Source organism: Photorhabdus africana, from assembly GCF_035181445.1.
Lineage (GTDB): Bacteria > Pseudomonadota > Gammaproteobacteria > Enterobacterales > Enterobacteriaceae > Photorhabdus > Photorhabdus laumondii.
The window spans coordinates 1-53,641 of record NZ_JAXBVE010000033.1; the positions used below are offsets into that span (position 1 = coordinate 1).

Sequence of the window (53,641 nt, forward strand, 5' to 3'; positions counted from 1 at the left end):
TTCAAGAACATAAAATGGTGACAGGAATGCAATCTTACCACCATGAGCTTTTGAGTTTATTAGGTGCACAATATAAAGCGGTTTATTCCTGAATTAGGTGCGGAATGAAGGGTCAATTGTTCATAAGGGATTCCTGTCGGCGTAATTAACATTCCATTATTATAACGGACACTGACATTACCCGCTGTGCCTTGATTTAATCCTAATCGGGTCATTTCTAAGCATGTATGAATAATTTCACGAGATAATGTATTTCTTTTCATGATTATTTACCTTGTTTAAATTCGAAGTATGCTTTTATGCTAGTCAATGAAAAATAAACAAATGAAGTTTGATGTTTATTTTTGTTGTAGTACTTTGTTGTTTTTAAATAAATATTTAAGTTGATTTTTGTGATTAATCTCAAATGTTTTTACCATTTTTGGGGTTTTACAGATATCTGTATGTATTTTTTTATTCCGTATTTTTCATTTTTAACTCAATCGGTCATTTATTGGTTTTATTGACCGTTTTTTCATAAAAAAGATTATACGGTCATTTTTATGACCGAATTAAATAAAAAAAATACAAACGCTGGTCTTGCTGAATCTGCGGCTTGTGATGAAAAATTCAGTGCATTAAATATTGGTCTGACCATTACCGTCACGCCGTGTTGGTGTTATGGCAGTGAAACATTAGATATGGAGCCAACAAGACCAAAAGTTATTTGGGGATTTAATGGGACGGAACGTCCAGGTGCAGTCTACCTTGCAGCAGCTTTAGCCGCCCACTCGCAGAAAGGCATTCCCGCTTTTTCTATATACGGACATGAAGTTCAAGATGCTGATGACACCCGTATTCCTGATGATATCAAAGAAAAATTGCTACGATTTGCCCGTGCTGGATTAGCCGTTGCTAGTATGAAAGGAAAAACTTACCTCTCTATTGGTGGTACATCAATGGGCATTGCAGGTTCAATTGTTGATCATAATTTTTTTGAATCCTGACTTGGTATGAAAGTCCAATCTGTTGATATGACGGAATTACGCCGCCGTATTGATAGGCAAATATATGATGAAGAGGAACTTGAGCTCGCCTTATCTTGGGCGGATAACTATTTCCAATATGGTGAAGATCTGAATGTTAAACAATATCACCGTTCACCAGAAAGCCGTCGCCAAGTTCTTCGCGAAAGCTTACTTATGGCTATTTGTATTCGTGACATGATGCAGGGAAATCCAAAACTGAAAGAGAAAGGGTATGGCGAAGAAGCGCTCGGCTACAACGCTATTGTCGCGGGTTTCCAGGGGCAACGTCATTGGACAGACCAATATCCTAATGGCGATACTGCGGAAGCGATTTTAAATAGTTCATTCGACTGGAACGGCATTCGTCAGCCATTTACGGTTGCAACAGAGAATGACAGTCTAAATGGCGTTGCGATGTTATTTGGTCATATGCTAACAGGGACAGCACAGATTTTTGCTGACGTTCGAACTTTCTGGTCTCCAGAATCTGTCGAACGTGTTACGGGCCAAAAACTCACTGGGCAGGCTGAAAATGGGGTGATCCATCTGATTAATTCAGGCTCTGCAACGATGGATGGTACCTGTTGTCAAAAAGATGCTCAAGGTCATCCTACAATGAAGCCTCATTGGGAAATTACCGAAGAGGACGTGGATGCCTGTCTGGCGGCAACACAATGGTGCCCGGCGCTCCATGAATATTTCAGAGGTGGTGGCTTCTCCTCCAAGTTCTTAACGAAAGGCGGTGTTCCTTTCACCCTGAGCCGTGTCAATATTATTAAAGGCCTTGGCCCTGTCCTGCAAATAGCGGAAGGCTGGAGTGCGGAATTGCCTAAAGATATCCATGACGTTCTGGATAAACGGACAAATGAAACTTGGCCAACAACCTGGTTTGTTCCGCGTTTAACCGGTAAAGGTGTCTTTAAGGATGTGTACTCGGTTATGGCGAATTGGGGAGCTAATCATGGTGTGCTTTCTATAGGTCACGTTGGTGCCGATTTTATTACGTTAGCTTCTATGCTCAGGATCCCAGTTTGTATGCATAACGTGGATGAGAAAGCCATTTATCGTCCTTCTGCATGGAGTGCACACGGTATGGATCTAGAAGGTTCAGATTACCGAGCCTGCCAAAACTATGGTCCTCTTTATAAGAAATAGTGGCTGCTGGCGGTATGAATTGTACCGCCTCTAATAAGCGAAATTAAAATAGAAAATTGTAGTCATATCACTGACATAATATCGAATGATTAGGACCGGGTGGAAGGCTAATCTCTTAATCAGGTGATCTGATTAAGAGACGGTTATCGATTGGGTGTATAAAAATCAGCGAACTTGAATGTGGCTATTATTGGTTTGATAGTTAAAGAAGTACTTAAGAATCAGGTTCAACAAAATGCCGTAAGCGGGTAGGAAAAAGAGTAAGCAGATTAATAACTTAAAGCAGTAATCGACTAATCCAATCTCGATCCAGTTAGCTGCCATGAAAGCATCGGTACTACGATAGAAAGCGATAGAGAAAAAGGCTAGGCTATCAAGTAAGTTGCCGAAGAACATCGCCGCTGCGGGAGCGACCCACCAATTACGTCTCCGGCGCAGACGATTGAAGACGTATACATCCAGTATCTGCCCAAGGAAGTAGGCCATAAAACTGGCGCAGGCAATACGGGCAACAAAGAGATTGAATTCAAGCAGCGCGGTAAACTCTTGCCACTCTCCTTGGAAAAATAGGGCAGAAATTATATAAGAGGTCAGCAATGCGGGGATCATCACGATGGTAATGATTCGCCTTGCCAGTGGTGCGCCGTAGATACGAACCGTCAAATCTGTTGCAAGAAAAATAAATGGGAAAGTAAAGGCTCCCCAAGTGGTATGAAAACCGAAAATAGAGACGGGTAGTTGCACCAGATAATTACTGGAAATAATAATCAGAATGTGAAATAGCGAAAGCCAAATTAAAGCGGTAGCGCGCTGTTGTGTAATTGTAGTTGATAAAAACATGATTGTACCTTTTTGGTAAATGGGGTGAGGGAACCCAATGAAAGCTCTGCTGTTTTAACTGACGGTGCCTCACATGATACGTCGGTTGTGCACGAATTCAAAATGCCTGTATGTAAAGTTAATTTTTGCTAGCTTTTTTATAATATAATTCGGTCTAATAGACTGATTGAAATTGTAGAGATAATTTATGCCCGATGTGTTTACTCATCCAGACAAAACCCTTGATACACAAGGGCTTCGCTGTCCTGAACCGGTAATGATGGTGCGGAAAACCGTGCGTCATATGGAAGCAGGGCAGATGTTGTTAATTCTTGCTGACGATCCGGCAACTACGCGTGATATTCCTAGTTTCTGCCGTTTTATGGAGCATCAACTGGTTGCGCAAGAAACGGAACAAATGCCTTATCGCTATCTGGTTCGGAAAAAAGAGAGTCAATTCTGAATATAATAGCCAAATTGAGAAATGAACGTTTTTGCTTTTTACCATGTCTTTGAACGTCGACGGGTTTTCACCACTGAATTCATCCTGCTAATGGTATAGGATATGAGCCGGAAATAAGACTCATATCCAGACGATTTTCATTATTTCAGTTTAATTCTCAATAACCTTACCGCGTTTGCTGTTACAAGAGCGGTTGCGCCAGAATCCGCCAGTACTGCCATCCACAAGCCTGTGATACCCAATAGGCTGGTAACAAGGAAGATCCCTTTTAGCCCCAATGCAATAGCAATGTTTTGGCGGATGTTATTGCGCGTTGCGCGGGAAAGGGTGATGATTTCCGATAAACCGGTCAGACGGTTGTGAGTCAATGCCGCATCTGCGGTTTCCAGAGCGACATCGGTACCACTTCCCATTGCTACACCGATACTGGAAGCTTTCATTGCGGGTGCGTCATTGATGCCGTCACCGACCATCATTGTGCTGTGATCTTTATTCAATGCGATGACCGCTTTGACTTTATCTTCTGGCATTAACCCGGCGCGGAAATCTATTCCTAACTGACCGGCAATTGCAGTTGCTGCACGTGGGTTATCCCCCGTTAACATCACTGATTTAATACCTTGATCTTTCAGTAAACGGATAGCATCAATTGCATCTTGACGTAACGTATCTTGCATCGCGATAAGGCCAGTAAATTGTTCATCATGCATCACGGCAACAACAGTTTTACCGCAATCTTCTAACTGAACAATTTTTTGTTTCCAACGATCAGATAACGTATTTGCTGGCAGTTTCCCGGGCGCACTGACGAGAATACGTTTACCGTTTAACTGACCTTCAACACCAACTCCTGCCAGCGCTTTACGGTGTTCAGCTTCGGTAATATTAACGTTTTTACTTTCTGCATATTGCAAAATGGCTTTAGCCAGTGGGTGGTGGGAACCGCTTTCTACTGCGGAAGCCAACGTTAATAACTGAGATTCGCTGATATTTTCTGCTGGTTGTATATCTGTGACTTGTGGTTTACCGGCGGTCAGCGTACCGGTTTTATCAAAAGCGATAGTGGTGATCAGTCCCAGTTGTTCCAGCGCCGCACCACCTTTAATCAATGCACCTCGGCGGGTTGCTGTTGCAAGGGCAGAGGTAATTGCGGCGGGTGTGGAAATCACCAAAGCACAAGGGCAACCGATCAGTAGCAAAGTAAGACCACGGTAGATCCATGTTTCCCAAGGTTGGCTGAATACAGTCGGTGGAATGATGATAACCAACGCAGAGAACAGCATGATCAGTGGCGTATAAATTCGGCTAAAACGGTCAATGAAGCGTTCAATCGGTGCGCGGCGTTCTTCGGCTTCTTCAATCAGTTGCAGAATACGGTCAATGGCATTGTTGCCCTGTTCGGACAGCACTTTCATTTGGATTGCACGATCCACGGACAAACAACCTGCCGGAACTTTTTCTCCCTGTATTCGCTCTACCGGAATAGATTCGCCTGTCAGCGCACTTTCATCAAAGCTGGCGAATGAATTGAGTAATTCTGCGTCAGTGGGTAAACGTCCGCCGGGAGCAATCTCGATAATATCGCCAGGGCGAAGGTCTGAAACTGGAACAATTTTTTTCTCACCATTCTTTACCAGTAGTGCCTCTTCCGGCACCAATGCCATTAATGCACTCACCCCTCGACGAGCACGGCCGGCAGCATAAGATTCCAGCATTTCACCAAGCATAAACAGCAGTAGTACCATTGCTGCTTCAGCGGTGGCATCAATAAACAGTGCACCAATGGCGGCAACACTCATTAATGTTTCAATGGCGAATGGCGTGCCTGATCGTATGAGCTGCCAGGCTTTGGTAACAATAGGTACCAATCCAATCACGGTGGTGATGATAAAGGCAATACGGCCAAATGAGGGATTGATGTGAGAGATTCCCCAACTTATCAGCATCATCAGTGAAAGAGTGATGATTGGGGTAAATTCTTTCCAGCGGCTGCTTTTTTCTGCTTTCTGACTTGAATCGGAATTGCGTAGAGTAAATCCAGCCTGATTAACGGCTTGAATAACCGCTGAACGTATATCTGTATCCGCATCCACAACTAGTTTTTCTGTTGCGAATAGAACCTTGGCTTGTTTCACTTCTGCAATTTTGCTGACCGCGGTTTCAATTTTGCGGGCACAACTTGGACAATCCATACCATTAACCACCCAACTGAAACGTTGGTTTGCCAAAAGCTCAGGTGCTTGTGTCTCTTGTGTATCATGGGAAGGGTGATGCTTATGTGAGCAAGCCTTACCATGTTCATGATGATGTAAATGTTCACTAACTTGTTTAGCCTGATCTGAACAAGTCGTCGTCGCGCAGCAGCTTCCATGCTGGTGGTTATGTTGATGAGCACTATTTTTGTTTGAATTTGAGTACATGGACTCCCCCTGAATAGAGTTAACTCAAAGATAATGATTAAACTCTACACTTTGGAGCCTACTCCAGAGTCAATAAAAAGAAAAAATAAAGTTGTTAAATTGTACGACTGAGTGCTGATAGCCATTTTCAACTTAATCTTTTTATTAAAGATAAATAGAACGAATAATCAGAAAATGGCCGATAAAATAACAGGTTGCCACAATCGCCTTAGAAGATTTGAACTGGAAACGGTAATGGTTAATCAACCAGACACTGTGTGACAGTAACAACAAGATAGTACCTGCTAACAGGGAGAAACCATACGCTGTATTGAGGGCGAAGTATTGTTCACCTGCCATCCATACCATTATTAGGAGCATGATGACTGAGGCAACGACCAGCCAGCGCCTTTCCTCCAGTTTATTCCAAATAGCCAGCAGAATAATGGAGCCAAGAACCAGTAAAATTAACGGCAGCGGGAAGAAGAAACTGAAATTCATCTGCATGACAAAGCTTATCGTATAGAGCAGATAACAGAGGAATAATGTGCTTAGAGAGAGTAGTGAATACTTACTGGGGAGCATGCGCAGGGCATCTGATATTAAAGCTGTAAATAACCCAAGACAGATTAAATAGCCTGAAATATGCAGCTCAGGCGCTTGCCATGCCCACAATAACAACAATAGCAGAGTGATTGGCCTGAATAGCCATCTTTGCCAGTTTGGACCACGGTAAGCTGCATCAACATACAACCAACCAGAAAGGAATACTGCAATAAATGGCCAGCTCATCTTTGTTCCTTAAATAAGTGATGGATAAGGGGTCTACTCTTTTACTATCAAAATATAGACTTAAATAATAGAGATTGGTTTAAGTATCTGTGCGGAAATAGGCAATAAATTAACAAATAATTTATCTGTTCTGCCAAGAAAGTCGGCACGAAGCTGTGCTCAGATAAAAGTGACTGCTTTTGAATGATAACAGAAGAGGAATGAAATGAATCATTCCTCACATAATTGTATATACTTTCCGGGTGTTGAGGCGTGTGTCCACTATTTGAGGTGATGACTTTTCTCTTTCCGTTGTTTTTTCTGCATTGACAGTAGTTCAAAGACACCAAAAAAGAAGATCTTGGTTTGCATCAGGCTAGAGAGTTTTTGGTCTTTGGGCTGACTGGTTTTCAGAAGCAGCATTTGAAATGCATGCATGACCACCATGAAAATCATGGCGACATCCATAAAATATTTCAATGGTTTTGGAAATGGATGGATCAGGTTAAAGATCAGAAATCCCCAAACACAGATCATTAACAGTTTCCCCAATTGAATAAACATCAGTGTGTACTCCAAAGTAATCGTTATGCAGGTAAGTAACGGATATAGAGCCGGTATGCGACTTGTCCGGCGACTTTTTCACGATGAAGTTGCCAGTTAACAGGGACATCAATCGCCGTTGATTCAGATTCAGCCTCAATATAAATCCAGCTTTCATCTGCCAGCCAATTTTGCTCTTCCAACAATTTTATGGTTTCGCTAAGCATTCCTTTACGAAAAGGAGGATCAAGGAAAACGACATCGTAGGATGTTCCCGGTTGAGATAAATAGGTTAATGCACTGTCGTTAATGACTTCGGCATTTTGGGCGTTGAGCAGATCCAAATTAGCGGAAAGCTGTTTAGCTATATTACGTTCATATTCAATAAGGGTAACCTGTGCTGCATAACGGGAAAGTGCCTCTAATCCAAGCGCTCCGCTTCCTGCATAGCAATCCAGGCAGTGTGCTTCCTGAATAACTGGGGCTAGCCAGTTAAATAGCGTCTCTCTGACGCGATCTGTCGTTGGGCGTAATCCGGGGCTGTCCGGTACAGGTAATTTTCGGCCTCGCCATTTTCCACCAATAATGCGGATTTGTCCCATCGATTGCCGTTGTGGTTTCTTTGCCATAAATTTGCGTAACAGTTGTTAAGACTTACAGGTATTAATTTACCATGAAATTCATGATTGATATGTGTTGAGCTATTACGAAAATGTTAGAATACTTCTAAATTTCGTTATTATTCCCTGTTGTAACGCCATGATTTAACCTTGAGGAGTGCAGTGGCTAATGGCAAAAGAAAAAAAAAGAGGCTTTTTCTCCTGGTTCGGGCGTGGCCGTCAGGAAGAACAGCAAGAAGAGCAATTAGCAGCGGAGCAGGCGGAACAGCAACGTCTTGCAGAGGAAGCCGCGAGATTGGCGGCAGAGCAGGCAGAACAGCAACGTCTTGCAGAGGAAGCCGTGAGGTTGGCGGCAGAGCAGGCAGAACAGCAACGTCTTGCAGAGGAAGCTGCGAGGTTGGCGGCAGAGCAGGCGGAACAGCAACGTCTTGCAGAGGAAGCTGCGAGGTTGGCGGCAGAGCAGGCGGAACAGCAACGTCTTGCAGAGGAAGCCGCGAGGTTGGCGGCAGAGCAGGCGGAACAACAACGTCTTGTAGAGGAAGCCGTGAGGTTGGCAGCGGAGCAGGCGGAACCAGTACAAACCGAACAGACCGTTATATCAAAAGAGCAAGAGCGTCCGACTAAAGAGGGCTTTTTCTCTCGCTTGAAACGCGGTTTGGTTAAAACTCGTCAGAATTTAGGGTCCGGTTTTCTTAGTCTATTCAGTGGCAAAAAGATCGATGATGATCTGTTTGATGAATTGGAAGAGCAGTTATTGATTGCTGATGTTGGTGTCGATACTACCCGTAAAATCATTAGCAGTTTGACAGAGCATGCCAGTCGTAAAGAGCTAAAAGATGCAGAAGCGTTGTATGCCAAACTGAAAGAAGAGATGTCTGGTATTCTGACTAAAGTGAATAAGCCTCTGGACATTGAGGGAAAAACGCCGTACGTCATTCTGATGATTGGTGTTAATGGTGTTGGAAAAACCACGACAATTGGTAAATTGGCTCGTCAATTTCAGGCACAAGGTAAATCGGTCATGCTGGCAGCCGGAGATACTTTCCGTGCAGCCGCCGTTGAACAGTTACAGGTGTGGGGGGAACGTAACCATATTCCGGTGGTTGCGCAGCATACTGGCGCAGATCCTGCTTCCGTGATTTTCGATGCAATTCAGTCAGCTAAAGCCAAAGGTGTCGATGTCCTGATTGCAGATACCGCGGGTCGTTTGCAAAATAAATCTCACCTGATGGAAGAATTGAAGAAGATTGTCCGGGTGATGAAAAAACTGGACGAAAATGCGCCACATGAAATTATGCTGACATTGGATGCGAGTACCGGTCAGAATGCGATAAGTCAGGCTAAACTGTTCCATGAAGCTGTTGGGTTGACAGGCATCTCATTGACAAAATTGGATGGTACTGCCAAAGGTGGGGTAATTTTCGCTATTGCTGATCAGTTTGAAATTCCTATCCGTTATATTGGGGTTGGTGAAGGAATTGAAGATCTACGACCATTTAAGGCAGACGACTTTATAGAGGCACTTTTTGCCCGAGAGGATTAATTACCTATGATTCGCTTTGAACAGGTCAGTAAAGCTTATCTGGGGGGACGGCAAGCCCTGCAAGGGGTGGATTTTCATTTGCGCCCTGCGGAAATGGCATTTCTAATCGGTCACTCAGGGGCAGGTAAAAGTACCTTGCTGAAACTCATCTGTGGCATTGAGCGGCCTAGCGCCGGACATATTTGGTTTGCCGGTCATGATATCAGTCGGTTAAAAAGCCGTGAGGTACCTTTTCTGCGTCGTCAGATTGGTATGATTTTCCAAGATCATCATCTGCTGCTGGATCGGACGATATACGATAATGTGGCGATGCCGCTGATTATTTCAGGTGCCAGTTCTGAGGATATTCGTCGCCGGACCTCTGCTGCTCTGGATAAGGTTGGTCTGCTGGACAAAGCGAAAAATTTCCCAATTCAGCTTTCAGGGGGAGAACAACAACGAGTTGGTATTGCTCGTGCGGTTGTGAATAAGCCGACTGTTTTATTGGCGGATGAACCTACCGGTAATCTGGATGGTGAGTTGTCAGAGGGCATTTTACGACTGTTTGAAGAATTTAACCGGGTAGGGGTGACAGTGCTGATGGCGACCCATGATATGGCACTGATTGAAAGACGGAAATATCGTATTCTGACGCTGAGCCAGGGCCGTATGGCGGGAGAGCATCATGGTTAAAAATGTGCGTAAGGCAGCGGGGAAAGTAACAAGATCGAAAAGTAAAGTTTTACAAGGAGGATGGCGTGAGCAGTGGCGCTATGCTTGGATGAATGCGTTGACAGATATGTCACGTCAGCCGTTGGCAATGTTGTTGACCGTGATGGTGATTGCGATCTCCCTGACATTGCCAAGTGTTTGTTACATTGTGTGGAAGAATGTCAGTCAGGCTGCGGAAAAATGGTATCCCACCCCTCAACTGACGGTATATCTCGATAAATCACTGGATGATAGCAGTGCTCAGAAATTAATAAGTGAGCTGAAAGCACTTGATGGTGTGGATAATGTCAACTATCTCTCACGTCAGGAAGCCATGACAGAATTCCGCGCTTGGTCTGGTTTTGGTAACGCGCTGGATATGCTGGAAGAGAATCCGTTGCCCGCCGTGGCTATTATCACACCGAAAATCGATTTTCAGAGTTCACAGACGCTGACCACACTGCGTGATAGAGTTTCTCAGGTTAAAGGTATTGAAGAAGTTCGGATGGATGATAGCTGGTTTGCTCGTTTGGCGGCGCTGACAGGTCTTATCGGTCAGATTGCGTCAGTAATCGGTATTCTGATGATCGTTGCGCTGTTTTTGGTCATTGGTAACAGTGTGCGTCTCAGTATTTTCAGTCATCGTGATACGATTAACGTGATGAAGCTTATTGGTGCAACGGATGGCTTTATTTTGCGCCCATTCCTCAATGGCGGTGTTTTGTTAGGGGCTTTGGGGGCAATTTTATCGTTAATTTTGTCTGCACTATTGGTGTGGAAACTTTCTGATGTTGTCACCCAGGTTGCTAGCGTGTTTGGTACGACGTTTAATTTACACGGGCTTTCATGGGATGAGTCCCTGCTGTTAGTTTTGCTTTCCGCGATGATTGGTTGGGCCGCTGCTTGGTTGGCGACAACTCAGCATTTGCGTCATTTTACGCCAGAATAAAACGGTAATCTTTTCAACAGGCTGAGCGAGATCAGCCTGACAACGCAATAATTATCTCCTCTTTTCCTTGGGTAAGAATTTCTTATTCATTGACTTAAATCCAAAATCGCGATTTTCTGCTGTGTAGAATTAATTAAAAAGGTGCTTGTACTCTCCCTGTAGACCTAGTGGATACTTTTGTGAGATGGAATTAATATTTATCGGGGATAGTACAAATAAAGTTAATTGCATAAATATAAAACTATCTGTTATTTTTTGTTCTGCGATCCCATTATAGGGATGGTCGGTGCTGAAATTATTACTTTTCCACGGATCTGTAGCTTGAATATGCACATTCTGGTGATAGACTGTACCGCTGTATGTTGAACGTTGGTTCATATATGCTGATGTAATCTAATCCATACTAACGATTTGAGCCTTATTTGAGAGGATTTGAATGGCCAAAGAAATGCAAACCTTAGCGTTAGTTCCTCAAGGAAGTCTAGAGGGCTATGTCCGTGCCTCTAATATCTATCCAATGCTGACAGCAGAGGAAGAGAAGGAACTGGCTGAAAGGCTGCATTACCAGGGAGATCTGGATGCAGCTAAGAAGCTGATTCTGTCTCATCTGCGCTTCGTTGTTCATGTCGCTCGTAGCTATGCTGGTTATGGGCTACCTCAAGCGGATTTAATTCAGGAAGGGAATATTGGCCTGATGAAAGCAGTACGTCGTTTTAACCCGGAAGTTGGGGTGCGTCTGGTTTCTTTTGCCGTTCACTGGATTAAAGCTGAAATCCATGAATATGTACTGCGTAACTGGCGTATTGTTAAAGTTGCAACGACTAAAGCACAGCGTAAGCTGTTCTTTAATTTGCGTAAAACTAAACAGCGCTTAGGGTGGTTCAATCAGGACGAAGTAGAAATGGTCGCCAAAGAACTTGGTGTGACCAGTAAAGATGTGCGTGAGATGGAATCTCGTATGTCAGCGCAGGATATGGCGTTTGATATGTCTACCGATGATGATAGTCAGGAAGGTCAACCGGTTGCGCCAGTGCTGTATCTTCAAGATAAAGCTTCTGATTTTGCAGACGGCATTGAAGAGGACAATTGGGAAAACCATGCGGCTGATAAATTATCGGTAGCGATAGAAAGCTTAGACGAGCGTAGTCAGGATATTATCCGTTGCCGCTGGTTAGATGATGATAATAAATCTACCCTGCAAGAGCTGGCGGATAAATATGGTGTTTCTGCGGAGCGTGTACGTCAGCTTGAAAAGAATGCCATGAAAAAGTTGCGTGTGGCAATTGAGGCATAAATAGAGTGATTTTGCGTTAGCGCATCCATAATTAAAAAGGGCGATAATGGTTTATCGCCTTTTTTGTTTCATTTTTCACGGTTGTTATCTCGATTAGTCCTATGAAAATTGTTATTGCGCCTGATTCATTTAAAGAAAGTCTCAGCGCCTTACAGGCCGCTGAAGCGATAGAACAAGGATTTCGTGAAATCTATCCACAAGCTGAATACGTTAAATTGCCGATGGCAGATGGAGGAGAAGGTACAGTTGAATCGATGGTAGCAACTACTGGAGGAAAGATTGTACGTCTGTCGGTCACCGGTCCGTTAAATCAGCCGGTGGATAGTTTTTTCGGTGTGCTAGGTGATGGAGAAACCGCTGTTATTGAAATGGCGGCGGCTTCTGGCTTACATCTGGTGCCGGTGGAAAAGCGTAATCCGTTGATAACCACGACTTATGGTACCGGTGAGTTGATGTTGTCTGCTTTAGATCAAGGTGTCAGAAAGATAATTTTAGGCATTGGCGGTAGCGCGACTAATGATGGCGGTGCCGGTATGACGCAGGCGTTGGGGGCCTGTTTGCTTGATTCTGATGGTAAAGCGTTGGAGCTTGGCGGGGCTGCGTTAAATCGGCTTGCTAAAATTGATTTATCTGGTTTGGACGTTCGTTTGAGTCGGGCTGAAATTATCGTCGCCTGTGATGTGACTAACCCGTTATGTGGTGAATTTGGCGCATCTGCTATTTTCGGGCCACAGAAAGGGGCGACACCAGAGATGGTGAAAGAATTGGATGCAGCTCTGCGCCATTATGGTGAAAAAATTGAATTACTGACCGGCATTAAGGTCATTGACGTACCCGGTGCAGGAGCCGCTGGGGGAATGGGTGTTCCTTTACTTGGTTGGCTGGACGCTAAATTGCAACCGGGAATTGATATTGTTATCTCCACGCTGGAACTGGAAAAGGCAGTACAAGGTGCTGATCTGGTTATTACGGGTGAAGGCCGAATGGACAGCCAGACTATTTACGGTAAAACGCCGATTGGTGTTGCTCGTATCGCCAAAAAGTATGCTATTTCAACCATTGCATTGGTTGGCAGTATAAGTCAGGACTATAGCATCGTTCATGAGCATGGATTGGATGCCGTTTTCTCAATTATGCCCGGCGTTTGTTCTCTTTCTGACGCTCTTGCTTGCGGGCATGAGAATTTACGGGTAACTGCCCGCAATGTGGCTGCGGTCTGGAAAATGGGTCAGCTAGAATAAGAATTTGACTTGGTATCGTAGTAAAAACCACAGGCGTTCATGAAACCTTTTAATGCCGGTTCGTTAGCATCTGAGAACCCTTCAAGGCTTAACTTCCATTGATTAACAGTGGGATGCTGAGCTTTTATTTCATTTATCAAATATAAACCCACTCCCCGGCGGCGTGTTATTTCACGGACACACAAATCTTTAAGCAGGCCGGATTGATCATTGAAAGTCACTTTTACTGCGGCCAGTAATCTATCATTAAAACGAGCAGCGAACAGTTTATTTCCGTTTTTTAGATGGATTTGCCACTGTTCAGGTGTTTGCTGAGGCCAGATTTTCTTCATATCAATCATATCTTGTGCTGATAAAACAGTAAGTTGTTCAATAGTTAGCTTCATGGTTTTTCCATATCAATTTTAGTTGAATAGATCGATGGCGTGTCCTTGCCGTCGCGATCCATCTTGAAATCCATAGGGTATACACGTGACTGGAAAAATGTTTTTAACATGGTCAATCTTTCGAGTTAAAGATTGCTTTACTAATATTTAACCAGAGTATCACACTATGTTTCGTCTAAATTCCAATCAACTTTGGCGGTATTTTATTCTGTAATTAATGCTTTTATCTACCTTGTTAATTTGATTTTAAGCATGAAATGCTATTTTAATAACATGAAAAATAAAATCTTATTCATAAAAATTACTTTATCTAATCATCGATCACAAAAGATCACGATTATCTTGTTGGATCATGGGAGATCTAAAAGGTAAACACAGTAAATTAGACCAATCACAACTGGGGATAAATAAAATGAAAATCATAACAGGTAAAACATTATTAGCAGGCTGTATTGTCATGATGATGAGCCATTCACTGTGGGCACAAGAGATCAAAGTGGCGATTGTAGGGGCAATGTCTGGTCCGGTTGCTCAATATGGTGATATGGAATTTACTGGTGCACGTCAGGCGATTGCAGATATCAATGCTAATGGTGGTATTAATGGTAATAAGCTGGTGGGAGTTGAATATGATGATGCGTGTGACCCGAAACAGGCTGTGGCCGTCGCTAATAAAGTGATTAATGATAACATTCGTTATGTTATCGGCCACTTATGCTCTTCCTCTACTCAACCGGCATCTGATATCTACGAAGATGAAGGTGTCATTATGATTACACCAGCGGCAACCAATGCCAATTTGACAACTCGTGGCTACCAGATGATTCTGCGTACTACTGGGTTGGATTCTGATCAGGGACCAACGGCAGCGAAATATATTGCGGAAAAGATTAAACCTCAGCGTATAGCTATTGTTCATGATAAACAGCAATACGGTGAAGGGTTGGCTCGATCTGTTCTCGATAAATTGAAAAAAGCGGGAATCAATATTGTCTTGTTTGAAGGCGTCACTGCCGGTGATAAAGATTTTTCGGCTCTGGTTGCCCGCCTGAAAAAAGAGAATGTGGATTTTGTCTATTTTGGTGGCTACTACCCTGAAATGGGGCAAATTCTGCGTCAGGCTAAGCAGTCCGGCCTGAATATTGGTTTTATGGGACCGGAAGGTGTAGGTAACTCCTCGCTATCCAATATCGCCGGAGTCGCTTCTGAAGGCATGCTAGTCACATTACCTAAGCGTTACGATCAGGTACCGGTGAATAAAGCTATTGTTGAAGCGATCAAAGGTAAGAAAGGCGATCCAACAGGTCCATTCGTCTGGACCACCTATGCTGCTCTGCAATCTCTGGCTGCGGCAATGAACCGTACCGGTAGTATGGAACCGACTGATTTGGTGCAAGACCTGAAAGCGAATCCAGTGGATACCGTAATGGGGAGACTAAGCTGGAATGCCGTTGGCGATCTAAAAGGGTTCGAATTCGGTATTTTTGAATGGCATGCAGATGGTTCTTCTACTTCTGTGAAGTAACGTCATCAGAACGGTCGTCAGCTCCTGTTTGTCAGGAGCTGCTATTCCGGAGGTACAACGTATGTCGGAGCAATTTCTCTATTTTTTACAACAGATGTTAAATGGAGTGACTCTGGGTAGTACTTATGCATTGATTGCCATTGGTTATACGATGGTTTACGGCATTATCGGGATGATTAATTTCGCTCATGGTGAAGTTTACATGATTGGTAGCTATGTCTCTTTTATTGTCATTGCGGCTCTGATCATGATGGGAATTGATTTGGGTTGGTTGCTGATTACTGCGGCTTTTTTAACATCAATTGTCATTGCCGCTGCTTATGGTTGGAGTATTGAGCGAGTCGCTTACAGGCCAGTTCGCCATTCCAAGCGCCTGATTGCCCTGATTTCAGCGATTGGGATGTCTATTTTCTTGCAAAACTATGTCAGCCTGTCACAAGGTTCTCGCGATTTGGCATTGCCTAGCCTGATTACCGGGCAGTGGGTATTAGGCGAAAGTGATGGATTTTCTGCCAGTATTAGCGCAATGCAACTGACCATCTGGATAGTGACATTTCTTGCCATGCTGATACTGACAATGTTTATCCGCTATTCCCGCATGGGACGCGCCTGCCGTGCTTGTGCGGAAGATCTGAAAATGGCGAGTTTGTTGGGGATCAATACTAACCGAGTGATTTCCTTAACCTTTGTTATCGGTGCAGTAATGGCCGCAATAGCCGGTGTTTTATTGGGGCAGTTCTACGGTGTAATAAATCCGTATATCGGTTTTATGGCAGGCATGAAAGCTTTCACCGCAGCAGTATTGGGAGGAATTGGCAGTATCCCGGGGGCGATGATTGGTGGCTTGATCTTGGGAATTTCTGAAGCCTTAACTTCTGCTTATCTGAGCACAGAATATAAAGATGCCGTTTCCTTTGCTCTGCTCATTGTTGTGCTGTTGTTTATGCCGACTGGGATTTTAGGCCGTCCAGAGGTGGAAAAGGTATGAAACATGCTAATTGGGTGAATGCCATTATCGCCTCAGTCGCTTTATTTGTATTGTCTGTCTTTATGATGGGGATGCAGTTATCGCTGGATGGTACGAAGTTGGTCGTCCACCGTGCCGATGAAGTACGATGGTTATGGATTGGTATTGGCTGTGCGATTGTTTTTTTGTTCCAACTATTGCGTCCAGTTGTTCAGCAGACAATGAAGAAAATACCGATTAAAAGCTGGTCATTGCCGGATTTCGATGGCCCAACCAAAGGACAAAAGTTACTGGCAATATTGGTCATTATTGCTGCAATTATCTGGCCGTTTATTGTCTCCCGTGGTAGTGTTGATATCGCTACGCTGACGTTAATTTATGTCATGCTAGGGTTGGGTTTGAATGTCGTGGTTGGTTTATCGGGGTTGTTGGTACTTGGGTATGCAGGTTTTTATGCTATCGGTGCTTATACCTACGCTTTGCTAAGTCACTATTACGGATTAGGATTTTGGCAGAGTTTGCCGTTGGCGGGGTTAACGGCTGCTTTATCGGGGTTGTTGTTGGGTTTTCCGGTATTGCGATTGCGAGGTGACTATCTGGCAATTGTCACGCTTGGTTTTGGTGAAATTGTTCGCATTCTACTGTTGAATAATACTGAAATGACCGGTGGTCCGAATGGTATCAGCCAGATCCCAAAACCGACTTTCTTCGGGCTAGAATTTAACCGCAGTGTGAAAGAGGGAGGTTGGGATACTTTCCATAACTTCTTTGGTTTGAAATACGATCCAAGTGATCGGGTCATCTTCCTCTATCTGGTGGTATTACTGTTGGTAATATTGACAGTATTTATTATTAATCGACTACTGCGTATGCCATTAGGTCGTGCATGGGAAGCGCTGCGTGAAGATGAGATTGCTTGCCGCTCTCTTGGTTTAAGTCCAACCCGAATTAAACTGGCTGCGTTTACTATCAGTGCTGCATTTGCCGGTTTTGCGGGTACTTTATTTGCTGCCCGGCAGGGGTTTGTCAGCCCAGAGTCCTTTACTTTTGCTGAATCTGCTTTTGTGCTGGCAATTGTGGTGCTCGGAGGGATGGGTTCACAGACTGCGGTGATTCTAGCGGCCATTTTGTTGGTGGTTTCCCGTGAGATGATGCGTGATCTGAATGCCTACAGTATGTTGCTGCTAGGGGCAATGATGGTATTGATGATGATTTGGCGTCCGCAAGGGTTGCTACCGACAAAACGCCGTCATGTTAAATTGGAACGACAGGTACAGGGAGGAAAGCAAGCATGAGTGCAACACCATTATTGCAAGTTTCCAATCTGACCATGCGCTTCGGTGGCTTGCTGGCGGTTAACAACGTTGCCCTGAGGTTAAATCAGAGGGAAATTGTTTCTCTTATCGGGCCTAATGGTGCAGGGAAAACCACGATCTTTAATTGTCTGACAGGATTTTACTGTCCGACTAGCGGCACTATAAAGCTGCAGGAAAAACATCTGGAAGGATTATCTGGGCAGGCTATTGCTCGTATGGGTGTTATCAGAACATTCCAGCATGTGCGATTGTTCCGGGAGATGACAGTGATAGAGAATCTATTAGTGGCGCAGCATCAGCATCTGAAAAGGGGTCTTTTTGCCGGTCTTTTTAAAACGCCGGCATTTCGCCGGGCAGAATCTAAGGCCGTAGATTGGGCGATAACTTGGTTAGAACGGATTGGCTTGTTACCACTGGCAAACAGACAGGCAGGTAATCTGGCATATGGTCAGCAACGGCGTTTGGAGATTGCCCGCTGTATGGTAGCTCGTCCGGAAATTTTGATGCTGGATGAACCTGCCGCGGGGCTGAATCCGAAAGAGACAGCAGAGCTTAATGCTTTAATTGCTGAGCTAAGGGAACATCATCAAGTTTCTGTATTGTTAATCGAACATGATATGAAATTGGTGATGGGAATTTCAGATCGTATCTATGTTGTTAATCAGGGAATGTCTTTGGCGCAAGGACGGCCAGAAGAGATTCGTAACAATCCGGATGTTATCCGGGCATATCTGGGCGAGGTGTATTAATTATGTTGGAATTTAAGCGGGTATCTGCCCACTATGGGGAAGTTCAGGTGTTGCATCAGGTTAGCCTGAATATTCAGCAGGGAGAAATTGTCACTCTGATTGGTGCAAATGGCGCAGGAAAAACAACATTGCTTAGTACCTTATGTAGTGAACCCAGAGCAACCGAAGGTTCTATTATTTTTCGTGGTAAGGACATCACCCAATGGCCGACATCTCGTATTATGCGTGAGGACATTGCGATTGTGCCTGAAGGTCGCAGAGTATTTGCTCGTATGACAGTGGAAGAGAATTTGGCAATGGGCGGTTTTTTTGCTGATAAGACTCAGTATCAGCAGCGCATTGAGCGGGTTTATGATCTATTTCCGCGTTTACAGGAAAGACGTCACCAGCGGGCTGGAACGATGTCCGGTGGTGAACAGCAAATGTTGGCAATTGGCCGTGCTTTAATGAGTCAGCCACAGTTATTGTTGTTGGATGAGCCTTCATTGGGGCTGGCACCGATAGTGATCATTCAGATTTTCGATACTATCCAGCAGTTGAGGGAAGAGGGGATGACAATCTTTTTAGTTGAACAGAATGCAAATCAGGCGTTGAAATTGGCTGACCGAGGATATGTATTGGAAAACGGTAAGATCGTACTAGAAGACAGTGGGTCTGCATTATTGGTTAATGAAGCTGTGAGAAATGCGTATTTGGGAGGATAGAGGCGTATTCTTTTTCACAGGAAGGGAATTCAGATGGTTGATTATCCTCGTAGTACTGGGAAGGTGGTTTTTCCCAAGGTGAGGACGCCATTAATAATGCTTTAAGTTTGGTATTATCTGAGATTGGGGCAACGAGTGTGGTTTCAAATACTTTGAAATCTGCCCTTATTTTTTTCTGTGTTTTTTCATCATATTTTAAGCGATATATACCTTATGGATTTCAAGATGCATCGCGGCGGCAAGGGAGCGCAGCCAACAAAGAGGCAACTTGAAAGATAACGGGTATATTATCTTAATAACTACGTTCCTTATAAGCAGACATATATTCTCTTGGTGATCGACCGGTCATTTTCTTGAAAAAGATTGCAAAAGCACTATCACTGGCAAATTCTAATTCGCTAGCGACAGATGACAAATTACCCTGTTTTGCTAGTAATTCTATAGATTTGATTAAACGCCACTGTTGTCGCCATTGTTGATAGCTAAGTCCTGTTTCTCGGCGAAATATCCGACTGATGGTTTTTTCGCTGGCTCCGATATTCATTGCCAGTATTTTGAGTGTTGGTGGCAGTGTGGTCAGAGGAATACGGGCTAAACGGCGGTCAAAAGGGAGTGGTAATAATGTCGGTTCTCTTTTTGCCAGATGGATTTCGTCAAAACAAACAGCCAATAGGTTAGCAGCAGCTCCTTGTAACCAATCTGTATTAAAGGGAGCCAGAGCTATTCTCTCTAATACTTCGCGTAACAGAGGTGTAACTTCCAATACCTCAACGTGTTCTGCTAAATATCCGATCCGATTTACATCTAAATAAATCGAACGATACCCGACGGAGCCTTTTATTTCTGCTCTATGAATAATACGCGGTGGAATCCAGGCAACCCGAGTTGGTGGAAGTATGCATAAGTGATCTGCCAGGGTGATATTGATGCACCCTTGCTGGGTAAATAATAATTGTCCCATCTCATGTTGATGAAATCCTGAGTCATGCTGGCTTAGTTCAGCCGCAATCCCTACTACCGGTACTCCAAAGCTATCAGGATCAAAATTATCATCACGAGAAAGCCATGTCATATTTATACCCGTCATCTTTCAAGTTGCTTCTTTGTTGGCGGCACTCACTCACCCCGGTCACATAGTTCTCTATGCTCCCGGGGATTCGCTCCCTTGCCGCCGCGATGCATCTTGAAATCCATAGGGTATATGTCCTATTTAATAAATAAATTGTCTTTATTATTGTAATACGACAATTAAGAGCATGCTAATTTTACGTTTTATTGTTTAATTGATTAAGAAAAACACAATGCAACGTAAATTTGGACTTGCGCTGGCAACGGCGCTGATGATGTTTCCACAAATTGTAGAAACCATCTATAGCCCGACACTAACCAATATCGCAAAGGAATTTAAAGTGAGTGCTGAGCAAGCCGCTCAAACGCTATCTTTATATTTTTTCGCTTTTGCGATCGGGGTGGTCGTTTGGGGGCGTATGTGCGATCTCATAGGAAGACGGCCAACGATATTGAGTGGATTATTACTCTATAGCACTGCTTCATTAATGGCATTGTTCAGCGTCCAATTTGAATTATTACTGGCCGCCAGAATGTTATCTGCATTCGGTGCCGCAGTAGGCTCGGTAGGAACTCAAACAATAATGAGAGATTCTTATCAAGGAAGTGAATTAGCTCGTGTGTTTTCTATCATGGGCGTAGCTTTAGCAGTAAGTCCGGCAGTTGGCATGGTAAGTGGTTCTATTTTGGTGTACTTCTGGGGATATAAAGGTGTCTTTTCCTGCTTATCTTTACTTGCGGTATTACTATCAGGTTGGTCTGCTATTTGTCTGCCTGAAACCCGCCCAGTGTCAATGGTAACAATATCGTTAATAGATACTTTAATTATTATGCTTAAGGATGTAGCAATTTGGTGCAATGCGCTGTTAATAGCCCTCTTTAATCTATGTTTGTTTAGCTATTATCAATTGGCCCCATTCGATTTTGAACGGTTGGGACTTTCCTCTGAGATGTTTGGTTATACCGGATTGCTTTTGGCGCTGGGAGCCGGTATTGGTGCCTTTTTAAATAGATTCTTGTTGAACAAAAGGTGGCATTCATCGAACTTAATGTTGCTTGCTTCTATTATCACCCTGATAGGAGGGGGGTTGATAATGGTTCTGGAAGATACCTGGTTGTTTATCTTGCCTATGGTTTTGATTGTTGTGTCTTACGGAATTGCAGTTCCTAATATCTTGGCTTCTGCATTGATTAATTATACGGATAGATTGGGAACAGCAGGAGCGCTATTAGGCTTGCTTTATTATTTGATGTTAGGAATAGGTCTTGCGCTAGCGGGTTGGAGCCAACATCTTGGTGTTGTCTTGATGTGCTGTGGTTGTTTTATTTTATTGTTAGTTATAATCAATTTTTTCATGTTAATAAGGACTGAAAATAATATATCAGTTACGGAATAAGCTGACGTTGGACGGATTCTGGATTGTAAGTAGTCAGCCATCAGAGAAGAATATTGGTAAATTACGGTTAAAAGAGTATTTAAAATAAAATTTTATGTCTGGAAAGGACACTAACATACTCTAACCAAAATGGAATTATAGGGTAAGGCAATAGTAACGAAACCGTTCTATACCCAATGGATTTCAAGATGCATCGCGGCGGCAAGGGAGCGAATCCCCGGGAGCATAGAGAACTATGTGACCGGGGTGAGAGAGTGCAGCCAACAAAGAGGCAACTTGAAGGATAACGGGTATATATCGCTGTGAGATAGGCAAGAAAGAGACTTGATGCAGATTTTAGGATTGCCAGGCAACCTAATAATCTGCATTTTGTTGCGTAAGGCCCCCAAAATTCGGCATTACTTTTCTTGGTTTGGCAAAAAAGGCACTTTACCAAGAGGTACAGCGCCTTTTTTAATGAACTAACTTGAGTGATTAGTTCATGCCATATTTTTTCAATTTCTTACGCAGTGTGCCACGGTTGATGCCCATCATCAGGGCAGCACGTGTTTGGTTGCCACGGGTGTATTGCATCACCATGTCCAACAATGGCTGTTCCACTTCAGCCAGTACCAGCTCATACAGATCATTAACATCTTGACCGTTTAATTGAGCAAAATAGTTCTTCAGTGCTTGTTTAACTGAATCACGTAAAGGTTTTTGGGTTACCTGATCTTGTGAATTTACAGTAGCAACGGTTAGTACGTCAGAATTTACGCGTTGTTCGAACATAGTTCTGTCAGCTCTTTTCTTTATATTACGCAAAATTTTCGAAATATGCCCCCAACACCTCCAGCTGTTCGCTGGCATCCTCTATGGTGTTGAATGTGCGCCGGAACTGGTCATCAGGAGCATGCTCCCGGAGATACCAGGATACATGCTTACGTGCGATACGGGCTCCCTTGCCTGGACCATAAAAGTCGTGCAATTCCTGTATATGCTCGTTCATTAAATGCTGCACTTCGCCAATCGGCATCGGTGACAGCAGTTCTCCTGTTGCCAGATAGTGCTGGATTTCCCGGAAGATCCAGGGTCTTCCCTGAGCAGCGCGGCCTATCATCAGGGCATCAGCCCCGGTGTATTCAAGCACTGCTCTGGCTTTAAGCGGGTCAGTAATGTCGCCATTGGCAATAACCGGGATGGCAACAGTCTGCTTAACTGTCCGAATATTGTCGTACTCTGCCTCTCCGTTAAACAAACAGGAACGAGTCCTGCCGTGGATCGCCAGAGCTTGGATACCACAATGCTCGGCCAATTGGGCAATCTTTACACAATTTCGTTCTTCTGGCGACCATCCAGTGCGAATTTTTAGCGTAACAGGAACATCTACTGCGTTTACAACGGCAGAAAGGATCTTTTCGACCAATTCTGGGTAACGTAGTAAAGCCGAACCTGCTAGCTTACGATTCACTTTCTTGGCTGGACACCCCATGTTGATATCAATGATCTGAGCACCATTAGCGACGTTGATCTTCGCTGCTGCTGCCATTTCATCGGGATCACTCCCAGCAATTTGCACGGAACGAATTCCCGGTTCGTCACTGTGAACCATACGTAGCCGGGATTTGTCTGTCTTCCAGACCTGAGGGTTGGAAGACAGCATTTCCGATACTGTCATACCTGCACCCATTTTGTAACATAGTGACCGAAACGGACGGTCAGTTACGCCAGCCATTGGGGCCGCAATAAGACAGTTTTTCAGCTGGTATTGTCCGATACGCATAGACGAAGAAAGAGTGGCCATAGTGTGACTGCAAGGGCGCGTATATTACGCATTTTTCGCAAAATATGAAAGGCCAAACTTTGAGCAAATCGTCATTTGTTACAACTTTTTTCCAACTTTTCTGCTGGGGTAAATATAATTATTCATAAATAACATAGTGTTATATGTAGTTGGTAAAGTTTATCACTCAGGATTTTTCTATCAGTAAGTTTGCTGATAGCACGGATTACCATCAATAAGTGATTGAAATTTACACTTTCGATTATAACAAAATAAAATAATTTCAATTTGTTGCTATTTTTACCCCAGATATCCGACACCATTCTTCCTGTTCCGCAACAGGATCGATTACGAATTTATCAGTATAGGCCTGAATAACACTTTCTGCTTGGTTCGTTAAAATACCCGATAAACCTAACAGGCCACCCGGTTTTGGTAATGAACCAATCACAGGGGCGAGTTCACGCAGAGGGCCTGCCAAAATATTAGCAATAACTACATCAGATTCAAGATCGGTTGGCGCATCTTTCGCCAAATATAACGTTAAACGCCCCAGAACGCCATTACGCTCTGCGTTGTCTCGGCTGGCCTGAATAGCTTGTGGGTCGATATCTATGCCAATAGCATGCGTTGCACCGAGTTTTAGCGCCGCAATTGCCAGTATGCCGGAGCCGCAACCAAAATCGATAACCGTTTTACCTTCCAGATTGAGACTGTCTAGCCATTGCAGACATAACGATGTGGTTGGGTGAGTACCTGTACCAAAAGCCAGTCCAGGGTCTAGCATAACGTTGACAGCATCTGGATCAGGGACGTCGCGCCAGCTTGGACAGATCCACAAGCGGTTGCCAAAACGCATTGGGTGGAAGTTATCCATCCATTCACGTTCCCAGTCTTTGTCTTCCAATTGCTCAATCTTATGAATGAATCCTTTACCTAACTCAGGAACTTGTTCGAGCTGGCTGATAACTGCTTTCATATCTGTTTCAGCATCATAAAGCCCGATGACATCTGTGTCTCCCCATAAACGAGTCTCGCCTGGTAGGGGTTCGAATACAGGGTTATCGTGGCTGTCTTGAAAGGTGACTGATACTGCTCCATTTTCCATTAGGGTATCTCCAAGGGATTCAGCGAGCTGTCCTGTAGTATTTAATCGAAGTTGTATCCAGGGCATAAAAAATTCTCCTTATTGAAAATAGATTAAAAGTGACCAACTTAGTGTGGTCTGACGGCTTTTGGCGGTAATCGCTGACCGATGGTATTGCCCATCCAGAAAGCCAACAGGCTAAATAGCAATGATGGCACGATCGGATGGAAGCCCAATAGATGGATATTGAAACTAGCGAGCAGAGTGTAGCCTGTTGCCCCTGTGATCATCGAACTGATAGCGCCATAGGCATTAGCCTTTTCCCAATACAAGCCCAGAACTAATGGCCAGAGAAATACGGCCTGTAAGCCACCGAAAGCCAGAAGATTCAGCCAGATAATCATCTCGGGTGGGCGCCAGGCGGCTAAAAGTAGCAATAAACCAAGAATCAGGGTAGAAAAACTGGAAATCCGGGCTAATTTTTTTTCCTGTACGATTTGTTGTGGAAACAAGTTTAGATAGAGATCTTTGACGATGGTTGCAGAAGATTGCAGCAGTTGTGCATTAATTGTGGACATAATGGCAGCCATCGGTGCGGCTAGAAAAATTCCAGCAGCGAATGGTGGCAATACGGTGATCATCAATGTTGGGATCACCTGATCGGGAATGGTCAGATCAGGAATAATCGCTCGACCAAGTGCTCCGGCTAAATGCATACCAAACATGAGGATCGTCATGACGATGGTTCCGATAATGATCCCACGGTGAACAGCTTTGCTATCGCGGTAGGAGATGCAACGAACGGCGGTATGAGGTAACCCAATTACGCCGAAGCAGACCAGTACCCAGAACGATGCTATGAAAGGCCCGCTGAGGATATGGTCTGCGCCTTGTGGGGAAACCAGCTCTGGATTAATTGTTCGTAATGTGGTGACCGCTTCCGACAGACCTCCCGCCTTATAGATAATCGCTACCAGCAGTAGAACAGTGCCTAGCAACATGACCAGCCCTTGTAGAGCATCATTGAGGACACTCGCTCTGAACCCTCCAAATGCGGTATAGAGAGCGATAGAGATACCGAAAATCATTAATCCAGTGCCATAAGGGATACCTGCCGCCGTTTCCAGTAGGCGTGCGCCGCCAATAAACTGAACGGTCATCGCGCCAACAAAAGCGACTAAAAGACTTAGGCTGGCAAACCAAACCAGAAAACGACTGCCATAACGGGCATACAACATATCATTAAGAGTAACGGCATTATAGCGACGGGCGAGAATGGCAAATTTTTTACCTAACACACCAAGGGAAAGCCATATTGCCGGCAACTGAATCAGTGACAGTAATACCCATCCCAGACCATATTTATAGGCTGCTCCTGGCCCGCCGATGAATGAGCTGGCACTGATATAGGTGGCAGTAATGGTCATTGCCAATACAAAGCCGCCCATTGAACGGTTGCCAAGGAAATACTCAGTCAGGAAGGGGCCTTTCTGGTGGCGTCGATAAGCGTAAACTGACAGGAGAAATACCAGCGCAAGATAGCCAAGCAGAGGTAAGATAACTTCACTTTGCATTCTCATCCTCCAGCGGGACTTCTTTGAAAATAAACTTCACCATTAACCAGCAGAGGATGATGAATACAATTGGTAGTAACAAACATGCCATTTCAAACCAGCGAGGTAAGCCGGTGACACCGGGAGCATCGCTGGGTAAATAGGCTGTCAATAGCCAGCCAATAAGGTAAGCAAGCGTTAGGAACACCGACCAAAGTGCTTCTTTGTGGGATTGAACAAATCGTCTGTCCATTCGTTCTTCCGGTAATTAAATAAAGTGAGGATGGGAAGGGAAGGATTGTACGGTAGGATACAAATTTATTCAGGAAAAATGTGTATACCCGCCATCTTTCAAGTTGCTTCTTTGTTGGCTGCACTTGCTCACCCCGGTCACATAGTTTGCTATGTGACCGGGGATTCACTCCCTTGTCGTTGCGATGCATCTTGAAGTCCATAGGGTATAGATACCTATGCTGCATTGTGCTTGGTACAAAAAGAGCAAGTACATGTTTGTGCTGGAATCTCAAAATGACTTTTTTAGTATTATATGTTGTATTTTGTGTTTTTTTTATTCATTTTTGAACTTAAATTCTATGTTTTTTTGTTTTCTAAAAGTGATATTGGTGTTACTATTTTTTTAATTCATATTTACATAAGTTTATTTTTGCAAAAGTTAATTATTGAATAAGTTGTGTAAAAGTATTTCGCTATTTGGAGGCATTATTGATAGAGTAAAAATTATTAATCTAAAGAATGAATGGGATTTAATTTTCATGTTGTTATGAAAATCTATTAATTCTTGCAGCACAAGATAATATGTAAAGTAATTTTTTGTTTTTACATGCAAGGTATTAACTTTTTCATTAAGTAAGTGATTGTGTGAATTTAATATAAGTTTAACTGGTGCGTGGTTTTTATTTTATACGGAGTTTATTCTGGGATAATATTTATTATATTGATAGGTTAATGATCTATGAGCAATAAATCTTCATCTTTATTATTTATCGTCTTAATGGCTTTTCTCTCTATGGGGGGGCTGGTTTCATCGGATATATTCCTACCTGCCTTGAGTAAAATGGGAAACTATTATCACGTTAGCGAATCTAGTATACAAAGTGCAATAGCGATATTTCTATTTGGTATAGCCTTTTCTCAACTTATTTATGGGCCATTAAGTGATTGTTTAGGAAGAAAAGTTGTTCTTATTTCTGGAATGATTATATGGCTGATTTCAACAATCGGTATTTTTTACAGTACGCATATTAGTGAGTTACTATTATTGCGTTTATTCCAGGGAATAGGTGCTTGTGCTGGTATTACATTAAGTCGTGCCATTATTAGTGATTTAATGGGGAAAGAAGAGGCTGCCAATTTTTATCTGATTATTTTCCCTTTTGTGGGAATGTCGCCCGCTGTCGCACCAATGATCGGAGGTATGTTAAGTGAATATTATGGCTGGAAAGCCTGTTTTTTATTTCTTACTTTATTTATAACAGTCACACTTATATTGTGCTTGCTAGTGTTGAAAGAATCACTACCAATAAAGAAACGCCAAAAATTGAGTGTTAAAAATGTATTGGTCAGTACTTACCAAGTGATAATAAATAAAGAATTTCTTTACTATGCAGCAATACCTTGCTTCGCTTATACGGCATATTTTTCTTATTTGATTGAATCTCCATTTATTCTTACCGCTATGGGATTACCAGAAAAATATGTTGGTTACACCTATATAATGCTCTCTTTGAGTTATGTGTTGGGTAATCTTACTGCGAAGAAATTAAGTCGCCGACAGGGCATGAGAAAGACGATTTCTCATGGCTATCTTATCTTTGCTATTGGAAGTATTGCTTTCACGATACAAATGTTTTTTAGCTCCAACCCATTGATAACTTCTGTGCTAACAATATCAGTATTGACTTTCGGTAATGGTTTTTTACTGCCACTAGGTACTGCATCGGCAATTGCCACTCATTCTCAAACGGCTGGAACAGCTTCTGGTGTAATGGGAACATTGCAATTAGGTAGTGCAGGACTGGCATCATTGCTTATTGGTTATATATCTCACCATGAACCTATTAAAGTGGCATCTATCATCACAATTGTTTCCTTGGTCGGTAGTATTATTTATATAACGGGTAATAGAGGCGATAAAGAAATAAGTAAAAAACAAAAAATAGAAACTAAAATAGGAATGAAAAATGGTTAATAATATAGATGTCACATTACGTGATGGTGGATACCTGAATAATTTTAATTTTACAACAGAATACGCCATAAAGCATATTGAAGCGTTGAATAAAAGTGGTGTGGAATGGTTTGAAATCGGTTATCGCAATGGTTCTTTCAAACCTATCTCTAATATTGGTCTAACAGGTATGTCTCCGGATAGTTATATCCGAAATATTCATCAATCAGTACCTGAGGCAAAATTGGTAGTCATTGCCCATCCTCATAATATCAATGCTGATGATATCTATGCAATGAAGACGAATGGCGTTAGTTTGCTTAGATTATGTATTAAAGCTGATAACCCGCAGCCATGCTTAGAATTGTGCGAGATTGCCCGAGCTACTGGAATGGCTGTGGGTATTAATTTTACACGAGTGAGTCAGCTCTCTATCAGTAAAATTATTGAAGTTGCCAAACAGTGTGAACAAGTGGGCGCTGATATTATTTACCTGGCGGATTCAAATGGTAGTTTGTTCCCTGAACAGGTAGCGCAGATGTTTTATAAGTTAAAGTCTGCCACGCAATTGCAATTGGGATTCCATCCTCATGATAATCTGGGTCTTGCCACAGCGAACAGTATTGAAGCTATGAGAGCTGGAGTTAATTTTATTGATAGTTCTCTATCAGGGATGGGAAAGGGTGCCGGAAATCTCAATTTGGAAAGCTGGCTATCATTTCTCAATCTAAGCCAAAATAGTAAACAATATGACCTTGAACGAGTATTTAATCAACTCAATGAACTGCAATCCCATCGTTTTTTTGCCGCCTCCAGGCGAGATATTATCGATATAATGATGGGTATGTACAACTTGAGTGTGGAGAATAAAACAGCTCTCGAAGAAGGATTACGAAATGGTATGAATTATGCGTTTCAGGTTGTTAAATCTTTGCGAGGAGCAACGGCATGACGCGGCATAATAACCATGCCGGATGTTTCAGACTCGAAGCGGTAATTCTTGCACCTGTGATGCCGCTTTGGGATCATGGCGGTTTTTGCATGCCATTGCGCATATTATTACAAAAAATGGGATATCAGGTGTCTATTATTGATACATTATCCTTAATTAATTCATCTGATCCCGACTACGCTATTAATATTATTGAATCTGAACTCAATCAACGTTTTTCCCAGCCTTATTTGCTTATCGGTTTTGCGATGTCAGGTACTCTGGTGCAATTGCTTGCGCCGTGCCTGAAAAACCTCACCGGAGTAATCTCAGTGAGTGGTCCTGGATATGCTGATTCGTTACTGACCAATAGGCTGAAACAATTAATAGCATTACTGAATAGAAATCAGCTAGATGAAGCGATTTCTGTGTTACATGATTTTATTATTCCTGAAGGTGGGATTCCACTTCCTAAAATGCCTGTGATACCTGACCATTTAAGAAATACTGCTCGGGAACGCATGATAGTGGGATTTTCACTGTTACTACAATTGGATGCCAGAACAATATTGTGCAATTACAAAGGAAAATTTCTGAGCATAGTTGGCGGACGTTCGCAATTAGCTACAGAATGTAATCAGGTGGTCAACATTAATCCTATGCACTGTTTTGTTGTCGTGGATGGAGCAGGAATGCGGCCTTGGGAAGATAAGCCGTCATTTATTAACAATGTAATTAACGATTGGCTCAAAAACTTATGAATAAAAAAATTCTTATTTTACCTGGAGATGGTATTGGTCAGGAAGTATGCGATGCTGCTCTTCCCGTTTTTCAGGCCCTAAATCTTCCGGTGACATTGGAAATTGGGGATATAGGTTGGACTTGTTGGGAAAGAGAAGGTGATCCAGTACCTGCCAGTACTTGGGGAAAAATAGCTTCAGTAGATGCGGTGTTACTTGGCGCTATTACTAGTAAAGGTAAAGACGAAGCACAACAAGCATTGCCGCCGCATCTGCGTGTAAAAACGAGAAATTATGTGTCACCCGTTATCCAATTACGCCAGCGTTTGGGACTATATGCAAATATCCGACCAGTGCGTTATGTAGAAGGGGACCGTAAACCATTTCGCTGTTGTGTTATCAGGGAAAACACCGAAGGACTATATGCAGGGTTCGATTTTAAAGGCATTCCTGCTACTGCAACGACTTGGTTACAGCACCCAAATATAGATAAATATGGTCCTGAAGAAGCTGCATGGACAGTCCGTCTACAAACCCGTTTTGGTTTAGAACGCTTGTTTATCACTGCATTTGAATATGCAAAGGAAAATAACTACTCCCGTGTAACCTTTGCGGATAAACCAAATGTAATGCGGGAAAGTGGGCACTTTGCAAAAGGTATTTTCGATATCATTGCGGCTCGTTACCCTGAAATAAAAGCGGATATCCACAATGTAGATGCAGTAGCTTTATGGATGGTAAAAAAACCGCATGAATTTGGTGTCATTGTCTCTGAGAATATGTTCGGTGATATTTTGTCTGATTTGGCAGCGGGCGTAATGGGAGGGCTTGGTTTAGCGCCTAGCGCTAATATTGGTAGTGATATTGCATACTTTGAACCTGTACACGGTAGTGCGCCTGGTATGGCCGGTAAAAATAAAGCCAATCCGGCAGCGATGTTTTACACAATAGCATTACTACTGGAATATCTTGGCTTTGCTGATGCAGCACAGCAAATTAACTGTGCAGTAGATAATGTGATACGTGAAGGACGAACTGTTACTTATGATCTGGGGGGGAGCGCAACAACCCAACAAATGGCGCAGGCTATTATTGGTACTCTAAGTAAAAAATACACTAGCTATTCTGCATCGATTATTACTGTTGGTGATGAACTCCTGAGTGGTAAATATCCTAATACTAATCTTCAGGATATTAGTGAATATCTCACGGAGCAGGGATATAAAGTGAAGCAACATCAGGTTTGTGCTGATGATATTAACCAGATTGCTACCGCAGTGGTTCGCAGGCTAGGGCAGGATACTCTCATTGTTGTGTGTGGCGGTATTGGCCCGACACCGGATGATAAAACCCGTGAGGCGATAGCAAAAGCGGTAGGAAGTCCTCTGGAAATATGTGATAACATCTGGGTGGAAATAGAGCAACAATTGGAAAAATTGGGAGTATATTGTGATCCCTCGAATCGATTCCAAGCCATGTTTCCGTCCGGAGCAAAGGTTATTCCCAATGTTACAGGTACAGCACCTGGTTTCAGTCTTAATATTGATGGTAGCAAAATAGTTGTGTTGCCGGGGCCTCCGTCTCAAATGCGATTAATGTTGTCGGAGGAACATTCTATCCCTTCAGTAGTCGGCATGAGAGAGAGAAACTACCATTGGACATTAATCGGTGTTAGTGAAAGTAAAGTCGGTACGATGGTGAGCGCATTCTTTGATGGTGTTGAGTGTGATATTCACTATCTGTGGAAAGCGCCTTATGTAGTAGTACAAGTTATTACGCCTGATGATGCCCCTCTTTCGGTACAGCAATTGGTTAACTTTGGCGCCATGTTTGAAAACAAATTGGTTAGTGATTGCCAGATGACTGCTATGGAAAAACTCAGTGAACAATACCGTATTAACTGGTTCACAGATGATGATGAATTAAATACATATCTACGTACAGCATGTGCAGTAAATAGTCCTTCAAAATCTCTTTCGGTGAATATTACTGCGTTTCCTTCTATAAGTTCATTTTTGTCTGGTGAAGAAATGCTTGGGCAGATGACCTTGACAACCATAGATGATGAAGGACGACAACATTCGGTGGATTTTCCATGTAATAAATTGCTACTGCAACAATCTATACCAGAGTATGCCGCCTGGAGTGTCCTACGCGCACATGTATCGAAAGAGGAAATATAATGCGAACTACACAAATTGATCAAATCAAAAAGCGTTTAATGGAGCTTGACAGTGCAGCCATATCAGATGCAATGGATAGTCTGCATATTCCTGCTGGACTGGCTGGAATTGTGCCACGTAGTAATGTCGGGATGAAAATGGCCGGACCCGCTTTTACTGTGCGCTATGAACCTATCATTCCGGAACAAGGCAAGTTTCTTAATGCTGGAAACTACATTGATGAAGTACCTGCTGGATATGTAATAGTGGTTGATAATCAGGGACGTACGGATTGTACCAGTTGGGGTAATATCTTAACTTTTAAAGCTGTACAAAAAGGAATCGCAGGCTCTGTAATTTATGGGTCAGCCAGAGACTTGTCTGAGGTTCGCAGATTGGAATATCCCTTATTTACGACGGGAGTTTATATGGTATCTGGAAAGAATCGCGCTAAGGTTGCTGCAACACAATGCACTCTGGATATTGGCGGTGTAGCGATATCTCCAGGAGATTGGATTTTTGCTGATGATAATGGCGCACTAGCCATCCCGCAGCAGCATTTACTCACTGTTATTGAGCGTGCGGAAAATGTTGATAAAACTGAACAAGCTATTATTGAGGCTATAACTAACGGAGAAGATCTGGTTAACGCCCGCGAAAAACTGGGATATGCAGTACCTTGGAAAGCAGTGCGATGAGTCAGATGTTTATAGAATACTGGGAGAGAAAACTTCGTTTTCTGGATGTACATTATCATGCTCGCCCCGATAGTTACATTCGGCGGTACAATGTACTTGAAGCTGGAGGAGAATATGCCCGACATGGTGGTGGGGTTGTACTTAAAAACCATTTGGGGAGTGTTACTGCTTTGTCGTCACTAGCTCAGGAAGCAGGACTACCGGTCTTTGGTTCGGTAGTATTGAACGCAGCCTCAGGGGGGCTGGCAATTAATTCTGTTATACAGTCACTGAGCCAGTACCAGTTCTGTAAAGCTCCGGCTCCGCGGCTGCTGGTTCATCTGCCGACTATTGTCCCTACAAGCCATAAAAGTGTAATGAAACGTGCTTGGTCAAATGCTTTCGTGCAAACTTTAGCACAGCAACCTTTGTCTGTTGTCGATAGCAATGGGCGGTTGCATAACGAGATCCATGAATTAATTAGTTTTGCGCAGCATCATAATGTTGTGCTGTCATCAGGCCATGCTTCATGTTATGAAGTTATGCAACTTATTGATGCGATTACCGCTGTGGGTGGTTGTAAGTTCATGCTGAACCAACCTGCCAGTCCTATGACAGGATTAAAAGCGAAAGATCTTAAGGCGTTGGGTAAGCATGATTGGCTTTATGTGGAGCAGACGGCATTAACTGTTTATCTTGGTTATCAGACAACTGAAGATTTTTTTGAAGTGTTATCGGAGGTGAATAATGTTGTTTACAGCTCTGATCTTGGACAGCCAGTTCAGCCAGATGTTGAACAATGGTTGGGCGATAGTGAACGCTGGTTTAAAACCGCTGGCCTTGGTGAAGAACACATCCGAGATATATGTTTACTGAATCCACTGCGGATGTTGGCTCCGAATTAGGTATACCTGTTATCTTTTAAGTTGCCCCCACTCACTCACCCCGGTCACATAGTTTGCTATGCTCCCGGGAATTCGCTCCCTTGCCGTCGCGATGCATCTTGAAATTCATAGGGTATAGCAATATAAAAATCATTTGTGAAGTTGATGGGCAATGGTTTTTATAAAGAGAAACGGTTTAATTGAACCACTACACTTTTAACGTGAAGGTAAATTCCGTTTGGCGAACAGAACTTGACTAAAACAAAGTGTCAGCTAAAAAGCTGCACTTTGTCAGTAATCCAAAGGAGCGTTTAAACGCTCCTTAAAATATGTTGATGTTATTAAACGGGTTTTAAGTTTCCTGTAATCCCAGTTTTTTCTCCAGATAGTGGATATTAGTACCGCCATTCTGAAAGTTTTCATCATTCATAATCGCCTGTTGAAGCTCGATATTTGTCTTGATGCCATCAATGATCAATTCTGCCAATGCATTTTTCATGCGGGCAATGGCATTGTCACGATTTTCACCGTAAGTAATCAGCTTACCAATCATTGAATCATAGTAAGGGGGAACGGTGTAGCCAGCATAAATATGCGATTCCCAACGTACGCCAAATCCACCCGGTGAGTGGAAGCGGGTAATTTTACCTGGGCTTGGCAGGAACGTGTTCGGATCTTCTGCGTTGATACGACATTCAATAGCGTGACCACGAATAACAACGTCTTTCTGCTTAAGTGAAAGTGGCATACCCGCGGCGATTCGCAACTGCTCTTTAATCAGATCAACACCGGTAATCATTTCCGTAACTGGATGTTCAACCTGAATACGGGTGTTCATCTCAATGAAATAGAATTCACCGTTTTCATACAGGAATTCGAAAGTACCGGCACCACGATAGCCAATTTCGATACATGCGTTGGCACAGCGTTCACCAATACTGCGACGCATTTCTGGCGTGATACCTGGTGCAGGGGCTTCTTCGACAACTTTCTGGTGACGGCGTTGCATAGAGCAATCACGTTCAGCCAGATAAATTGCCTGACCTTGACCGTCAGCCAATACCTGGATCTCAATATGACGTGGATTCTCAAGGAATTTTTCCATGTAAACCATATCGTTATTGAAAGCAGCTTTTGCTTCCGCACGGGTCATATTGATTGATTGTTCCAGATCTTTATCACTGCGGACGACGCGCATACCGCGACCGCCACCACCACCGGATGCTTTGATGATGACAGGATAGCCGATGCGTTTAGCAATGGCTTTGTTTTTCTCTGTGTCATCAGACAATGGGCCATCAGAGCCAGGTACACAAGGAACGCCCGCTTTTTTCATCGCATTGATAGCAGAAACCTTATCACCCATCAGGCGGATCGTTTCTGCTTTTGGGCCGATAAAAATAAAGCCGGAACGCTCAACCTGTTCAGCAAAATCTGCATTTTCAGACAGAAAACCGTAGCCAGGGTGAATAGCCACAGCGCCAGTGATTTCTGCCGCAGAAATAATTGCCGGGATATTCAGGTAGCTTTTTGCAGAAGCTGCCGGGCCAATACAGATAGTTTCGTCTGCCAGCAGTACGTGTTTTAAGTCACGATCCGCAGAGGAATGTACCGCAACGGTTTTAATCCCCAACTCTTTACAAGCTCGTAGGATACGCAGGGCAATTTCACCACGGTTAGCAATTACAATTTTATCAAGCATGGGAACGCCTCGTTATTCGATGACGACTAATGGCTCGTCAAATTCAACGGGTTGACCGCTTTCCACAAGAATCGCTTTAACCACACCTGCTTTGTCGGCTTCGATCTGATTCATCATTTTCATTGCTTCAACGATGCATAGGGTGTCACCCACATTGACACGTTGGCCAATTTCGATAAATGGTTTTGCATCTGGGCTAGGCGTACGATAGAAGGTACCTACCATTGGGGAACGAACAACGTGACCGTCGATTGCAGCCGATCTGTCGCTGATTGCTTCTGGTAGAGCTTGAGAAGGCGCAACAGCGTTAGCCAGCGCAGGTTGTTGTGCTTGAACGGGAATATATTGTTGAGCTACCGGAAAACTCTGGGGAGCTAATGCGCGGCTGATGCGCACTGACTCTTCCCCTTCAGAAATTTCCAGTTCGGAAATGCCAGATTCTTCAACCAGCTCGATCAGTTTTTTTATCTTACGAATATCCATGAGTGTGATTCCGTACTCTTCTGTTTCATTTAATTGAGTTTTGACAAGCGGTTTACCGCTGCCTGTAATGCAAAGCTATAGCCATCTACCCCTAAACCGCAGATTACACCAACAGCAAGATCTGAAAGATATGAGTGATGACGAAATGGCTCGCGCGCGTGAACATTGGAGAGGTGGATCTCAATAAATGGGATCTTTACTGTCAGCAATGCATCACGCAGTGCCACGCTGGTATGCGTGAATGCAGCAGGGTTAATCAAGATAAAATCAGTATTACCCTGTGCAGAATGAATTCTATTTATCAGCTCAAATTCTGCGTTGGATTGCAGGTGACTGAATTTAACCCCTGATTGATGGGCTTCTTCAGACAATTTGCTGACGATATCATCAAGCGTTAAGTGGCCATAGATATCAGGTTCCCGGGTTCCTAACATATTCAAGTTAGGGCCGTTAAGGAGTAAAATGTGAAAATTTCCTGCCATTTTGCTGGTATCTCCGGCAATTTGTCAACAACTGCCCAACATAATCCTATATTAACGATTTGTCATCTTTTTATAACAGCCACAAGTTCATTTCGGCGACAAAGCGCGACATTATAATGATATCGTAGCATTTAGCAGCTAAATACTGGTCTTATCAGAAAAAATGTCAAGAATAAAACCACTGTACTTTAGAGGCTAATCACAATTCTTAACGAACTCTTACCAATGTACGTCCTGTAACCTGGTTAGCTATCAATTTATTGGCGTATTCCACGGTTTGTTCCAGCGTTATCTCCGAGGTTGCTTGCTGATAAAAAGAAGCCGGTAATAGCTTTTGCAGGCGTTGCCACACGGCGGGGCGTTTGACTGATGGAACATTGACGGACTCTACGCCTTGCAGACGTACGTTACGTAAAATAAATGGCATCACTGTTGTTGGCAGATTTGCATTACCGGCGAGGCCACAGGCGGCAACAGTACCGTTATAGTGAGTTTGGGCCAGTATTGTTGCCAGTACATTATCGCCTACAGTGTCAATAGCTCCGGCCCAAAGTTGTTTTTCCAGTGGGCGAGGCGGTTGGCTAAATTCATGGCGTGGCAAAATCTTTTTTGCCCCTAGAGATAGCAAATATTCATGATTTTCTTGTCTACCGCTAACGGCAACAACGGAATAGCCAAGCTGTGAGAGCAGTGCTATCGCCGTACTTCCTACACCACCACTGGCACCTGTCACAATAACATCACCACTTTCTGGCTTAACATCACCTTGTTCCAGGGCGATAACGCACAGCATTGCGGTAAAGCCAGCAGTACCAATGATCATGGCTTGTCTGCTATCCAAACCGGCAGGTAAAGGTGTCAACCATTCGCCTGAAACTCTGGCTTGTTCTGCCAGTCCACCCCAATGATTTTCTCCTACCCCCCAGCCGGTTAATAATACATGCTGACCGATATGAAAACGGGGATCTTCGGTACTGTGTACAATACCAGAGAAATCAACACCCGGTATCATTGGGAATTGGCGGACAATTTTCCCTTTACCTGTGATGGCTAATGCATCTTTATAGTTCAAGCTTGACCAGTGAATATCGACGGTAACGTCTCCCACAGGAAGATGAGAAGCATCAACTTCTTCTATGGACGTTGATAATTGATTCTGTTGTTGTTTAAGTAACAAGGCTTTCATTATCGTTCTGTTCTCTGTAATTGATTTTGTCATTAAATAAGGATAGATAAAAATGGGTAATTTACATAAGGTATATAAGAAAAAATAAAGTGTTGGTGAATTATAAAACAAAATTTATCCGCATTTTTACCTGTAGTCTTGTTGTCATATTCCAATTTAGTTGCATATGGCGCTCTATTTCAGAAAATTCTGTTTTTTATTATTTTTTAGCAGAAAGTATTGTATTTTAGTCGCAGTTTATTACATCATTAATTTGCTCACTACACAGACTACACACTTGTAGTTAAGTATTGGTCATCGTGAGCAGAGGCATGAGGCTGATGTGCACTTATCGGAATAACTATTGATCAAAAAGCAGCCGTGAATCTAGCCGGTACGATACCAATGGTACCATCCAGTAGTACCATAATGTTGAATTATGCAAAATCAGGTGGTTCTTGCATTTCGTTATGGAACAATTGGTAAAATTAACCCATTTTTATGCAGTTTTTTTCTGCTCCGTTTGGGAGAAGTAACGTAGAATATCGCGTTGTTGATATGAATAACGTAGCCACTTTTTTATTGAAGCAGGTGCTTGTGCGCCTTGTCGCTGCTTCATGTGGTTGGTAGAGTAGACGGGTTTCGTTCCGTCCCCAGCTTGCAGGATTATCCTTTCGCTATGTTTAAAAAATTTCGTGGCATGTTTTCCAACGACTTGTCTATTGACTTGGGTACCGCCAATACCCTTATTTACGTCAAAGGTCAGGGTATTGTATTGAATGAACCTTCTGTCGTCGCAATCCGTCAGGATCGTGCAGGTTCATCGAAAAGTGTTGCTGCCGTTGGGCAAGAAGCAAAGCAAATGCTGGGTCGAACACCGGGTAATATTGCTGCAATTCGTCCGATGAAAGATGGGGTGATTGCCGATTTTTATGTTACAGAGAAGATGCTGCAACACTTTATTAAGCAAGTTCATAGCAACAGTTTCATGCGTCCAAGCCCGCGAGTTTTGGTTTGTGTACCGGTTGGTGCAACTCAGGTTGAGCGTCGGGCAATCCGTGAATCTGCACTCAGTGCCGGCGCTCGTGAAGTGTTTTTGATTGAAGAACCTATGGCTGCGGCGATTGGTGCAGGCTTACCTGTTTCTGAAGCCACGGGCTCAATGGTTGTGGATATTGGTGGTGGCACTACGGAAGTGGCGGTTATCTCTTTGAACGGGGTTGTTTATTCATCTTCTGTACGTATCGGTGGTGATCGTTTTGATGAGGCTATTATCAATTACGTTCGTCGTAATTATGGTTCACTGATTGGTGAAGCAACGGCTGAGCGTATTAAGCACACGATCGGTTCTGCTTATCCTGGTGATGAGATGCTGGAGATTGAAGTTCGTGGTCGTAACTTGGCTGAAGGTGTGCCACGTGGCTTTACGCTTAACTCCAATGAAATTCTTGAAGCTCTGCAAGAGCCTTTAACGGGTATTGTCAGTGCTGTCATGGTCGCTCTTGAGCAGTGTCCACCAGAATTGGCTTCCGATATTTCAGAACGAGGCATGATCTTGACCGGGGGTGGTGCACTATTGCGCAATCTTGACCGTTTACTGATAGAGGAAACCGGTATTCCTGTCATTGTTGCCGAAGATCCATTGACGTGTGTTGCTCGTGGTGGCGGAAAAGCACTTGAAATGATCGACATGCATGGCGGTGAACTCTTCAGCGAGGAGTGAGTGTTAACTTGCAAGTGAGGGGGGAATGACGGGCAGCTCAGACCTCCTTGCGATTGTTGTCTGGGAATTCCATTGTTTATGAAACAGTACAGTTTGGAATAGCGCAGCTTATGAAGCCAATTTTTAGCAGAGGGCCTTCCCTGCAATTACGACTTTTCTTTGCTGTTATTGTTGCCATTGCTTTGGTTGTGGCAGACAGCCGCCTTGATGCTCTCAGTAAAGTCCGTAATTATATGGATACGGTAGTCAGTCCGTTTTATTTTCTCGCCAATGGCCCGCGTCAAGTGCTTGATGGTGTGTCAGAAACCCTTGCTTCCCGTGAACAACTTCGATTGGAAAATCGTGCTTTACGCCAAGAATTATTGATGAAAAATAGCGACATGTTGTTGTTAGGCCAACTTAAACAGGAAAATTCCCGCTTGCGTGAGCTATTGGGATCACCTTTACGTCAGGATGAACACATGATGGTGACGCAGGTGATCTCCGGTAGGGCTAATCCTTATAGTGATCAGGTCGTCATCGATAAGGGATCAAGAGAAGGTGTTTATGAAGGGCAACCTGTTATCAGTGATAAAGGCATTGTTGGTCAGGTTGTTGCTGTTAGTCAGTTTACTAGCCGGGTATTACTGATTTGTGATACGACTCATGCTTTACCAATCCAGGTCTTACGTAATGATATCAGGGCTATTATTGCTGGTACTGGTTGTGCTGATGATTTGCAGTTTGAGTTATTACCGAGCAACATAGATATTCGGGTTGGGGATGTGCTGGTGACTTCTGGGTTAGGGGGGCGTTTCCCGGAAGGTTATCCGGTTGCTGTGGTTTCGTCAGTTAAAGTCGATAATCAACGAGCTTATACTGTGATTCATGCTCGGCCGACGGCAGAATTACAGCGTTTGCGTTATTTGTTGTTGTTGTGGGGGGCGGATAATAATCCATCCGAACCATTGCCGCCATCAGAGGTTTATCGTGTAGCCAACGAACGTTTAATGCAAATGATGCCTCAGGTATTGCCACATGCAAATGAAATGGGACCACCAGCACCATCGTCTGTTTCTGATGAAGCAACCAAGACAACAGAAAGAGTAAAAGATGTTGAATCGACAATAACGTCGGCTAAATTTATAAATTCGGGAAATCGTTAATGAATCAATACCGGAGTCATGGGCGTTGGATCATTTGGTTATCTTTCTTGATTGCAATGGTGCTGCAAATTATGCCGTGGCCGGAGCAAATTTATATGTATCGGCCAACTTGGTCGGCACTATTGTTGATTTATTGGGTGATGGCGTTACCGCATAGAGTCAGTGTTGGTACCGGTTTTATATTGGGCATCATCGTAGATTTGATTCAGGGAGCGACACTGGGTGTTAACGCTTTGGCTTACAGCCTTGTGAGTTATTTGGTGTCATTTAAGTTTCAATTATTTCGCAATATGGCACTTTGGCAGCAGGCTTTGGTTGTCGTTGCTTTATCGGTACTGATGGATCTCAGCGTTTTTTGGGCAGAATTTTTGTTATCAAATGTTGCTTTTCATCCAGAAGTATTCTGGAACAGTTTGGTCAATGGTATTCTTTGGCCGTGGTTGTTCCTGTTAATGCGAAAAATCCGTCGTCAGTTTAATGTACATTAGTGGTCGGATCGCTGTTTTTAATGTCCTGACAGAACTTATTCCAGCAGGCGTTACTGATGCAGGCCATTCTTGCCAATAACTTGAGGATACGAGTAGTGTATATAACCTCAAAATGGCAAATGAAATAGCCTAATGAGATAGGTAGTAGTAAGGACGATATCATCATGAAAACCCTTTATCTGGCTTCCGGCTCACCAAGGCGGCGTGAGCTGGTTGAATTATTGGACTTTAAATTTGAAATTCTTTCTCCTCAGGTAAAAGAGCAATGGCAAGAGGGTGAAACTCCGCGTCAGTATGTCAGCCGATTAGCAAAAGATAAATCTCTAGCGGGAGTTGCTATTGCACCAGAGGATTTTCTGGTGTTGGGAGCCGATACTGTTGTGGTATTGAATGGTAAGATTCTAGAAAAACCACGTAGCGAGCAACATGCTGTTGCAATGCTCAGTGCGCTTTCCGGTCAGTGTCATCAGGTGATTACAGCTATTGCTTTATCAGATAGTCAGCGTACCTTAAGTGATATAGTCGTTACAGATGTAACCTTTCGCCAATTATCCACACAGGAAATTTTGGATTATGTAGCAACCGGTGAGCCGATGGACAAAGCGGGGGCTTATGGTATTCAGGGAAAAGCGGGTTGCTTTGTTAAAACGCTGAATGGTAGTTATCACTCAGTTGTTGGTCTGCCATTGGTGGAAACGCTCGAATTAATCACAAAGTTTTTTGCGTTAGTTGATGGGAAGGGGAACTCATGACAGCAGAGTTATTAGTCAACATCACACCATCCGAAACGCGCGTTGCCTACATTGATGGTGGGATTTTGCAAGAAATCCATATTGAAAGGGAAGCTAAAAGGGGAATTGTCGGCAATATTTATAAAGGTCGTGTAAGTCGGGTATTACCCGGAATGCAGGCTGCTTTTGTTGATATTGGGCTGGAAAAAGCCGCCTTTCTTCATGCCTCAGATATTGTGCCTCATACGGAATGTATTGCCGGTGAGGAGCAAAAGAACTTTCATGTTAAAGATATTGCTGAGTTGGTTCGCCAGGGACAAGATTTAATGGTTCAGGTAGTGAAAGATCCCCTTGGTACTAAAGGCGCTCGGCTAACTACCGATATTACCTTACCTTCCCGCTATCTTGTATTTATGCCCGGCGCATCTCATGTCGGAGTTTCACAACGTATTGAAAGTGAAGAAGAGCGTAATCGCCTGAAAAATATTGTTGCTGACTATTGTGATGAACATGGTGGTTTCATTATTAGGACGGCTGCCGAGGGCGTTGGTGACGAAGAATTAGCTCAGGATGCGGCTTTTTTGAAACGATTGTGGAGTAAGGTGATGGAGCGTAAAAAGCGCAATGTCACTAAAAATAAACTTTATGGCGAATTGGCTTTGGCCCATCGTATTTTGCGTGATTTCGCCGGAGCGGCCCTTGATCGTATTCGTGTAGATTCTCGTTTGACGTTTACTCAGTTACAGGAATTTATTCACGAATATATTCCTAAAATGACAGCCAGATTGGAGCTGTATAACGGGAATCAGCCTATTTTCGATCTGTTTGATGTAGAAAATGAAATTCAGAGAGCACTCGATCGCAAAGTTGAATTAAAATCAGGTGGTTATTTGATTATTGACCAAACTGAGGCGATGACCACAATTGATATTAATACCGGCGCATTTGTCGGCCATCGTAATTTGGAAGAAACTATTTTTAATACCAATATTGAGGCGACGCAAGCTATTGCCAGACAATTAAGGCTGCGTAATCTGGGTGGTATTATTATTATCGATTTCATCGATATGAATAGCGAGGAGCATCGCCGACGGGTATTGACTTCTCTTGAGCAGGTGCTGAGTAAAGATCGTGTTAAAACGACAATTAATGGTTTTTCACAACTCGGATTAGTGGAAATGACCCGTAAGCGGACTCGTGAAAGTATCGAGCATATACTTTGCGGCGATTGTCCTACTTGTAAAGGAAGGGGAACCGTGAAATCTGTTGAAACTGTCTGTTATGAAATTATGCGTGAAATTGTGCGTGTGCACCGAGCCGTTGACGCTGATCGTTTCCTTATTTATGTCTCACCCGCAGTGGCTGAAGCGCTGAAAGGGGAGGAATCTCATGCACTGGCGGAAGTGGAGATTTTTGTCGGTAAACAGGTAAAAGTTCAGACAGAACAGCTCTACAGTCAGGAACAATTTGATGTAGTTATGATGTAACCATTTGATTTGCTGACATAACAGTATTGGTAACCAAGGAGATTCGTGTGAGGCGACTGCCGGGAGTATTATTAGCGACAGCCGCAATAGTCATTATCATTGTGGCTTTGCTTGTTAGTGGATTACGTTTTCTACTGCCACATATTAATGATTACCGCCCACAATTATTCGCTAAAATTGAGTCAATTATTGGTGTACCTATTGATGCTGGATATATTGCGGGAGAATGGGAATCTTTCGGGCCTGTTTTTGAATTACGTGATATCAGTGTAAAAACCGCAAATGCAGATGTGAAAGCCAAAAAGATCACGGTTGCATTGGATATCTGGTTATCTTTACTAAGAATGCGTTGGAGTTTCCGCGATCTTACTTTTTATCAGTTACAAGTAGATTACTATCAACCGCTGTTTAATGATCAAAGCGGTAATATGTTTTCCCAATCGGATCTATTTTCTGATCTGTTTCTGGCGCAGTTTGATCATTTTAATCTGCAAGATAGCCGTTTTACTTTCCTTACTCCCTCGGGTGAACGCGCTGATCTTCTGTTACCACAATTAACCTGGCTGAATAAAGATAATCGTCACCGAGCTCAAGGGAAAATTAGTCTCTCTTCGATCAATAATCAGCATGGTGATATACAAGTTAAATTTGATTTGCATGACACTAATGGCGTATTGGATAACGGTACTATTTATTTACAGGCAGATAATGTTGATATTCACCCGTGGTTAAGCCATTGGTTGCAGGATAATACTGGGTTGAAGGATGCTGAGTTTAGTTTGTCTAGTTGGATTATGCTGAAAGATGGTCGGATTGATGGTGGTCAACTGCAACTCCGTCAGGGAAAAGCTAATTGGAAAGTTGCTAACAAATTCCATAATCTTTCTGTCAGTGATCTGATGTTACGGATGCGTCGCCAAGATGGTGGTTGGCTGTTTGATGCACCTGAGCTGGCAAATTTGATCACTGATGGTCAGCAATGGCCGTCAGGAAAAGTATCAGTGCTCTATCTGCCGGAAGCCAAGAGAGCTGATGGCCATGATCATTGGCGTATCCGGGCAAAAAACGTTCAACTTGAACGGCTAAGTAGCATTTTACCGACTTTTTCTTTTTTGACGTCTGATCTTGTGAAGGATTGGCAGCATCGTCAGCCACAAGGATTGGTAAAGTATCTTGCCCTCGATATTACACCCAAAATGGCAGATGATTCCCGAATCAGTATGCAATGGCAGAATGTTAGTTGGCAGCGTTGGCAGGAATTGCCTTCTATTGATAATTTCTCTGGTTCTCTCAATGGCAGCTTGCGGCAAGGCAAATTGAGTTTTGCATTGAAGGATAGTGTCGTTGATTATCGAGATATGTTCCTGGCACCGTTTGAGATATCCCAAAGTCATGGCGAAATACTCTGGCGGCAAGGTGAGCGAGGTTTACAACTTTGGAGTCAAGGATTGGATTTGCAGGCGGAATCATTGTGGGTCAATGGTGATTTTCGTTATCAACAGCCTAAAGAACAGCCTCCGGCGCTAAGTATTCTGGCGGGAGTGCGGGTTTATGATGCAGGTGATGCCTGGCGATATTTTCCAGAAGCTTTGATGGGGGCACCTCTGACTGACTATCTGACAGCTTCAATTATTAAAGGGCAGATAGAAAACGCGACTTTTGTTTTTCAAGGCAATCCAAAAGATTTCCCATTTGCAAAGAATAATGGTCAGTTTCAAGTTTTTGCTCCATTGCGTCATGCGACTTTCCAGTACCAACCAAACTGGCCGGCATTGCTGGATCTCAATATGGATCTTAATTTCCAAAATAACGGTCTATGGATGCTTGCTCCGCAAACGGCATTGGGTAAAGTGAAAGCAAGTAATCTGTCAGCAGTAATTCCTAATTATCGTAGCAAGAAATTATTAATCGACGCTGATCTTCTGGGAGATGGCAAAGATATTCATGAATATTTTACCCGTAGCCCGTTAGCAAATTCTGTTGGTGAAACGCTGGATATATTGCAGGTTGGTGGTCAGATTGCGGGTAATTTGCATTTGGATATTCCACTCAATGGTGGCAATGTGGATGCCAGTGGTGAGGTGACTTTAAAAAATAATCACTTGTTGATTAAGCCTCTAAACAGCGAAATGAAAAATGTGAGTGGCCGGTTTCGCTTTAATAATGGTAACTTACAAAGCAGCAAATTATCGGCCCAATGGCTTGGGCAGCCTGTTACGGTTGATTTTTCTACCGAGAATTTACCCAAAAACTTTCGAGTCAATGTTGGTCTAAATGCGCGTTGGGCTGTGGCAAAATTATCTAAATTTTCACCGGCGATTGCTAAAGCGTTTTCTGGCTCTGTTGATTGGGAAGGGAAGGTCGGTGTCAGTTTGCCGTTTCAGGGCAAGCCTCAATATGATATGAAAATCGATGTTGATTTATCACAAGTGGATAGTTATTTATCTGCCCTGAAAGCGGATGAACCGCGTGCTCTTCATATTCTAGCTGATGGTGATATGGAGCAGTTGCAAGTAAAAGGCACTTTGGATAAACAGTATGCATTTAATACTCAATGGCGTCTGGCAGGGAAAAGCACTCAACTGTCACGTGGAATTTTACAAAGCAGCGATAAAATTCCGAATTTGCCTGAAAAATCCCTATTGGAATTGAATCTTCCGGCAGTCGAGGGGGAAGAGTGGTTAGGGCTGATTGCGCCTCTGACTTCTGGTTCTTCATTGGCAGGTATATCAATGTTGCCACAGCATCTGCATATATCACTTCCATCACTGGATGCGGGGGGACAACGTTGGAATCAGTTATCGTTGGATGTGGAAAAACAGCCTTGGGGAACGCAGATCACGGCTAATAGTCGGGAAATCAACGGTAAACTTAATATCCGTAATAGTGGACCTTGGCAAGTGAATTTGAGCCATCTTTACTATAGCCCGCTGCAATATAGCGCTCAACAAGCTGAATCAGATTTATCTAAGCAATCTCAGACAGGTACAACTCTGCGTTATTCGTTGAACCAATGGCCTTCATTAGACATCATCTGTTCTGAATGTTGGATTATGGGATTGAAGCTTGGGAAGGTGTCTGGCTCCCTGATTCCAGAAGGTAATTCGCTGGTATTAAGCGATGGAATAGTAGAAAACAGTGTCAGTAAATTAAATTTGGCAGGTCGTTGGCAAGAAGGGGCTGTAGGGAATAATACTCATATTATGGGGCAATTTTCTGGTGAAAAGTTTGATGAGATGGCATCTTACCTTGGTATAGTTGTGCCGATTGTTAATTCACCGTTTACCTTCCGTTTTGATTTTAATTGGTGGGATACACCGTGGAAACCCAATTTCCAGACGCTGAATGGCAATCTTAAGAGTGACTTAGGCAAAGGTGCTATTGAAAAATTGGGTGGGGGAAGTGCTAGCCAATTACTGAAATTAGTCAGTTTTGATGCTTTGTTACGTAAATTACAGCTCGATTTCAGCGATACCTTTAGCCAGGATTTTGAATTTGATTCAATTCGTGGTGATGTTTCAGTAAAAAATGGGATACTCAAGACTGAAAACTTGCGGGTCGATGGATTGATTGCGGATGTGATAACGAAAGGTGAGATCGATCTTGTTCGCCAACAGATCAATATAGAAGCCGTCGTCACGCCGGAAATTTCTGCTACTGTGGGGGTAGCAACGGCTTTTGTCATCAATCCGATGGCAGGTGCTGCATTATTCGCAGCGACCAAGGTTTTGGGGCCGTTATGGAATAAGATATCCGTTATTCGTTACCGGATTACTGGTAATCTTGAACAACCGAAAATTGATGAAGTTCTGCGTCAGCTTAAGGAGAATAGAGGAACATGAGAAACGTTAATGTTGCACTCTTGCAGTTATGTAGCGGTGAGAATATCAAACATAATTTGGCGCAAATTGAACAACAAATTAAGCAGTTGCCGGATACTATCAAGTTTGTCATGACCCCGGAAAATGCATTGTTGTTTGCTAATGCTGATAGCTATCGTAGGCATGCGGAACAGCAAGGGCATGGGCCTTTGCAGCAAGCTGTCAGTGAGATTGCTCGCCGTTATGGTGTTTGGTTATTAATCGGTTCTATGCCGCTTATCAGTCGTGAAGATCCTGAACGACTTACCAGTAGTAGTCTGTTGTTTGATGATCAGGGTAAGATTTGTGCACGTTACGACAAAATCCATATGTTTGATGTCAATATTAATGATGAACATGGATCATATAATGAATCATCTGTTTTCCAGCGTGGGGAACATATTACCGTTGTAGATACACCTGTTGGTCGTCTCGGAATGACCATATGTTATGATCTGCGCTTCCCAGGGTTATTTCAGGCGCTACGTGAGCAAGGCGCTGAGTTGATATCTGTTCCTGCGGCATTTACCCGCTTAACAGGAAAAGCACACTGGGAGCCACTGTTACGGGCTCGCGCTATTGAGAACCAGTGTATTCTGTTAGCGCCGGCTCAGGTTGGTGTACATGGAACCCGTCAGACGTGGGGTCACTCAATGGCAGTGGATGGCTGGGGGAAAGTGATTAAGAAAAATCCCGATGCAGTCAGTGCACTACAACTGAATGTCAGGGCAGATAGCTTGAAGATTATGCGTGAGCAGATGAAAGTGGTGAAACATAACCGCTTCCGGCCGCAGTTGACTTCCTTGATTGAAAAAATACCGCAAATTAAAGAGTAGCAATTATGAGTTTAACTTCTGTCAGTGAACACTTACTGGCTGCAAATAAATTAAGCCATCAAGATCTGTTTTCAGTACTCGGTCAACTGGCTGAACGTCGACTGGATTATGCCGATCTCTATTTTCAGTCCAGTTACCATGAATCTTGGGTGTTGGAAGATCGGATTATTAAGGATGGTTCCTATAATATTGATCAGGGGGTTGGCGTTAGGGCAATCAGTGGTGAAAAAACGGGTTTTGCTTACGCAGACCAGATCACGTTGAATGCGCTGCAACAAAGTGCACAGGCTGCCCGTAGCATCGTCCATGAAAACGGGAATGGTAAAGTTCATACCTTTGGCGAAGTGACCTATTCTCAGCTTTATGCAGCAATTGATCCGCTGCAAAGTTTTTCCCGTGAAGAAAAGATCGCATTATTGCAGCGTGTGGATCAGGTGGCTCGTGCTGAAGATCCGAGAGTACAGGAAGTCAATGCTAGCCTGACAGGGATCTATGAACGGGTGTTGGTTGCGGCAACCGATGGGACCTTGGCTGCTGATATTCGTCCTCTCGTTCGCTTATCTGTCACGGTACTGGTGGAAGATAACGGCAAACGTGAACACGGCACCAGCGGTGGTGGTGGCCGTTACGGTTATGAATATTTTCTGGAAGTGGCTAGTGGTCAGATCCGTGCAGAACAATTTGCCCGTGAAGCTGTTCGTATGGCACTGGTGAATCTTTCCGCTGTTGCTGCACCTGCTGGTACTATGCCGGTTGTTCTAGGGGCTGGTTGGCCGGGAGTATTGCTGCATGAAGCTGTTGGTCATGGGTTGGAAGGTGATTTTAACCGCCGTGGTACTTCGGTGTTTTCTGGTCAGATTGGTGAGAAGGTCGCATCAGAACTCTGTACTGTGGTTGATGATGGCACGATAAAAGGTCGCCGTGGGTCATTGGCAATTGATGATGAAGGCGTTCCTGGACAATACAATGTATTGATTGAAAATGGCATTCTGAAAGGTTACATGCAGGACAAAATGAATGCACGTCTGATGGGTGTCGCGCCGACTGGCAATGGTCGCCGTGAATCTTATGCCCATTTGCCAATGCCTCGTATGACTAATACCTATTTGCTGGCGGGTCATTCCACGCCAGAAGAGATTATAAGTAGTGTAGAAAATGGTTTATATGCGCCAAATTTTGGTGGTGGTCAAGTGGATATCACTTCCGGTAAATTCGTGTTTTCGACATCGGAGGCTTATCTGATTGAGAACGGTAAAATTACCAAACCAGTGAAAGGTGCAACTCTTATCGGTTCCGGTATTGAGGCTATGCAGCAGATCTCTATGGTAGGAAACGATCTTGATCTAGATAAAGGTGTCGGGGTTTGTGGCAAAGAGGGCCAGAGCGTACCTGTTGGTGTTGGTCAGCCTACTTTGAAACTGGACAACTTGACCGTTGGAGGAACAGCTTGATTTTTGGCTGTTTATCCGAGATAGATCATTATAAGGATAGTCATGAAGAAAACTTGGCTAGCAGGCGTGTTACTGACTGTTTTGGCTGTGACTTGTGGTACTTTTGCTAAAGGTGTTGATAAGACACTGTTGCAGGAGTCAGAAACAGGTAGGAGTACCCCAGCAATACAACGGATTGAAGGGCTAACTGAACAGAATAATGTGGTGGCTTACTTACGACAGAATAATAAATTGCCCGATATTTATATTACTAAGAAGCAGGCCCGCGATCTTGGTTGGAATGCAAAACAGGGAAATTTATGTCAGGTTCTGCCGGGTAGAGCAATTGGTGGTGACAAATTTACTAATCGTGAAAAGAAGCTACCAATGAAACCGAAACGTCAGTGGTTTGAAGCAGATGTTAACTACCGTTGTGGGCACCGAGGGAGTGACAGATTGCTTTATTCATCTGATGGTCTGATTTATCTGACGTTGGATCATTACAGAAGTTTTACCTTAATGGAGTAATTCTATGCATAAAGTGGAGTTTGATTTTGACCGTATCCCTGATCTGAAAATGTTCTATCAGCAGTTTTCTGAACAATTTGAGTTAGGAGACGAGTTTGGTAGTAATTTGGATGCTCTGTGGGATGTTGTGACAGGCGGAATTGAGTTACCTGTAGAGGTCAATTTCATCCATTTTACGCAGCAGAAAGAACGCGATTTCTCCTCGTTAGTGCTTTTGTTTGAAGAAGCAGAAGAAGAACTGGAAGGGGAACTTAGTTTTAATATTTTCCCCTAACAGAAATTAGAACCTTCCGGGTTTTAGGTCGTTAAGCGGATTCAGCCATATCTTTAAGATACTGGAAAATCTGACGATAAGATTTAGGTGGCTTATTTGCCGCCTTTTCTTTTTTGGCGTTGCGGATCAAAGTACGCAATTGCTGGCGGTCGGTTTGTGGGAATAACGCCACAACCTCATCAATAACATCGTCATTGCCATCAATCAATTTATCACGTAATTCTTCCAGTTTATGGAATAGAGTGATTTGCTGATTATGACGATTTTTCAGTTTATCAAGTGCGATGGTAATTGGCTCGACATCCCGGGTACGCAGCAGTTTACCAATAAATTGTAATTGGCGACGGCGTCCCTCCCGTTTTATCTTCTGTGCAAGTTCAATGGCGGCCAGCAGATCCTCATCTAACGGAACGCGTTCAAGCGCACTTTTGCTGAGCTCAACCAATTCTGTACCCAGCTTTTTCAATGCTTCGGCATCACGTTTAATTTCGCTTTTACTGACCCAAATTATCTCTTCTTCTTCCTCTTCGGTAGGATAATCATTGAGCCAATCTTCAGGCTGCTTTGCCATAGTGGTTTTCCTTTTAAAAAGGCCGGAGCTGGCAGGTTGATTTTTGGTGCATGACCTGTAGCCCGGTGGGTGTTAACATCCTAATATTGTGTATTGTAACTGGGAAAAACGTCGGATTACCACTCGACATTGACTATGTGGATAAAACGATTCTGTTTTTCCGACAGATTTTCCCTTTATTCATCAAATTACGGGTAATTAATGAAAATCACGGATCAAATTGCGCAACAACGCAAACAACTGGAAAATGCAGTTTCACAGGCACTAGAGCTGGCAAAAGCGGGTTGTGATGCTGCGGAGGTTGCGGTTAATAAAACAACGGGTATTAGTGTCAGCACCCGCTTTGGTGAAATAGAAAATGTAGAATTCAACAGTGATGGTGCGTTGGGGATTACCGTATACCATCAGCAACGTAAAGGTAGTGCATCATCAACAGATTTAAGCCCGGATGCTATTGCTCGCACTGTTCAGGCTGCGGTTGATATCGCTCGTTATACCTCTCAGGACCCATGTGCTGGCCCAGCAGACAAAGCGTTACTGGCATTTGAAGCGCCAGATCTTGACTTGTTCCATCCAACAGAGTTGGATGCTGATAAAGCAATTGAACTGGCTGCTCGTGCGGAACAAACTGCATTACAGGCAGATAAACGTATTACCAATACAGAAGGTGGCAGTTTTAACAGCCATTATGGTATCAGAGTGTTTGGTAACAGCCACGGTATGTTGCAAAGTTATTGCTCCAGCCGTCATTCAATGTCGAGTTGTGTGATTGCTGAACTTGATGGCGATATGGAGCGGGACTATGCGTATACCATTAATCGTCGTTTTGAAGATTTAAAATCGCCAGAATGGGTTGGGCAGGAGTGTGCTCGTCGTGCATTATCTCGTTTGTCGCCACGTAAATTACCGACTATGAAAGCCCCGGTGTTGTTTGCTGCGGAGGTTGCAACGGGCCTTTTTGGTCATTTGGTTGGTGCTATCAGTGGTAGCAGTATTTACCGGAAATCCTCTTTCCTGCTTGATCATCTGGGCAAACAAATCCTGCCATCATGGCTGACAATTGAAGAGCGGCCACACTTGCTGGCGGGGCTGGCATCTTCTCCATTTGATAGTGAAGGTGTTTCTACCAGCAATCGGGATATTATCAAGGAGGGTATATTACAGACTTGGCTTCTGACGAGTTATTCTGCCCGTAAGCTAGGCATGGCAAGTACCGGCCATGCAGGAGGGATTCATAACTGGTGCATTGCAGGGCAAGGTCAAGATTTTGCAGGTTTACTGCGTCAGATGGGAACTGGGTTAGTGGTCACTGAACTGATGGGGCAGGGAGTCAGTGCAGTCACCGGCGACTATTCCCGTGGTGCCGCTGGTTTTTGGGTAGAAAATGGTGAGATTCAGTATCCTGTCAGCGAGATTACTATTGCAGGCAATCTAAAGGATATGTGGGCCAATATGGTCACTATTGGGAATGATATTGAAACGCGTAGTAATATCCAGTGTGGTTCAGTCTTACTGCCGGAAATGAGTATCGCTGGTCAATAAGAGATACTCATTTCCGATTACTTTAGTCAGCCCGGATCAAATGGGCTGGCTGAATTAACGGTGGAGCTCACCGGCAGCTTCTGGTTGATAAAGTAATTCTAATCCTGTGAATACCATAATAAAATCAATTAAATACATATTTATCAATGAATTATGAAACGGCAAGTGCTGATGAACGCTGAGGTTTTAAGTTCTCTGCCGCCACCTTGTCGCCATTTTTTAACTGTGATAACGGGTTGTATATCAAGGCATCATTCAGATGGTCAGGTGCAAAATGTGCGTATCGCATTGTCATTTTGATATCGGTATGCCCCAGTATTTTTTGCAGGACAATGATATTGCCTCCGCTCATCATAAAATGTGATGCGAATGTATGGCGCATTACATGGGACGATTGGTGAGATGGTAACTCTATACCGGCTCGTTTGACAGCCCTACGGAAAGCTGAATAGCAGGAGCTGAACAATTTCCCTTTCCTCTTTGGTATCTCATCGTATAGCTCCTCAGTTATCGGAACGGTACGATTACGTTTCCCTTTAGTCTGAGTGAACGTTATCTTATAAGGCGTGATTTGTGAGCCAGTTAATCCCGCAGCTTCAGACCATCTTGCACCTGTAGATAGAGCAATTTTGACGATAATCAACAAATCTTTTGCTGTGCTTTGTGCGCAGAAATCCAGCAGTGTAATAATTTGTTGATTTGATAAGAAAGCCATTTCCGTTTCATCAGTATTGAACGCTCTGATGTTTTTCAATGGATTCTCTTTGTTCCATTCTCCGAGCCTGTATAACTCATTAAACATTGCACGGAAATATGCTAATTCATTATTAACGGTACTAGGAGTGACAGGTTTTAATTTGTTAGCATTCCCATTTAACCTTTTCTCTCGGTAAACAGGCATGGCAGGTCACATTTACTTTACGTGAACATTTATCCGTTGCTGAGAAACGTGATGCCCGCGCTGCCGATAATATTCAGGCCAGAAAGCAAACAGGTCAGGGGGCAGCCGCCGCAAAAGAAGCGCCGGAAAAATTAAGCTGGTTTGAAAGCAAAGTCCTGAAGCCCATCAATGACAAAATAGGACCGGCTAAATAATGACACCGATTAACCGGCTCTATCTTTCCGGTGATGAAATTCACCTGGTTGACGCCAATATTATGTTGGCACTGGCATCCTGTGGTCGTGGCTTTATCACGGCGGAGACGACAACGGACTACACCGGAAAACTGGTGCGGCTGGATGTCGGTTACACTGATTTAGTGTTGCGCTGGTTTACGGGTTATGTGGCACGCTCACAGCCAGCTCAAAACGGTTATCAGCGTCTTTTTGTGCGTGAACTGGTTGGTGTGTTTGATCGATTATGGCCGTGTTCATTTCAGCATCCAACACTGAGCCAGATTGTGGACTGGTTGCAGGAGCACAGCGGACTGACCTTCACATTGCCGGATGCCCCTTATACGGAGACACCTATCCCGCATTTTATTCATCATGGTACCGGCTATCAGTTGCTGGCTAATCTTGGGCAGGTTTTTTCGATTGAGGATTATCTCTGGTATCAGTTGCCGGAGGGTTCGGTTTATGTGGGCAGCGGGGCGCATTCGATG

46 protein-coding genes and 5 pseudogenes are annotated in these 53,641 nt (G+C 43.5%); 32 read left to right on the forward strand and 19 right to left on the reverse strand.

All coding sequences use genetic code 11. The features are described 5' to 3' along the window. Nucleotides 1–110 precede the first annotated feature (110 nt). Nucleotides 111–263 (reverse strand): annotated as a pseudogene (locus SLS51_RS17055) (class II aldolase/adducin family protein); the annotation flags it as partial. Nucleotides 264–572: 309 nt separating this feature from the next. Between SLS51_RS17055 and fucI the strand changes: the two are divergent. Next, nucleotides 573–2,162, forward strand: a pseudogene (gene fucI / locus SLS51_RS17060) (L-fucose isomerase); the annotation flags it as partial. 165 nt (nucleotides 2,163–2,327) lie between these two features. On the opposite strand, the gene SLS51_RS17065 reads toward fucI, so the two are convergent. Then, a complete protein-coding gene (locus SLS51_RS17065; protein ID WP_323839849.1) occupies nucleotides 2,328–3,002 on the reverse strand; it encodes a 7-cyano-7-deazaguanine/7-aminomethyl-7-deazaguanine transporter in 675 nt (224 codons plus the stop codon). Between the two features lie 187 nt (nucleotides 3,003–3,189). On the opposite strand from SLS51_RS17065, the gene tusA reads away from it, so the two are divergent. Beyond that, nucleotides 3,190–3,444 carry a sulfurtransferase TusA gene (gene tusA / locus SLS51_RS17070; RefSeq protein ID WP_323839850.1) on the forward strand — a complete coding sequence of 85 codons (255 nt, stop codon included), beginning with the start codon at nucleotides 3,190–3,192 and terminating at the stop codon, nucleotides 3,442–3,444. A 140-nt stretch (nucleotides 3,445–3,584) separates the two neighbouring features. Here the strand turns inward: tusA and SLS51_RS17075 are convergent, their stop codons facing one another. The 4 genes from SLS51_RS17075 to rsmD form a co-directional block, all read right to left on the reverse strand. Further along, entirely contained in the window at nucleotides 3,585–5,864 is a 2,280-nt protein-coding gene (locus SLS51_RS17075) for a zinc/cadmium/mercury/lead-transporting ATPase (protein WP_323839851.1), read from the reverse strand. A 144-nt stretch (nucleotides 5,865–6,008) separates the two neighbouring features. Further along, on the reverse strand, nucleotides 6,009–6,635 hold the full coding sequence (locus SLS51_RS17080) for a lysoplasmalogenase (RefSeq protein ID WP_323839852.1): 627 nt from the start codon (nucleotides 6,633–6,635) through the stop codon (nucleotides 6,009–6,011). 261 nt (nucleotides 6,636–6,896) lie between these two features. Further along, on the reverse strand, nucleotides 6,897–7,178 hold the full coding sequence (locus SLS51_RS17085) for a DUF1145 family protein (RefSeq protein WP_112878263.1): 282 nt from the start codon (nucleotides 7,176–7,178) through the stop codon (nucleotides 6,897–6,899). Between the two features lie 23 nt (nucleotides 7,179–7,201). Then, the gene (gene rsmD, locus SLS51_RS17090; protein WP_323839853.1) at nucleotides 7,202–7,786 is read right to left on the reverse strand and encodes a 16S rRNA (guanine(966)-N(2))-methyltransferase; all 585 of its coding nucleotides are present in this window, start codon (nucleotides 7,784–7,786) and stop codon (nucleotides 7,202–7,204) included. Nucleotides 7,787–7,946: 160 nt separating this feature from the next. Here rsmD and ftsY point away from each other — a divergent pair, with 160 nt between their 5' ends. From ftsY to SLS51_RS17115, 5 genes are all read left to right on the forward strand, one after another. Further along, the gene (gene ftsY, locus SLS51_RS17095) at nucleotides 7,947–9,320 is read left to right on the forward strand and encodes a signal recognition particle-docking protein FtsY (protein WP_323839854.1); all 1,374 of its coding nucleotides are present in this window, start codon (nucleotides 7,947–7,949) and stop codon (nucleotides 9,318–9,320) included. Nucleotides 9,321–9,326: 6 nt separating this feature from the next. Further along, nucleotides 9,327–9,992 carry a cell division ATP-binding protein FtsE gene (gene ftsE / locus SLS51_RS17100; protein WP_323839855.1) on the forward strand — a complete coding sequence of 222 codons (666 nt, stop codon included), beginning with the start codon at nucleotides 9,327–9,329 and terminating at the stop codon, nucleotides 9,990–9,992. Next, nucleotides 9,985–10,959 (forward strand): permease-like cell division protein FtsX, encoded by a 975-nt coding sequence (gene ftsX / locus SLS51_RS17105; protein ID WP_323839856.1) that lies wholly within the window; start codon nucleotides 9,985–9,987, stop codon nucleotides 10,957–10,959. Before ftsE ends, ftsX begins: the two co-directional genes overlap by 8 nt. A 436-nt stretch (nucleotides 10,960–11,395) precedes the next feature. Then, nucleotides 11,396–12,253: an RNA polymerase sigma factor RpoH gene (gene rpoH / locus SLS51_RS17110; protein ID WP_323839857.1), complete on the forward strand. Its 858-nt coding sequence runs from the start codon at nucleotides 11,396–11,398 to the stop codon at nucleotides 12,251–12,253. A gap of 101 nt (nucleotides 12,254–12,354) precedes the next feature. After that, the gene (locus tag SLS51_RS17115) at nucleotides 12,355–13,494 is read left to right on the forward strand and encodes a glycerate kinase (protein WP_323839858.1); all 1,140 of its coding nucleotides are present in this window, start codon (nucleotides 12,355–12,357) and stop codon (nucleotides 13,492–13,494) included. Here the strand turns inward: SLS51_RS17115 and panM are convergent. Further along, complete coding sequence (gene panM, locus SLS51_RS17120; protein WP_323839859.1) at nucleotides 13,482–13,880, reverse strand: aspartate 1-decarboxylase autocleavage activator PanM; 399 nt, start codon at nucleotides 13,878–13,880, stop codon at nucleotides 13,482–13,484. The genes SLS51_RS17115 and panM overlap by 13 nt on opposite strands. A 412-nt stretch (nucleotides 13,881–14,292) precedes the next feature. On the opposite strand from panM, the gene SLS51_RS17125 reads away from it, so the two are divergent. The 5 genes from SLS51_RS17125 to livF all read left to right on the forward strand — a co-directional run bounded on the left by SLS51_RS17125 (nucleotide 14,293) and on the right by livF (nucleotide 19,141). After that, complete coding sequence (locus SLS51_RS17125; RefSeq protein WP_323839860.1) at nucleotides 14,293–15,405, forward strand: branched-chain amino acid ABC transporter substrate-binding protein; 1,113 nt, start codon at nucleotides 14,293–14,295, stop codon at nucleotides 15,403–15,405. Nucleotides 15,406–15,466: 61 nt separating this feature from the next. Next, on the forward strand, nucleotides 15,467–16,393 hold the full coding sequence (gene livH, locus SLS51_RS17130) for a high-affinity branched-chain amino acid ABC transporter permease LivH (protein WP_323839861.1): 927 nt from the start codon (nucleotides 15,467–15,469) through the stop codon (nucleotides 16,391–16,393). Further along, complete coding sequence (locus SLS51_RS17135) at nucleotides 16,390–17,667, forward strand: high-affinity branched-chain amino acid ABC transporter permease LivM (protein ID WP_323839862.1); 1,278 nt, start codon at nucleotides 16,390–16,392, stop codon at nucleotides 17,665–17,667. The genes livH and SLS51_RS17135 overlap by 4 nt, the downstream gene beginning before the upstream one ends. Continuing rightward, entirely contained in the window at nucleotides 17,664–18,437 is a 774-nt protein-coding gene (livG, locus tag SLS51_RS17140) for a high-affinity branched-chain amino acid ABC transporter ATP-binding protein LivG (RefSeq protein WP_323839863.1), read from the forward strand. The genes SLS51_RS17135 and livG overlap by 4 nt, the downstream gene beginning before the upstream one ends. Before the next feature lie 2 nt (nucleotides 18,438–18,439). Then, the gene (gene livF, locus SLS51_RS17145; protein WP_323839864.1) at nucleotides 18,440–19,141 is read left to right on the forward strand and encodes a high-affinity branched-chain amino acid ABC transporter ATP-binding protein LivF; all 702 of its coding nucleotides are present in this window, start codon (nucleotides 18,440–18,442) and stop codon (nucleotides 19,139–19,141) included. A 292-nt stretch (nucleotides 19,142–19,433) separates the two neighbouring features. On the opposite strand, the gene SLS51_RS17150 is transcribed toward livF, so the two are convergent. Next, nucleotides 19,434–20,213, reverse strand: a complete 780-nt coding sequence (locus SLS51_RS17150) for an AraC family transcriptional regulator (protein ID WP_323839887.1) — start codon at nucleotides 20,211–20,213, stop codon at nucleotides 19,434–19,436. A 229-nt stretch (nucleotides 20,214–20,442) separates the two neighbouring features. Here SLS51_RS17150 and SLS51_RS17155 point away from each other — a divergent pair, with 229 nt between their 5' ends. Next, entirely contained in the window at nucleotides 20,443–21,606 is a 1,164-nt protein-coding gene (locus SLS51_RS17155) for a multidrug effflux MFS transporter (RefSeq protein WP_323839865.1), read from the forward strand. Nucleotides 21,607–22,080: 474 nt separating this feature from the next. Here the strand turns inward: SLS51_RS17155 and fis are convergent, their stop codons facing one another. The 5 genes from fis to SLS51_RS17180 form a co-directional block, all read right to left on the reverse strand. Further along, nucleotides 22,081–22,377, reverse strand: coding sequence for a DNA-binding transcriptional regulator Fis (gene fis / locus SLS51_RS17160; protein WP_010847912.1), 297 nt, complete (start codon nucleotides 22,375–22,377; stop codon nucleotides 22,081–22,083). 25 nt (nucleotides 22,378–22,402) lie between these two features. Then, nucleotides 22,403–23,368, reverse strand: coding sequence for a tRNA dihydrouridine synthase DusB (dusB, locus tag SLS51_RS17165; RefSeq protein WP_323839888.1), 966 nt, complete (start codon nucleotides 23,366–23,368; stop codon nucleotides 22,403–22,405). 283 nt (nucleotides 23,369–23,651) lie between these two features. Next, nucleotides 23,652–24,542 carry a 50S ribosomal protein L11 methyltransferase gene (gene prmA / locus SLS51_RS17170; protein WP_323839866.1) on the reverse strand — a complete coding sequence of 297 codons (891 nt, stop codon included), beginning with the start codon at nucleotides 24,540–24,542 and terminating at the stop codon, nucleotides 23,652–23,654. A 41-nt stretch (nucleotides 24,543–24,583) separates the two neighbouring features. Further along, nucleotides 24,584–26,029, reverse strand: a complete 1,446-nt coding sequence (gene panF, locus SLS51_RS17175) for a sodium/pantothenate symporter (RefSeq protein WP_323839867.1) — start codon at nucleotides 26,027–26,029, stop codon at nucleotides 24,584–24,586. After that, nucleotides 26,019–26,261: a YhdT family protein gene (locus SLS51_RS17180; protein ID WP_323839868.1), complete on the reverse strand. Its 243-nt coding sequence runs from the start codon at nucleotides 26,259–26,261 to the stop codon at nucleotides 26,019–26,021. Before SLS51_RS17180 ends, panF begins: the two co-directional genes overlap by 11 nt. Nucleotides 26,262–26,981: 720 nt before the next feature. On the opposite strand from SLS51_RS17180, the gene SLS51_RS17185 reads away from it, so the two are divergent. Genes SLS51_RS17185 through SLS51_RS17210 form a run of 6 tightly spaced genes read left to right on the forward strand, consistent with a single transcriptional unit; the run spans nucleotide 26,982 to nucleotide 33,611 of the window. Further along, complete coding sequence (locus SLS51_RS17185) at nucleotides 26,982–28,217, forward strand: multidrug effflux MFS transporter (RefSeq protein WP_323839869.1); 1,236 nt, start codon at nucleotides 26,982–26,984, stop codon at nucleotides 28,215–28,217. Further along, nucleotides 28,210–29,148 (forward strand): hydroxymethylglutaryl-CoA lyase-like TIM-barrel protein, encoded by a 939-nt coding sequence (locus tag SLS51_RS17190; protein WP_323839870.1) that lies wholly within the window; start codon nucleotides 28,210–28,212, stop codon nucleotides 29,146–29,148. The genes SLS51_RS17185 and SLS51_RS17190 overlap by 8 nt, the downstream gene beginning before the upstream one ends. After that, nucleotides 29,145–29,888, forward strand: coding sequence for a hypothetical protein (locus tag SLS51_RS17195; protein ID WP_323839871.1), 744 nt, complete (start codon nucleotides 29,145–29,147; stop codon nucleotides 29,886–29,888). Before SLS51_RS17190 ends, SLS51_RS17195 begins: the two co-directional genes overlap by 4 nt. Beyond that, nucleotides 29,885–32,050 (forward strand): isocitrate/isopropylmalate dehydrogenase family protein, encoded by a 2,166-nt coding sequence (locus SLS51_RS17200; protein WP_323839872.1) that lies wholly within the window; start codon nucleotides 29,885–29,887, stop codon nucleotides 32,048–32,050. The genes SLS51_RS17195 and SLS51_RS17200 overlap by 4 nt, the downstream gene beginning before the upstream one ends. After that, complete coding sequence (locus SLS51_RS17205; protein WP_323839873.1) at nucleotides 32,050–32,727, forward strand: RraA family protein; 678 nt, start codon at nucleotides 32,050–32,052, stop codon at nucleotides 32,725–32,727. The genes SLS51_RS17200 and SLS51_RS17205 overlap by 1 nt, the downstream gene beginning before the upstream one ends. Further along, a complete protein-coding gene (locus SLS51_RS17210) occupies nucleotides 32,724–33,611 on the forward strand; it encodes a DUF6282 family protein (RefSeq protein ID WP_323839874.1) in 888 nt (295 codons plus the stop codon). Before SLS51_RS17205 ends, SLS51_RS17210 begins: the two co-directional genes overlap by 4 nt. A 331-nt stretch (nucleotides 33,612–33,942) precedes the next feature. Here the strand turns inward: SLS51_RS17210 and accC are convergent, their stop codons facing one another. The 4 genes from accC to acuI form a co-directional block, all read right to left on the reverse strand. Further along, the gene (accC, locus tag SLS51_RS17215; RefSeq protein WP_323839875.1) at nucleotides 33,943–35,292 is read right to left on the reverse strand and encodes an acetyl-CoA carboxylase biotin carboxylase subunit; all 1,350 of its coding nucleotides are present in this window, start codon (nucleotides 35,290–35,292) and stop codon (nucleotides 33,943–33,945) included. A gap of 12 nt (nucleotides 35,293–35,304) precedes the next feature. Next, the gene (accB, locus tag SLS51_RS17220) at nucleotides 35,305–35,775 is read right to left on the reverse strand and encodes an acetyl-CoA carboxylase biotin carboxyl carrier protein (protein ID WP_323839876.1); all 471 of its coding nucleotides are present in this window, start codon (nucleotides 35,773–35,775) and stop codon (nucleotides 35,305–35,307) included. Nucleotides 35,776–35,804: 29 nt separating this feature from the next. After that, on the reverse strand, nucleotides 35,805–36,257 hold the full coding sequence (gene aroQ / locus SLS51_RS17225; protein WP_323839877.1) for a type II 3-dehydroquinate dehydratase: 453 nt from the start codon (nucleotides 36,255–36,257) through the stop codon (nucleotides 35,805–35,807). A gap of 208 nt (nucleotides 36,258–36,465) precedes the next feature. Further along, nucleotides 36,466–37,443 (reverse strand): acrylyl-CoA reductase (NADPH), encoded by a 978-nt coding sequence (gene acuI, locus SLS51_RS17230; protein WP_323839878.1) that lies wholly within the window; start codon nucleotides 37,441–37,443, stop codon nucleotides 36,466–36,468. A 658-nt stretch (nucleotides 37,444–38,101) separates the two neighbouring features. Between acuI and mreB the strand changes: the two genes are divergently transcribed. From mreB to SLS51_RS17280, 10 genes are all read left to right on the forward strand, one after another. Next, nucleotides 38,102–39,145: a rod shape-determining protein MreB gene (gene mreB, locus SLS51_RS17235; protein ID WP_011148194.1), complete on the forward strand. Its 1,044-nt coding sequence runs from the start codon at nucleotides 38,102–38,104 to the stop codon at nucleotides 39,143–39,145. 110 nt (nucleotides 39,146–39,255) lie between these two features. Next, complete coding sequence (gene mreC / locus SLS51_RS17240; protein ID WP_323839879.1) at nucleotides 39,256–40,290, forward strand: rod shape-determining protein MreC; 1,035 nt, start codon at nucleotides 39,256–39,258, stop codon at nucleotides 40,288–40,290. Then, nucleotides 40,290–40,778 (forward strand): rod shape-determining protein MreD, encoded by a 489-nt coding sequence (mreD, locus tag SLS51_RS17245; protein ID WP_113025855.1) that lies wholly within the window; start codon nucleotides 40,290–40,292, stop codon nucleotides 40,776–40,778. Before mreC ends, mreD begins: the two co-directional genes overlap by 1 nt. A gap of 164 nt (nucleotides 40,779–40,942) precedes the next feature. Then, complete coding sequence (locus SLS51_RS17250; protein ID WP_323839880.1) at nucleotides 40,943–41,530, forward strand: Maf family protein; 588 nt, start codon at nucleotides 40,943–40,945, stop codon at nucleotides 41,528–41,530. Then, complete coding sequence (gene rng / locus SLS51_RS17255) at nucleotides 41,527–42,996, forward strand: ribonuclease G (RefSeq protein ID WP_323839881.1); 1,470 nt, start codon at nucleotides 41,527–41,529, stop codon at nucleotides 42,994–42,996. The genes SLS51_RS17250 and rng overlap by 4 nt, the downstream gene beginning before the upstream one ends. A 47-nt stretch (nucleotides 42,997–43,043) precedes the next feature. After that, nucleotides 43,044–46,838 carry an AsmA2 domain-containing protein YhdP gene (gene yhdP, locus SLS51_RS17260; RefSeq protein WP_323839882.1) on the forward strand — a complete coding sequence of 1,265 codons (3,795 nt, stop codon included), beginning with the start codon at nucleotides 43,044–43,046 and terminating at the stop codon, nucleotides 46,836–46,838. Beyond that, nucleotides 46,835–47,692 (forward strand): deaminated glutathione amidase, encoded by an 858-nt coding sequence (gene nit1, locus SLS51_RS17265; protein ID WP_323839883.1) that lies wholly within the window; start codon nucleotides 46,835–46,837, stop codon nucleotides 47,690–47,692. Before yhdP ends, nit1 begins: the two co-directional genes overlap by 4 nt. 5 nt (nucleotides 47,693–47,697) lie before the next feature. Beyond that, entirely contained in the window at nucleotides 47,698–49,143 is a 1,446-nt protein-coding gene (tldD, locus tag SLS51_RS17270) for a metalloprotease TldD (protein WP_113025857.1), read from the forward strand. A gap of 42 nt (nucleotides 49,144–49,185) precedes the next feature. Further along, a complete protein-coding gene (locus SLS51_RS17275) occupies nucleotides 49,186–49,650 on the forward strand; it encodes a ribonuclease domain-containing protein (RefSeq protein WP_323839884.1) in 465 nt (154 codons plus the stop codon). A 4-nt stretch (nucleotides 49,651–49,654) separates the two neighbouring features. Then, complete coding sequence (locus tag SLS51_RS17280; RefSeq protein WP_011148185.1) at nucleotides 49,655–49,924, forward strand: barstar family protein; 270 nt, start codon at nucleotides 49,655–49,657, stop codon at nucleotides 49,922–49,924. Between the two features lie 31 nt (nucleotides 49,925–49,955). On the opposite strand, the gene yjgA is transcribed toward SLS51_RS17280, so the two are convergent. Beyond that, on the reverse strand, nucleotides 49,956–50,495 hold the full coding sequence (yjgA, locus tag SLS51_RS17285; protein WP_323839885.1) for a ribosome biogenesis factor YjgA: 540 nt from the start codon (nucleotides 50,493–50,495) through the stop codon (nucleotides 49,956–49,958). 201 nt (nucleotides 50,496–50,696) lie between these two features. On the opposite strand from yjgA, the gene pmbA reads away from it, so the two are divergent. Continuing rightward, nucleotides 50,697–52,037, forward strand: coding sequence for a metalloprotease PmbA (gene pmbA, locus SLS51_RS17290; protein WP_323839886.1), 1,341 nt, complete (start codon nucleotides 50,697–50,699; stop codon nucleotides 52,035–52,037). A 151-nt stretch (nucleotides 52,038–52,188) separates the two neighbouring features. Here pmbA and SLS51_RS17295 read toward each other — a convergent pair. Next, nucleotides 52,189–52,929 (reverse strand): annotated as a pseudogene (locus tag SLS51_RS17295) (phage integrase); the annotation flags it as partial. Between SLS51_RS17295 and SLS51_RS17300 the strand changes: the two are divergent. Together SLS51_RS17300 and SLS51_RS17305 are read left to right on the forward strand one after the other, a co-directional pair. Continuing rightward, a pseudogene (locus SLS51_RS17300) lies at nucleotides 52,926–53,132 on the forward strand (baseplate complex protein); the annotation flags it as partial. The pseudogenes SLS51_RS17295 and SLS51_RS17300 overlap by 4 nt on opposite strands. Next, nucleotides 53,132–53,641, forward strand: a pseudogene (locus tag SLS51_RS17305) (hypothetical protein); the annotation flags it as partial. The pseudogenes SLS51_RS17300 and SLS51_RS17305, both read left to right, overlap by 1 nt.

Bases quoted from the DNA above. Each gene is read 5' to 3' on its own strand.
- rng (WP_323839881.1), top strand. From the start codon at position 41,527: ATGACAGCAGAGTTATTAGTCAACATCACACCATCCGAAACGCGCGTT.
- SLS51_RS17065 (WP_323839849.1), bottom strand. From the start codon at position 3,002: ATGTTTTTATCAACTACAATTACACAACAGCGCGCTACCGCTTTAATT.
- SLS51_RS17180 (WP_323839868.1), bottom strand. From the start codon at position 26,261: ATGGACAGACGATTTGTTCAATCCCACAAAGAAGCACTTTGGTCGGTG.
- livF (WP_323839864.1), top strand. From the start codon at position 18,440: ATGTTGGAATTTAAGCGGGTATCTGCCCACTATGGGGAAGTTCAGGTG.
- aroQ (WP_323839877.1), bottom strand. From the start codon at position 36,257: ATGGCAGGAAATTTTCACATTTTACTCCTTAACGGCCCTAACTTGAAT.
- acuI (WP_323839878.1), bottom strand. From the start codon at position 37,443: ATGAAAGCCTTGTTACTTAAACAACAACAGAATCAATTATCAACGTCC.
- SLS51_RS17275 (WP_323839884.1), top strand. From the start codon at position 49,186: ATGAAGAAAACTTGGCTAGCAGGCGTGTTACTGACTGTTTTGGCTGTG.
- pmbA (WP_323839886.1), top strand. From the start codon at position 50,697: ATGAAAATCACGGATCAAATTGCGCAACAACGCAAACAACTGGAAAAT.
- nit1 (WP_323839883.1), top strand. From the start codon at position 46,835: ATGAGAAACGTTAATGTTGCACTCTTGCAGTTATGTAGCGGTGAGAAT.
- SLS51_RS17150 (WP_323839887.1), bottom strand. From the start codon at position 20,213: ATGACATGGCTTTCTCGTGATGATAATTTTGATCCTGATAGCTTTGGA.
- livH (WP_323839861.1), top strand. From the start codon at position 15,467: ATGTCGGAGCAATTTCTCTATTTTTTACAACAGATGTTAAATGGAGTG.
- SLS51_RS17250 (WP_323839880.1), top strand. From the start codon at position 40,943: ATGAAAACCCTTTATCTGGCTTCCGGCTCACCAAGGCGGCGTGAGCTG.
- SLS51_RS17115 (WP_323839858.1), top strand. From the start codon at position 12,355: ATGAAAATTGTTATTGCGCCTGATTCATTTAAAGAAAGTCTCAGCGCC.
- rpoH (WP_323839857.1), top strand. From the start codon at position 11,396: ATGGCCAAAGAAATGCAAACCTTAGCGTTAGTTCCTCAAGGAAGTCTA.
- ftsE (WP_323839855.1), top strand. From the start codon at position 9,327: ATGATTCGCTTTGAACAGGTCAGTAAAGCTTATCTGGGGGGACGGCAA.
- fis (WP_010847912.1), bottom strand. From the start codon at position 22,377: ATGTTCGAACAACGCGTAAATTCTGACGTACTAACCGTTGCTACTGTA.
- SLS51_RS17185 (WP_323839869.1), top strand. From the start codon at position 26,982: ATGAGCAATAAATCTTCATCTTTATTATTTATCGTCTTAATGGCTTTT.
- livG (WP_323839863.1), top strand. From the start codon at position 17,664: ATGAGTGCAACACCATTATTGCAAGTTTCCAATCTGACCATGCGCTTC.
- mreC (WP_323839879.1), top strand. From the start codon at position 39,256: ATGAAGCCAATTTTTAGCAGAGGGCCTTCCCTGCAATTACGACTTTTC.
- SLS51_RS17190 (WP_323839870.1), top strand. From the start codon at position 28,210: ATGGTTAATAATATAGATGTCACATTACGTGATGGTGGATACCTGAAT.
- mreD (WP_113025855.1), top strand. From the start codon at position 40,290: ATGAATCAATACCGGAGTCATGGGCGTTGGATCATTTGGTTATCTTTC.
- tusA (WP_323839850.1), top strand. From the start codon at position 3,190: ATGCCCGATGTGTTTACTCATCCAGACAAAACCCTTGATACACAAGGG.
- SLS51_RS17155 (WP_323839865.1), top strand. From the start codon at position 20,443: ATGCAACGTAAATTTGGACTTGCGCTGGCAACGGCGCTGATGATGTTT.
- SLS51_RS17080 (WP_323839852.1), bottom strand. From the start codon at position 6,635: ATGAGCTGGCCATTTATTGCAGTATTCCTTTCTGGTTGGTTGTATGTT.
- tldD (WP_113025857.1), top strand. From the start codon at position 47,698: ATGAGTTTAACTTCTGTCAGTGAACACTTACTGGCTGCAAATAAATTA.
- yjgA (WP_323839885.1), bottom strand. From the start codon at position 50,495: ATGGCAAAGCAGCCTGAAGATTGGCTCAATGATTATCCTACCGAAGAG.
- SLS51_RS17075 (WP_323839851.1), bottom strand. From the start codon at position 5,864: ATGTACTCAAATTCAAACAAAAATAGTGCTCATCAACATAACCACCAG.
- ftsY (WP_323839854.1), top strand. From the start codon at position 7,947: ATGGCAAAAGAAAAAAAAAGAGGCTTTTTCTCCTGGTTCGGGCGTGGC.
- SLS51_RS17125 (WP_323839860.1), top strand. From the start codon at position 14,293: ATGAAAATCATAACAGGTAAAACATTATTAGCAGGCTGTATTGTCATG.
- SLS51_RS17085 (WP_112878263.1), bottom strand. From the start codon at position 7,178: ATGTTTATTCAATTGGGGAAACTGTTAATGATCTGTGTTTGGGGATTT.
- panF (WP_323839867.1), bottom strand. From the start codon at position 26,029: ATGCAAAGTGAAGTTATCTTACCTCTGCTTGGCTATCTTGCGCTGGTA.
- SLS51_RS17135 (WP_323839862.1), top strand. From the start codon at position 16,390: ATGAAACATGCTAATTGGGTGAATGCCATTATCGCCTCAGTCGCTTTA.
- SLS51_RS17210 (WP_323839874.1), top strand. From the start codon at position 32,724: ATGAGTCAGATGTTTATAGAATACTGGGAGAGAAAACTTCGTTTTCTG.
- accC (WP_323839875.1), bottom strand. From the start codon at position 35,292: ATGCTTGATAAAATTGTAATTGCTAACCGTGGTGAAATTGCCCTGCGT.
- SLS51_RS17280 (WP_011148185.1), top strand. From the start codon at position 49,655: ATGCATAAAGTGGAGTTTGATTTTGACCGTATCCCTGATCTGAAAATG.
- SLS51_RS17205 (WP_323839873.1), top strand. From the start codon at position 32,050: ATGCGAACTACACAAATTGATCAAATCAAAAAGCGTTTAATGGAGCTT.
- mreB (WP_011148194.1), top strand. From the start codon at position 38,102: ATGTTTAAAAAATTTCGTGGCATGTTTTCCAACGACTTGTCTATTGAC.
- SLS51_RS17200 (WP_323839872.1), top strand. From the start codon at position 29,885: ATGAATAAAAAAATTCTTATTTTACCTGGAGATGGTATTGGTCAGGAA.
- ftsX (WP_323839856.1), top strand. From the start codon at position 9,985: ATGGTTAAAAATGTGCGTAAGGCAGCGGGGAAAGTAACAAGATCGAAA.
- accB (WP_323839876.1), bottom strand. From the start codon at position 35,775: ATGGATATTCGTAAGATAAAAAAACTGATCGAGCTGGTTGAAGAATCT.
- dusB (WP_323839888.1), bottom strand. From the start codon at position 23,368: ATGCGTATCGGACAATACCAGCTGAAAAACTGTCTTATTGCGGCCCCA.
- prmA (WP_323839866.1), bottom strand. From the start codon at position 24,542: ATGCCCTGGATACAACTTCGATTAAATACTACAGGACAGCTCGCTGAA.
- SLS51_RS17195 (WP_323839871.1), top strand. From the start codon at position 29,145: ATGACGCGGCATAATAACCATGCCGGATGTTTCAGACTCGAAGCGGTA.
- panM (WP_323839859.1), bottom strand. From the start codon at position 13,880: ATGAAGCTAACTATTGAACAACTTACTGTTTTATCAGCACAAGATATG.
- rsmD (WP_323839853.1), bottom strand. From the start codon at position 7,786: ATGGCAAAGAAACCACAACGGCAATCGATGGGACAAATCCGCATTATT.